The following is a 57,671-nucleotide window of genomic DNA, read 5'->3' as shown; positions in this document are numbered from 1 at the left end:
AAACGAGCTTTGTTTTTATCGCCCTTCGTAATCATTCGGAGTACACTCCTTTCCGTTTGCCTTATGAAGCTATCGGGATAAGCCGACTGTTAAGCGACTTATTTCTTCTTACCGACTTTACCCTCTTTACGGAGGATACGTTCGCCTTCGTACTTAATACCTTTACCTTTGTATGGCTCAGGTTCACGTACGGAACGAATTTTAGCTGCCGTTTCACCAACGAGCTCTTTATCGATGCCACGAACGATGATTTTCGTTTGCGATGGCAGTTCGAATTCAATGCCGTTGTCCGGAGCGATCTCAACCGGGTGGGAGTAACCTACGCTAAGAACGATTTTATCGCCGCTCTTGTTAGCACGGTAACCTACGCCGACGAGTTCAAGTGTTTTCGCGTAACCTTCTGTTACGCCGCTTACCATGTTGGAAATGACGCTGCGCGTCGTTCCGTGCAGGGAGCGGTGAAGTTTGTTGTCCGAAGGACGTTCAACCACGATCTCGTTCTCAGCAACATTGATCTTCATATCTTTGTGCAGATTACGGGAAAGTGTGCCCTTAGGACCTTTTACAGTAATGGCGCTGTCGTTCAGGCTGATGCTAACACCAGCTGGAACAGCGATTGGTTTGCGACCAATACGGGACATTTGTTACACCTCCAATCGTTGACGATTTATTACCACACGTAGCAGACGACTTCGCCGCCAGCTTTCGATTGACGAGCTTCTTTGTCGGTCATAATCCCTTTGGACGTGGAAATGATAGCAATTCCGAGACCGCCCAGTACGCGAGGGACTTCATTCGATTTCGTGTAAACACGAAGACCTGGTTTGCTAATGCGCTTCAGACCCGTGATTACGCGCTCGTTGTTCGCTCCGTATTTAAGGAAAACACGGATGATCCCTTGTTTGTTATCTTCGATATATTCTGCATCGCGGATGAAGCCCTCGCGTTTCAAAATCTCAGCGATTTGCTTCTTCACTTTCGAAGCAGGCATTTCCACGGTCTCGTGACGAACGACATTCGCGTTGCGGATGCGTGTCAGCATATCTGCGATCGGATCAGACATAACCATTTATGTGAACCTCCTTCCCGAACTAAGACTGATTACCAGCTTGCTTTTTTGACGCCAGGAATCTGGCCTTTATATGCTAACTCACGGAAACAAATCCGGCAAATTTTAAACTTTTGCAATACGGAATGCGGACGACCGCAGCGCTCGCAACGTGTGTACGCACGCACTTTGAACTTCGGAGTGCGCTGCTGCTTCACTTTCATCGAAGTTTTTGCCACTTGGTAAACACCTCCCGTGGATTACTTCGTGAACGGCATGCCCAGTTGGGTGAGCAGCTCACGAGATTCTTCGTCCGTTTTGGCCGTCGTTACAATGACGATGTCCATACCGCGAACTTTATCAACTTTATCGTACTCGATCTCTGGGAAGATCACTTGCTCTTTCAGGCCCAGTGTATAGTTACCGCGTCCGTCGAATGCTTTCGTCGAGACACCGCGGAAGTCACGTACACGTGGAAGCGTGATGTTGAACAGCTTGTCGAGGAAGTAGTACATGCGCTCGCCGCGCAGCGTTACTTTCGCACCGATTGGCATATTCTCACGAAGCTTGAAGCCTGCGATCGATTTCTTTGCACGCGTGATTACTGGTTTTTGACCAGCGATCAGTTGCAATTCAGCAACAGCAACGTCCAATACTTTGGAGTTTGCAGTAGCTTCACCAACACCCATGTTGATGACAACTTTCTCGATCTTAGGTACTTGCATTACAGTCGTATAGTTGAACTTCTGCATCAGAGCAGGTGTAATTTCGTTAAGGTAACGATCTTTCATTCTTGCTGCCATGATTCAATGGACCTCCTTTCCGTTCCGGATCAATTAGTCGATCACTTCGCCGGATCGTTTAGCAACCCGGACTTTTTTGCCGTTGTCGAGCACTTTGTAACCGATACGCGTTACTTTACCGCTTTTCGGATCAATGTGCATAACGTTCGATACGTGAATCGCAGCTTCTTGCTCGATGATGCCGCCTTGCGGATTCGCTTGGGACGGACGAGCGTGCTTCTTCACGATATTGACGCCTTCGACCAGTACGCGGTTCTCGCGAGGGAATGCTGCGATTACGCGACCTTTTTTGCCTTTGTCTTTACCGCTGATAACGATAACGTTATCGTCCTTTTTCACATGAAGCTTGTTGTTATGCGATTCAAGAACTTTTTTCAGCCGTGGCATGAGTACACCTCCTGCATGCTTGATCGATCATGCTTATATAGCACCGTGGCGCTGCGCGCCGAGCGGGCATTAGATAACTTCTGGTGCGAGCGAGACGATTTTCATGAAGTCTTTGTCGCGAAGTTCGCGAGCAACTGGTCCGAAGATACGTGTGCCGCGTGGGCTCTTATCTTCCTTCACGATTACCGCTGCGTTCTCGTCGAATGCGATGTACGAACCGTCTTTACGGCGAACCGAACGCTTCGTACGAACGATAACAGCTTTTACTACGTCGCCTTTTTTGACAACGCCGCCTGGTGTTGCTTGTTTGACGGAGCAGATGATCAAATCACCGATTGCGCCAACACGACGACCCGTGCCGCCAAGCACGCGAATGCACATCAGTTCTTTAGCGCCGGAGTTGTCTGCTACAGCCAAACGCGTAAATGGTTGAATCATTTGTACGTCCTCCTTTCGGAAAAATGCACTTTAATCCGAGTCCAGGTTCTTACAAGACAACTGCTTCTTCAACGATCTCTACGAGTCTGAAGCGTTTGTCTTTGGAAAGCGGACGAGTCTCCATGATTCTCACGACGTCGCCGATCTTAGCCTGGTTGTTCTCGTCGTGCGCTTTGAATTTTTTCGTGTATTTGATGCGTTTATGGTACAGATCGTGTTTTTTGTAAGTTTCTACAGCAACAACAATCGTTTTATCCATTTTGTCGCTTACCACTTTGCCGATTTGAACTTTGCGGGCATTGCGTTCGCTCATGTTCTTCCTCCTTCCTTAAGCCATTACTGACTTATCCACTGTGTGAATTATTAACTGCTGATTCCGAGTTCTCTTTCACGCAGGACGGTTTTGGCACGAGCTATTTCCTTCCGCACATCACGAATGCGAGTCGGATTGTCGAGTTGGCCCGTTGCCAGTTGGAAACGAAGGTTGAAAAGTTCTTCCTTGAAGCCTGCGACTTTTTGTTCAATCTCAGCAGAGGTTAGGTTGCGAAATTCACTAGCTTTCATTTGCTTCACCACCTACTTCTTCGCGTTTCACGAACTTCGTTTTAACAGGGAGTTTGTGGGCTGCGAGGCGCATAGCTTCACGTGCGATTTCCTCTGGAACGCCAGCAAGTTCAAACATGATCTTGCCTGGTTTTACAACCGCTACCCATTTCTCAACGTTACCTTTACCGCTACCCATCCGAACTTCAAGCGGCTTTTGCGTGATTGGCTTATGTGGGAAGATCTTGATCCACACTTTACCACCCCGTTTGATGTAACGAGTCATCGCAATACGCGCTGCTTCGATCTGGCGGTTCGTAATCCATGAAGGCTCAAGAGCTTGAAGGCCGTATTCGCCGAAAGCGACTTCCGTACCGCCTTTTGCTTTACCTCTCATGTTACCGCGTTGTTGTTTACGGTGTTTGACGCGTTTAGGTACCAACATGTTTAGTTGCCTCCTTCCTGAACAGCTTTCTTCTTAGCAGTTGGAAGGACTTCACCGCGATAGATCCACACTTTTACGCCGATACGGCCATAAGTAGTGTGTGCTTCAGCCGTGCCGTAGTCAATGTCTGCGCGCAGCGTATGAAGTGGAACTGTACCTTCGCTGTAACCTTCCGTACGTGCGATTTCAGCGCCGCCGAGGCGACCGCTTACCGACGTTTTGATACCTTTAGCGCCCGAACGCATTGTGCGTTGGATCGCTTGTTTCAGTGCGCGGCGGAACGAAGTCCGGCGCTCAAGCTGTTGAGCGATGCTTTCAGCTACCAGGATAGCGTCCAGATCAGCTTGCTTGATTTCAGTGATGTTAATATGCACTTTTTTGCCGTTCGTGATTTTCGCCAGTTGGTTGCGGAGGTTTTCAACTTCCGAACCACCTTTACCGATGACCATGCCTGGTTTCGCCGTATTGATCGTTACGTTGACGCGGTTAGCGGCACGCTCGATCTCGATGCGGGAAACGGCTGCGTCTTTCAGTTTGTTTTTCAGGAACTCACGAATTTTGACGTCTTCAATAAGAAGTGCGCCGAAATCTTTACCAGCAAACCATTTGGATTCCCAGTCGCGGATGATCCCGATACGAAGACCGACCGGATTTACCTTTTGACCCACACGTTTTCCCTCCTTATTTCTCGGATACGATCAAAGTGATATGGCTCGTACGTTTATTGATACGGCTTGCGCGGCCTTGTGCGCGCGGGCGGAACCGTTTCAACGTAGGACCTTGGTTCACATATACTTGCTCTACAACCAGCTTGTTAACGTCCAGCTGGAAGTTATGCTCCGCGTTAGCAATAGCGGAGTTCAGAAGCTTCTCCACGATTGGGGAAGCGGATCTTGGCGTGTGACGCAAAATCGCGATTGCCTCGCCTACCTTCTTGCCGCGGATCAAGTCAACGACCAGTTGGGCTTTACGAGGTGCAATACGAACGAAATTAGCTTGCGCTTTCGCTTGTGCCATGGATGGAACCTCCTCTCGTAACGTAGAGTCAAACCGTTAATTAACGGCGACCCGTTTTCTTATCATCGTCGCTATGGCCTTTGTACGTACGCGTCGGTGCGAATTCACCGAATTTGTGTCCGACCATATCCTCCGTGACATATACCGGTACATGCTTACGACCGTCATAAACAGCCAGCGTGTGACCAATGAATTGCGGGAAAATAGTCGAGCGACGGGACCACGTCTTAATCACGACTTTCTTGTTCGCTGCGTTAAGCTCTTCAACTTTCTTGAGCAGGTAGCCGTCAATAAACGGACCTTTCTTCAAACTGCGACCCATGGATGATCCTCCCTTCACTTAACGTGCGCGTGACGGTCACCCGTCACGCAGATTGTATCAAGCAACCATTACTTCGTACGACGACGAACAATGTATTGGCTCGATGCTTTTTTCTTTTTGCGGGTTTTGAAGCCCAGCGTCGGTTTGCCCCATGGGGACATTGGCGATTTGCGACCGATTGGAGCGCGACCTTCGCCACCACCGTGTGGGTGATCGTTCGGGTTCATGACTACGCCGCGAACTTCCGGACGCTTGCCGAGCCAACGGGAACGGCCTGCTTTACCGATTTTCACGAGCTCATGGTCTTCGTTACCTACGGAACCGATCGTAGCGCGGCATTTTTTGAGGATGCGACGCGTTTCGCCGGACGTCAGGCGGATAACCACGTAGTCTTCTTCCTTACCGAGCAGCTGTGCTTCCGTACCTGCTGCACGTACGAGTTGACCGCCTTTACCAGGCTTCATCTCGATGTTGTGGATAACTGTACCGACCGGAATGTTCTCAAGTGGCAATGCATTGCCGATCTTGATATCAGCTTCTGGACCGGACATAACTTGATCGCCAACTTTCAGACCTTTAGGAGCGATGATATAACGCTTCTCGCCGTCTGCATAGTTGATCAATGCAATGTTCGACGTACGGTTTGGATCGTACTCGATTGTCGCTACGCGACCAACGATTCCGTCCTTCGTACGTTTGAAGTCGATGATACGGTATTTTCGTTTGTGTCCGCCGCCGTGGTGACGAACCGTAATTTTACCTTGGTTGTTGCGGCCTGCTTTCTTCGAAAGTGGCGCGAGCAACGATTTCTCCGGTTGGCTTGCTGTGATCTCTTCGAAAGTCGAGACGGACATAGCGCGGCGAGCCGGGGATGTCGGTTTGTACTTCTTAACTGGCACTTGGTTTCCCTCCTATCTTCAAGTTATACGGACTCGAAGAACTCGAGTTCTTTGCTTTCGGCGCTCAGTTGAACGATCGCCTTTTTCCATTCGGACGTATATCCATTGTGACGGCCATAACGCTTCGGTTTAGCCGGTACGCGCATCGTATTCACGCTGTCGACTTTCACTTTAAAGATCGATTCGACTGCGCTTTTGATTTCCGTTTTGTTGGCACGGATGTCAACTTCGAAGACATAACGTTTGTTAGCCATGAAGTCACTGGTGCGTTCCGTAATAACCGGGCGCTTGATAATATCGCGTGGGTTCTTCATTACGCAAGCACCTCCTGAACTTTCTCTACGGCTTCTTTCGTGATGATCAATTGATCATACTGCAACACGTCAAGCACGTTAATGCCTTCAGCTGCAACAATCTTCACACCTGGGATGTTACGACCCGACAATGCAACATTGTCTTCATAGTTAGCCGTAACTACAAGTGCTTTGCGAGCCACCTTCAGGTTGTTCAGGATAGCCGCGAATTCTTTCGTTTTTGGTGCTGCCAGCGTCAGTTGATCAAGAACAACGATTTCGTTGCCGATCACTTTCGAAGACAGTGCCGATTTGATCGCCAGACGGCGAACTTTTCTTGGAAGCTTGAAGCTGTAGCTGCGTGGTGTCGGTCCGAATACCGTACCGCCGCCTACCCATTGTGGTGCACGAATCGAGCCTTGACGAGCACGACCTGTACCTTTTTGTTTCCAAGGTTTGCGGCCGCCGCCGCGAACTTCAGAACGTCCTTTAGTCTTATGCGTACCACGACGTTCTGCAGCTTGTTGCAACAGTACCGCGCTGTGCAATACGTGAGCGTTCGGTTGAATACCGAATACGCTATCCGCGAGTTCGACTTCGCCTACTTGCGAGCCGCTCACGTTGTAAAGAGCTACTTTAGGCATAGCTAGTTCCTCCTTTCTTTAGAAGCGATTATTTCTTCACCGTCAATTTGACTTTAACGAGTGCATTTTTAGGACCTGGAATCGAACCTTTAACCAAGATTACATTGCGCTCTGCATCCACGCGAATGACTTCGAGGTTTTGGATCGTGATCGTTTCCGAACCCATGTGACCTGGCAAGTGTTTGCCTTTAGGCACGCGGTTTGCTTGGATCGAGCCCATCGAACCTGGACCACGGTGGTAACGCGAACCGTGAGACATAGGACCTGTGCTTTGATTCCAACGCTTGATCGTACCTTGGAAGCCTTTACCCTTCGAAACGCCCGTTACGTCAACAAATTCGCCTGCCGTGAACAGGTCAGCCTTTACAACTTGGCCAACTTCATATTCGCCGAGGTTAATACCGCGAATTTCACGAATGTAGCGCTTAGGAGCCGTATTGGCTTTTTTCGCATGGCCGATTGCCGGCTTCGTTGCGTTCTTTTCTTTCTTATCCGAGAAACCAAGCTGCACAGCTTCGTAGCCGTCGTTTTCTTGGTCTTTCTTTTGCAGGACGACGTTCGGGCCAGCTTCGATTACCGTTACCGGGATTACGTTGCCTTCTGCCGTGAACACTTGCGTCATGCCGAGTTTTTTACCTAAGATACCCTTCATGTTGACACCTCTTTTCCTTTGCTACTCTATCGTTTGGTATTACAGTTTGATTTCGATATCTACACCGGATGGCAGGTCGAGTCGCATCAACGCATCAACCGTTTGCGGCGTTGGGTTTACAATGTCGATAAGGCGCTTGTGTGTGCGCATTTCGAATTGTTCCCGGGAATCCTTGTACTTGTGTACCGCGCGGAGAACGGTGATGATTTGCTTTTCCGTAGGAAGCGGAATCGGACCGGAAACACCTGCACCGGAACGTTTTGCTGTTTCCACGATTTTCTCAGCGGATTGGTCAAGAATTCTATGATCGTATGCTTTCAAGCGAATACGAATCTTTTGCTTTGCCATATAAGTCCCTCCTTCTATCGCCCAATTTTTTATCGGACATACTCCGTGAGAAAACCCGTCCACATGCCCCATGGCAAAGGGGCCGGGTGTGTCGGCAACCTCTCACATCATCGCAACGTCACAGACCAACATGAAATATTATAGCGAATTGGGCGGGCGATTGCAACAAGAAGTTATACATTTGCTCGTTTCCAATTCCTATTAGTTTTTCAATAGAAAGCCGGCATCGGATCGCTTGTACGATTCAATGCCGGCAATTTCACCAGTCGTTTGATTGCTAACCCAATACTACACGATCATCGGCAAGCTTGCGACCACTAATTTGTTCAAACTCTCCCAGTAATCGCTCAACAGTCAGTTCTTTCTTGCGCTGCGCATCAACATCGAGGATGATCCGGCCCTTGTCCATCATTATAAGACGATTACCCAACTTAATAGCCTGCTCCATATTATGCGTGACCATCAGAGTCGTGAGCGACATCTCACGTACTAACGTCTCTGTGAGCGAGGTGATTAGTTCAGCACGGGCTGGATCAAGCGCAGCCGTATGTTCGTCGAGCAATAGAATCTGCGGCTTCGTGAATGTCGACATGAGAAGGCTGAGCGCTTGACGCTCACCGCCGGACAATAAACCAACTTTCGCTTTAAAACGATTCTCCAGCCCAATACCGAGCTTTGCCAGCTGCTCCTTAAAGATCGCACGTCTAGCCTTCGTAACGCCAATCTGGAATCCGCGGCTTTGTCCACGTTTGAACGCCATCGCCATATTTTCCTCGATCGTCATGGTTGGCGCTGTACCTGCCATTGGATCCTGGAACACACGGCCGATCCAACGTGCACGGCGATGTTCAGGTTGTTGGGTTATGATACGCCCGTCAATGCTGACGTCTCCCGTATCCGGCTTCATAACGCCGGATATAATATTCATAAGCGTCGACTTTCCTGCACCGTTACTGCCGATGACAGTGACGAAGTCGCCTGGATTGAGTTTGAGGTTAATCCCGAGCAGCGCAATTTTCTCATCGACCGTACCAGGATTGAACAATTTGGACACTTTCGAAATCTCGATCATCGCGTTACCCCTCCTTGGTCATTCTACGCGTCGACACCGATGCTTCAGCTGCTTTCGCAAGAATCTGAGCCGAACGTCTGCGCGCGTTTGATTTTTCCTTCATATATTTACGTACGGAAGGGAACACAAGAGCGATAATAACAATGACTGCAGTGATGAGTTTCAGATCGGAAGCTTTGAGCCATTCAACACGCAGAGCTATTGCTACAATAATACGGTATACGATCGAACCGAGTACGACAGCCAGCGTAGCGCGGAAAATTGATTTTGCCCCGAAGATCGCCTCGCCGATAATAACCGACGCAAGACCAATAACGATCATACCGATACCCATCGATATGTCAGCGAAACCGCCTTGCTGCGCGACCATTGCACCAGACAAAGCAACAAGACCATTGGACAAGCTGATGCCTACAATCTTGGTATTATCGGTATTCGCGCCGAAGCTTCTAATCATACGTGCATTGTCTCCCGTTGCGCGAAGGCTTAGACCTTGATCCGTACGGAAGTACATATCGAGCAGCAGCTTGATCGCAATGACGATGATTGGCATAATAACGAGCACCGATACACCGGTAAAGATCGTTTCTTCACGGATAAGCGAGATGTTCGGTCTTCCCATGATTCGCAGGTTAATAGAATAGAGAGCGATCATCATCAGAATGCCGGAGAGCAGTCCGTTGATTTTACCTTTCGTATGCAAAATACCCGTCAGCGCACCAGCGGCAAGTCCTCCGCCAAAAGCAGCCAAAGTCGCAAGCCATGGCTCAGCACCATGCGAAATCATTACGGCAGCGATACCCGCGCCTGTTGTAAAACTGCCGTCGACCGTTAGGTCGGGAAAGTCTAGAATACGGAACGTAATATAGACGCCAAGCGCCATCAAAGCATAAAGAAGCCCCAACTCAATCGCGCCGTTAAACCAACTAGGCATTGTATTCCCTCCATTACAAATTAATAGCGGAGTGAACACGAACGATCGGTTCACTCCGCATAGCTTTCAATTACCACATAAGAATTTATTAGTTATTGATTCTAATGATAAAAACAAATTCTTATTGGCGATAAAACCCTCCTCTAAACGCGGTCGCTCATCTCCGAAAGACCTCGATAGAGGTTTTCTCACGATCTTCTAATTGAACTATTCAATGATATTGGTTGCAGCGTCTTTCACTTGCGCTTTCATTGCATCGGTAACCGTAATGCCTTGTGCTTCAGCAGCCTTCAGGTTCAGAATCAGGTCGAGCTTGTCCGGAACCGTGATTTTCAATTCGCCTGGTTTCTTGCCGTTCTTCAAGATATCAACAGCCATCTGGCCAACTTGGTAACCATGGTCATAGTATTTGAATCCAACTGTTGCGAACGAGCCGTTCTCAACCGTATCACGGTCACTCGAGAACAGTGGGATATGTTTGTCGTTGGCCGTTTGAACAATAGCATCAAAGCCGTTAACAACCATGTTGTCGAGCGTTACATAAAATGCATCTACACGACCAACAAGCGATTCCGCCGCCTGTTTAACTTCCGATGTATTCGTAACTGGTGCTTTGATCAGCTCGATGCCGTATTTGTCGAGTTCTTCTTTAGCTTTGTCAGCCATCACGACTGCGTTCGTCTCGCCTTCATTAATAATAAGGCCAAGCTTCTTCACGTTCGGGAAGTCCGTTGAAATGAATTTCATCAATTGTGCAATAGCTTCCGGGTTCGTATCCGAAGCACCAGAGACATTACCGCCTGGTTGATCCAGGTTCGTTACGATATCCGCGGCAATTGGATCTGTGACAGCAGCGAACAAAACTGGAACATTCGCTACTTGTTGAACGACTGCTTGTGCGGAAGGCGTTGCGATCGCAAGCACGAGATCGTTCTTATCGCTGGCAACTTTCTGTGCAATCGACAAGTTGTTCGTTTGATCGCCTTGCGCATTGTTGTAATCAATCTTCAGGTTCTCGCCTTCAACCAGACCGCCATCTTTCAAAGCGGCGATGAAGCCTTCGCGCGTTGCGTCAAGGGCTGGATGTTCAACAATTTGCGAAATCGCGATGTTGTATACCTTATCGCCGCTGGCTGCTGCATCTTTGCTGCCCTCATCATTCGATTTGGCTGTATTGCCGCATCCTGCGGATACAAGCAATGTTGCTGCTAAAACAAGTGAACCCCATACTTTCTTGCTGAACAAATGAACCCCTCCTGATGTACGTATGTTTTATCTAATATAACAAGTGAAATTCTTAATATTTATACTACTTTGCGCATGTTTACATCGTCAATGTAATTATTTTCAAAATTCTTATGTAATATTTTAACACTAATAATTCTTTCCATAAATGCAAAAAAAGAGCTGCCGTAAGTCAATTAAATGACTTACGGCAGCTCTCTAGATGCAATACGGCGTTACCGCCGTAATCGCATTATTTTTGGATCGTAGCTACTGCGCCAGCGCCTACCGTACGGCCGCCTTCGCGGATAGCGAAACGCGTACCTTCTTCGATAGCGATTGGAGCGATCAGCTCAACCGTAACCGTGATGTTATCGCCTGGCATTACCATCTCCGTACCTTCTGGCAGGTTGATGATGCCCGTAACGTCAGTTGTACGGAAGTAGAACTGTGGACGGTAGCCCGTGAAGAAAGGCTTGTGACGGCCACCCTCTTCTTTAGTCAGAACGTAGATTTGAGCCGTGAAGTTCGTGTGTGGTTTAACGGAACCTGGCTTAGCCAGTACTTGACCACGCTCGATGTCTTTACGGTCAACGCCACGAAGCAGTGCGCCGATGTTGTCGCCTGCTTGAGCGGAGTCAAGCAGTTTACGGAACATTTCAACGCCCGTACATACCGATTTGCGAGTTTCTTCTTGCAGACCGATGATTTCTACCTCGTCGGATACTTTGATTACACCGCGCTCTACGCGACCAGTTGCAACCGTACCACGGCCCGTGATCGTGAACACGTCCTCGACAGGCATAAGGAAAGGCTTGTCAGTGTCGCGCTCAGGCGTAGGGATGTACGTGTCAACGTGCTCGAACAGTTCAACGATTTTGTTAGCCCACTCGCCATCTGGGTTTTGCAGTGCTTCACGCGCTGCGCCACGAACGATTGGAGTGTCGTCGCCTGGGAATTCGTACTCGTTGAGGAGGTCACGAACTTCCATTTCTACGAGCTCGAGGAGCTCTTCGTCTTCAACCATGTCGCATTTGTTCAGGAATACGACGATGTAAGGAACGCCTACTTGGCGGGAGAGCAGGATGTGCTCGCGCGTTTGTGGCATTGGGCCGTCAGCTGCGGATACGACGAGGATAGCGCCGTCCATTTGTGCTGCACCCGTGATCATGTTTTTAACGTAGTCGGCGTGACCTGGGCAGTCAACGTGAGCGTAGTGACGGTTAGGCGTCTCATACTCAACGTGAGCTGTCGAGATCGTGATACCGCGCTCGCGCTCTTCTGGAGCTTTGTCGATTTGGTCGAATGCTACTGCAGCACCGCCGTATTTTTTGGACAGTACCGTCGTGATAGCTGCCGTCAGAGTCGTTTTACCGTGGTCGACGTGACCGATCGTACCGATGTTAACGTGCGGTTTATTACGTTCAAATTTAGCCTTAGCCATTGAACTTCTGCCTCCTTAAATAAATAATTATAGTTTTTGTTGTATGTGATGGTATCCGCGGCTTACGAATAGTCGCGCAAGCCGCAAAACCAAGTAAACCTTATGGTTTAGCTATTTAACACGAAAGCTTAGGCTTGAGCGCCTTTGTTCTTCGCGATGATAGCTTCGGAGATCGAACGCGGAACTTCTTCGTAGTGAGAAAGTTCCATCGAGAATACGCCGCGTCCTTGCGTACCCGAACGGAGAACCGTCGAGTAGCCGAACATTTCGGAAAGAGGTACCTTCGCACGAACGATCAGGGAGCCGTGTTTCGTGTCGGAACCTTCGATGCGGCCACGACGGGAGCTGAGCATACCCATTACGTCACCCATGTATTCTTCCGGAACACTAACTTCGACTTTCATGATTGGCTCAAGCAGTACTGGGGAACATTTGTCCTTAGCTGCTTTAAGCGCCATCGAACCAGCAATTTTGAACGCCATCTCCGAGGAGTCAACGTCATGGTACGAACCATCGACAACAGTTGCTTTGATGTCAACAAGCGGGAAGCCTGCGAGGACACCGTTCTTCATCGATTCTTCGATACCAGCTTGGATAGGGCCGATGAATTCACGTGGAATAGAGCCGCCAACGACTTTGTTTTCGAACGTGAAGCCTGCGCCAGCTTCTTGTGGTTCGAACTCAACCCAGCAATGACCAAATTGGCCACGGCCGCCGGATTGGCGAACGAACTTACCTTCAACTTTAGCAGCAGTTTTGAAAGTCTCACGGTAAGCTACCTGAGGTGCGCCTACGTTCGTTTCGACTTTGAATTCACGAAGCATACGGTCTACAAGGATCTCCAAGTGGAGCTCGCCCATACCCGCGATGATCGTTTGACCAGTTTCCTCGTCTGTGTGAGCGCGGAACGTCGGATCTTCTTCAGCGAGCTTCTGCAGAGCGATACCCATTTTATCTTGGTCAGCTTTAGTCTTAGGCTCAACCGCGAGTTGGATAACTGGTTCTGGGAAGTTCATCGACTCAAGAATTACCGGGTTCTTCTCGTCGCACAGCGTGTCGCCAGTCGTCGTGTCTTTCAGACCTACTGCAGCCGCGATATCACCGGAGTAAACTTCGCTGATTTCTTGACGGCTGTTAGCGTGCATCTGAAGGATACGACCTACCCGTTCACGTTTACCTTTCGTTGCATTCACAACATACGAACCGGAGCTCAATACACCGGAGTATACGCGGAAGAACGTAAGTTTACCGACATACGGGTCAGTCATGATTTTGAACGCCAGTGCCGAGAACGGTTGATCGTCAGCCGATTTGCGCGTCGTCTCCGTGCCATCTTCAAGGGTACCCTTGATGTCTGGAACGTCGATTGGAGCAGGCAGGTAGTCAACAACCGCGTCGAGCATAAGCTGAACGCCCTTGTTACGGTACGAGGAGCCGCACACAACTGGGAAGATTTTAACTTCGCAAACGCCTTTACGGAGCGTAGCTTTCAGTTCCGCGATTGTGATTTCTTCACCTTCGAGGTACTTCATCGTCAATTCTTCGTCAAGTTCTACGACTTTCTCTACCAGATCCGCGCGGAGCTCTTCGACTTTGTCTGCAAGCTCAGCTGGGATTTCGATGATCTCAGGATCTTTGCCGAGGTCATCTTTGTACTTATATGCTTTACGCTCAACGAGGTCAATCATGCCGAGGAAATCGTTCTCAGCGCCGATTGGCAGTTGAATCGCTACAGCATTCGCTTGCAGACGCTCACGCATGTCTTTAACGACATTCAGGAAGTCTGCACCGATGATGTCCATCTTGTTAACGTATGCGATACGCGGAACGCCGTAGCGGTCTGCTTGACGCCATACAGTTTCGGACTGAGGCTCAACGCCTTCTTTTGCACTGAATACACCTACAGCCCCGTCCAATACGCGCAGGGAACGTTCAACTTCTACCGTGAAGTCAACGTGCCCTGGGGTGTCGATAATATTGATGCGGTGTCCATTCCACTGAGCAGTCGTTGCAGCGGACGTGATTGTGATACCACGCTCCTGCTCTTGCTCCATCCAGTCCATCGTAGCTGCACCTTCGTGCACCTCGCCGATTTTGTGGGTACGGCCCGTGTAGAACAGGATCCGTTCAGTAGTTGTGGTTTTACCCGCATCAATATGCGCCATAATCCCGATGTTACGCGTATTTTTCAAGGAGAACTCTCTTGCCATGATTATGTCTCCTTCCGATTATACGAATGTGAATCCTACCAGCGGTAGTGAGCGAATGCTTTGTTCGCTTCCGCCATTTTGTGCGTGTCTTCGCGCTTCTTAACAGCTGCACCTGTGTTGTTCGATGCGTCAAGAATTTCAGCAGCCAGACGTTCTACCATCGTTTTCTCACCGCGGTTACGTGAGTAGTTCACGAGCCAACGGAGACCAAGCGACGTACGACGCTCCGGTTTCACTTCGATCGGTACTTGATAGTTGGAACCGCCTACGCGGCGAGCTTTAACTTCAAGGACAGGCATGATGTTCTTAATTGCTGCTTCAAAAACTTCCATTGGGTCTTTACCCGAACGTTCTTGAATGAGCTTGAATGCATCATACAGCAGTGTTTGTGCAACACCGCGTTTGCCGTCGATCATGATACGGTTGATCAGACGCGTTACCAATTTGCTATTGTACACCGGATCCGGCAGTACATCACGTTTAGTTACAGGACCTTTACGTGGCATGAGGATGTCCCCCTTTCTTGATTAATCACTTGTTGTAGCATTGTAATAAGCACGAATGCTTATTCTATTATTTCTTAACTTTCGCACGTTTCGTACCGTATTTCGAACGAGCTTGTTTACGGTTGTTAACGCCAGCCGTATCAAGTGCGCCACGAACGATGTGATAACGTACACCTGGAAGGTCTTTTACACGACCACCGCGGATCAGTACAACGCTGTGTTCTTGCAGGTTGTGACCGATACCTGGGATGTATGCCGTTACCTCGACTTTGTTCGTCAGACGTACGCGGGCATATTTCCGGAGTGCGGAGTTCGGTTTTTTAGGAGTCATCGTACCTACACGAGTGCAGACACCGCGCTTCTGAGGAGCGCTGATGTTAGTAGCCTCACGTTTCAGGGCGTTGAAACCTCTTTGCAGAGCCGGCGATTTCGATTTAACTACTTTCGCTTGACGGCCTTTGCGGACCAGTTGGTTAATAGTTGGCATGTTGCCACCCCCTTCCTCTATTCTCACTGCATCAGATCTTGCTCAAAAATTTAAGCCCACAGATCCAGGCGATTCATAAAGAAACAAATAAAAATTTCTGTCAGCATGTTCATCTTAAAATAAACTGCCAACAAAAATAACGATTCTCTATTCGTCTTCCGATGAATCCGGAATTACCGCAGCCATTGCGGCTCCAACGTCGATCTCGCAGGTTTCCCCAAGATCTCGCATCGTCGGCACCCATTGGACTTCGATTCCTGATTCAACGCACAACCGAACGATTCGGTCCGTCAACCGCGGATCTGCATCTTGCGCGACATAGACGAGTACAGCCTTGCGTAACTCGACCATCTTCGTCGTTTGCTTCGTGCCGATCTTGTACTGCATGCAATCACCACTCTTCATTCGACTAGATAATGATCACAGCCACAGGCACACTTCGATATATTAGCACCCAGTGCCCATACATGTCAAGGTAGTTCCAATGAATAAATCGATATAATCTATTTGAAAAAATAACCTCGACGCAGAGTTTCAAAGATGAGTTCAAAAGAAATGGAACCTGCTGGCGACAGTCGATCGATACGACTGTCGCCAACAGCTTCCGTTTACTTCATTGCTCAGTTATCCGTCATCAAAGATTAGGATTCAACCGCTACTGACTCTTGATCTGCCGAGCTGTCAGTCTCCAACACTTCATCCTCCAGCCCTGCGAAGCGGATGCTCCGGTAACGAGTCATACCCGTACCAGCTGGGATCAGTTTGCCGATGATGACATTTTCTTTCAGACCAAGCAATTGGTCGACCTTGCCTTTGATAGCTGCGTCTGTCAGGACGCGAGTCGTTTCTTGGAACGAAGCTGCGGACAAGAACGAATCCGTCTCGAGGGACGCCTTCGTAATACCGAGCAATACCGGTTTCGCAACAGCAGGCTCAAGGCCGGCCAGAATTGCAGTGCGGTTAGCTGCTTCGTATTCATGAATGTCGACGAACGAACCTGGCAGAAGCGGCGTATCCCCGTTATCAACGATACGGATTTTGCGAAGCATCTGCTTGATCATAACTTCAACGTGCTTATCGTTAATTTCTACGCCTTGGTTACGGTATACGCGTTGAACTTCCTGAAGGATGTAGTTCTGTACGCCCCGGATACCTTTGATGCGCAGCATTTCTTTAGGGTCGATCGAACCGTCCGTCAATTCGTCACCAGCATCAAGTTTCGCGCCTTCGCTTACGCGGAGACGGGAGCCGTAAGGTACAGAATATACCTTCGTCTCAGCTTCACCCTGGACTTCGATTTCACGGCGGTCTTTACCGTCACGAACCTCTTTGACGATACCGTCGATTTCGCTGATCGTCGCTTGACCTTTCGGATTACGCGCCTCGAAGAGCTCTTGGATACGCGGCAAACCTTGCGTAATATCGTCGCCGGCAACGCCGCCGGTGTGGAATGTACGCATTGTAAGCTGCGTGCCCGGCTCACCGATCGATTGCGCAGCGATAATGCCGACTGCTTCACCGATCTCAACGAATTTACCGGTCGCCAAGTTACGGCCGTAGCACATTTTGCAGACGCCATGACGAGCACGGCAGCTGAGTACTGTACGGATTTGGAGCTTCTTAACGCCTGCAGCGACGATTTGCTCCGCTTTGTTCGAGTCAATTAGCTCATTACGGCGAGCGATGATCTCTCTCGTCTCCGGATGGCGAACGGTCTCGAAGCAGTAACGGCCTTCAATACGGTCGTACAGATCCTCGATAACCTCTTTACCATCACGGATTTGACTAACGGTGAAGCCTTTATCCGTACCGCAGTCGTCTTCACGGACGATAACGTCCTGTGCAACGTCTACGAGACGACGAGTCAGGTAACCCGAGTCAGCTGTACGCAGTGCTGTATCGGCAAGACCTTTACGAGCACCGTGCGTCGAAATGAAGTACTCGAGGACAGTCAGACCGTCACGGAAGTTCGATTTGATCGGGATTTCAAAGATACGACCGGATGGCGTTGCCATCAGACCGCGCATACCGCCAAGCTGCGTAATCTGCGATTTGTTACCCCGTGCTTTGGAGTCGACCATGAGCATGATGGAATTGAAACGGTCCATCGATTTCATGAGCGCATCCGTTACTTGGTCTTTCGCTTTACCCCAAATCTCGATAACGCGATCATAACGTTCTTCGTCAGTGATCAGACCGCGACGATATTGATTCGTCACGAGTTTAACCTTCTCATCCGACTCCTTCATGATCTGTTGTCTTTCGGCTGGAACCGTAACGTCAGCCACGGCAACGGTAATACCAGCGCGTGTCGAGTACGTGAATCCAAGCTTCTTGATTTGGTCAAGGATGACCGACGTTCTTGTCGTCTCATAGATGCGGAAGCATTCTGCGATAATGTTACCGAGATACTCTTTGCCGACTGCTGGAGCAACCGGAAGCGTCTCGATAATTTCACGCAGGTCTGCGCCTTTCTCGTAGACGAAGTATTTCTCCGGCGTACCGTGCAGCAAGTTGGCTTTGGAAGCCTCGTTGATGTATGGGAACGTATCCGGGAAGATTTCGTTGAAAATGATTTTACCAACCGTCGTGCTCAGAAGCGCATCCTGCTGCTTCTCAGTGAACGAGGTTTTGCCAAGCACACGTGCAGGAATGAATACACGTGCATGCAGCGCTGCTGCACCGCGTTGGTATGCGGATACTGCTTCGTTAACCGAAGCGAATACAAGGCCGCTGCCCTTCGCGTCTTTGTTATCGAACGTCAGATAGTAGCTGCCGAGTACCATATCCTGGGACGGAGTAACAACAGGCTTACCATCTTTCGGGTTCAAGATGTTGCCCGAAGCCAGCATGAGCAAACGTGCTTCTGCTTGCGCTTCCGCAGACAACGGAACGTGAACAGCCATCTGGTCACCGTCGAAGTCGGCGTTGTATGCCGTACATACGAGTGGATGCAGACGAATTGCGCGTCCTTCAACCAGAATTGGTTCGAACGCTTGAATGCCGAGACGGTGAAGCGTCGGAGCACGGTTCAGGAGAACCGGATGTTCTTTGATTACTTCCTCAAGAACGTCCCACACTTCAGCGCTCACGCGTTCAACTTTGCGCTTCGCGCTCTTGATGTTGTGAGCGAGGCCTTTGTTCACAAGCTCTTTCATAACGAACGGCTTGAACAATTCAAGCGCCATCTCTTTCGGCAGACCGCATTGGTACATTTTCAAATATGGACCAACGACGATAACGGAACGACCAGAGTAGTCAACCCGTTTACCGAGCAAGTTCTGACGGAAACGTCCTTGTTTACCTTTCAGCATGTGGCTGAGCGATTTCAGAGGACGGTTGCCCGGACCTGTTACAGGACGGCCGCGGCGACCGTTGTCGATCAGCGCGTCAACGGCTTCCTGCAGCATCCGTTTCTCGTTCTGTACGATAATGTCAGGAGCACCCAGATCAAGCAGGCGCTTCAGACGGTTATTACGGTTAATAACACGACGATAAAGATCGTTCAAGTCGGACGTTGCGAAACGTCCACCATCGAGCTGGACCATCGGACGAAGCTCCGGCGGAATAACCGGAAGCACGTCGAGGATCATCCAGTCCGGGCGATTGCCGGAGCTGTTGAAAGCTTCGATTACTTCAAGACGCTTAATCGCACGGTTACGGCGTTGGCCTTGTGCAGTGCGCAGCTCTTCTTTCAGCGTGTCGAGTTCTTTCTCGAGGTCGATGTCTTGAAGCAGTTTCTTAACAGCTTCTGCACCCATGCCGGCTTGGAAACCATAGCCGTACTTCTCACGATAGCTGCGGTATTCCTTCTCGGAGAGCAATTGCTTCTTCTCGAGTGGCGTATCGCCTGGATCCGTAACAACATAGGATGCAAAGTAGATGATCTCTTCCAGCGAGCGTGGCGACATATCAAGCGCCAAGCCCATCCGGCTAGGGATCCCTTTGAAATACCAGATGTGCGATACCGGAGCGGCGAGCTCAATATGGCCCATCCGCTCACGGCGTACTTTGGAGCGCGTTACTTCAACGCCGCAGCGATCGCACACAACGCCTTTGTAACGTACCCGTTTATATTTACCGCAATGACATTCCCAGTCTTTCGTAGGTCCGAAAATCTTCTCGCAGAAGAGACCTTCTTTCTCCGGCTTCAACGTCCTATAGTTGATGGTTTCCGGCTTCTTCACTTCTCCGCGGGACCACGATCGAATTTTATCGGGAGATGCCAGCCCGATCTTCATGTACTCGAAGTTGTTCACGTCCAACAAGGAGCAACCCTCCTTCGTCAAGTATCGCTTATTCGACTCCTGCTTCCGAGCCTTCCAAGTTCAAATTGAGCTTGTCGCTCTGAGCGTCGTCTTCGTCGTCGATTTCCAGCATTTCGATTTCTTGCTCGTCCTCAGACAAAATCTTAACGTCCATACCAAGGCTTTGAAGTTCCTTAATCAATACTTTGAACGATTCTGGAACGCCAGGCTCTGGCACGTTCTCGCCCTTCACGATCGATTCGTACGTCTTCACGCGACCTACGACGTCATCGGACTTAACCGTCAAAATTTCTTGCAGCGTGTAAGCTGCGCCATAGGCTTCGAGCGCCCATACTTCCATCTCACCGAAACGTTGTCCGCCGAACTGCGCTTTACCACCGAGCGGCTGCTGCGTAACGAGCGAGTAAGGACCCGTCGAACGAGCATGGATTTTATCGTCAACCATGTGCGCCAGTTTGATCATGTACATGACGCCGACCGTTACTTCACGTTCGAACTCTTCGCCCGTGCGGCCATCGTACAATACCGTCTTACCATTGCGCTGCATGCCTGCTTCTTCCATTGCGTTGAATACGTCATTCTCGCGAGCACCGTCGAATACCGGCGTTGCTGCGTGAATACCGAGACGTTTGCATGCCATACCAAGGTGAACCTCGAGTACCTGACCGATGTTCATCCGCGATGGTACACCCAGCGGGTTCAGTACGACTTCAACAGGCGTACCGTCCGGCAGGAACGGCATGTCTTCTTCTGGCATGATACGCGCGATAACACCTTTGTTACCGTGACGTCCTGCCATCTTGTCGCCCTCGGAAATCTTACGTTTCTGAGCGATATATGCACGAACCAGCTGATTAACGCCCGGAGGCAGTTCATCGCCGTTCTCACGCGTAAATACTTTTACGTCTACGACGATACCGTCTGTACCATGCGGTACGCGAAGGCTTGTATCGCGAACTTCGCGAGCTTTCTCGCCGAAGATTGCATGCAAGAGACGTTCTTCTGCCGTCAGTTCCGTTACGCCTTTAGGCGTTACTTTACCAACCAGGATGTCTCCGGCACTGATCTCAGCACCGACACGGATGATACCGCGCTCGTCGAGGTTCTTGAGTGCTTCTTCGCCGACGTTCGGAATGTCGCGCGTAATTTCTTCCGGTCCAAGCTTCGTGTCACGCGCTTCGGATTCGTATTCCTCGATGTGAATGGACGTATAAACGTCTTCCTTCACAAGCTTCTCGCTAAGAAGAATAGCATCCTCGTAGTTGTAACCTTCCCATGTCATGAAGGCAACGACTACGTTGCGGCCAAGCGCCAATTCGCCTTGTTCAGTCGACGGACCGTCAGCGAGAATATCGCCTTTGCGGATAACGTCGCCTTTGTTAACGATTGGACGTTGGTTAATGCACGTACCTTGGTTGGAACGCATAAACTTGTGAAGCTTATGTTTAACGAGATCGCCCGTTACTTGCTTGCCGTCGAGCAGCTCGATACGGCGCAGCCAGATCTCATTAGCAGATACGCGTTCAATAACACCGTCGTGTTTGGAAACGATACATACGCCCGAGTCCTTCGCCGACTTGTGCTCCATACCCGTACCGACGAACGGCGCTTTCGGGATCAGAAGCGGTACTGCTTGACGCTGCATGTTGGAACCCATGAGCGCACGGTTGGAGTCATCGTTCTCGAGGAACGGAATGAGCGCCGTAGCGACAGATACAACCTGTTTTGGCGATACGTCCATGTAGTCAACACGTTCGCTTGCCATCGTCAGAATGTTATCATTACGCTGCTTGTTGTAACGAACGAGAACAGTGTCATCTGCGAATTTACCTTCTTCGGTCAGCTTTGCATTCGCCTGAGCGATGACATAGTTATCCTCTTCGTCCGCTGTCATGTAATCGATCTGTTCAGTAACGATGCCTGTCTTCGGATCGACCCAACGATAAGGCGCCTCAATGAAGCCATATTCGTTGATGCGAGCGAATGTCGACAGCGAGTTGATCAGACCGATGTTCGGACCCTCTGGCGTCTCGATCGGACACATACGACCGTAGTGGGACGGATGTACGTCACGCACTTCGAAGCCAGCGCGTTCACGCGTCAAACCGCCAGGTCCGAGTGCGGACAAACGGCGTTTGTGCGTAAGTTCTGCCAGCGGGTTCGTCTGGTCCATGAACTGCGAGAGCTGGGAGGAACCGAAGAATTCCTTAATCGATGCGATAACCGGGCGGATGTTAATCAGCGCCTGCGGCGTAATCGCGTTCGCATCCTGAATGGACATGCGCTCGCGAACGACGCGCTCCATACGAGAAAGACCGATACGGAATTGGTTTTGCAGCAATTCACCAACAGAACGGAGACGACGGTTACCGAGGTGGTCAATATCGTCCGTGCTGCCGATGCCATGCAGCAGGTTGATGAAGTAGTTGATCGACGAGATAATATCTGCCGGCGTAACATGCTTCACCGTTTTGTCGATAATACCATTGGAAACGACCTTCACGATCTTGCCATCTTCAACTGGCGAGAATACGTTGATCGTCTGCAGCGGGATATCATCTGCATTCAGTACACCGTTCGCAACGTGGTAAGTTTTGAAGCCGACATTGCTTTCGAGTCTCGGCAAAATCTCATCCAACAGTCGACGATCGATCAGTTGGCCAGCCTCAGCGATAATTTCCCCTGTAGCAGGGTCAACAAGCGTTTCGGCAAGACGTTGATTGAACAGACGGTTTTTGATGTGCAGCTTTTTATTTATTTTGTAACGACCTACATTAGCCAGATCGTAACGCTTCGGATCGAAGAAACGTGCTACAAGCAAGCTCTTCGCATTCTCCAGCGTTGGTGGTTCGCCTGGACGAAGACGCTCGTAAATCTCGATGAGCGCTTTCTCTGTCGAATCCGTGTTGTCTTTATCCAGCGTGTTGCGAATATATTCATCTTGTCCGAGCAGGTCCAAGATCTCAGCATCCGTGCCGAAGCCGAGCGCACGAAGCAGGACCGTCACCGGAATTTTACGAGTCCGATCGATCCGAACATAGATAATATCTTTCGCGTCCGTCTCTAGTTCCAGCCATGCGCCACGGTTCGGAATAACTGTCGCCGTGTAGGTACGTTTGCCATTCTTGTCGACCTTCGTACTGAAGTAAACGCTTGGGGAGCGGACCAACTGGCTGACGATTACACGTTCTGCACCGTTAATAATAAAGGTGCCTGTCTCCGTCATAAGCGGAAAATCGCCCATGAAAACTTCTTGTTCCTTCACTTCGCCCGTTTCCTTGTTAAGGAGACGCACTTTCACACGAAGCGGAGCCGCATACGTAACGTCGCGCTCTTTAGACTCATCGACTGAATATTTTGGTTCACCAAGACTATAGTCGATAAATTCGAGTGACAGATTGCCCGTAAAGTCCTGAATCGGCGAAATGTCCTGGAACAACTCGAGTAAATCAGCATCCAGAAACTTCTCGTACGACTTTTGTTGGATTTCAATCAGGTTCGGGACTTCGAGCACTTCGTTAATACGCGCATAGCTCCTCCGCGTACGTCGACCCAACTGAACAAGTTGTCCTGCCAACTTAACCTCACCCCTCATGTCTGCTTCACAGCTTACGTATCGAAAAACAACAAAAACTTCCAAGACGGATCGTGATTTCATCCTTGATCTCTGTCCAACAATGGAAGTTTTCAGCCCATCAAGCGAAGCTAGGTTTACGACTTGTGCAAACGCAGCTTCGCCTGATGGTATTGAATCTTTGTGAAAAACAACTCCTAAATGAACCATAGAACAGGTTCAGGCGGTGCTTTTCCTTGCGAGATAAGAATGCGGTCATCTCACATACGATCGCTTCCTTATCTCGTAAAGAAAAGGCCGATCTCGAAATTCATTTCGAAGAACGAGCAACCAACCGGAGCATGATGAATCGAAGCGCGCATAGTGGCTCATATAAAGTAATTTTGCCCAAAACGTAAACATTATACGTCATTTAACGATTTTCTATGCATGAAACGCCTCGAATTTTGTTCTTGACATTTTAGCTAACTAAAGAGAATTAGCCCAGTCTAATACTGACATTTTATAATACTATCACATTCGAGAAGTCAAGTCAACAAATAGTTGCACTTTTGCCTAACTTTCACGTACTGCTCTGAAAATTCGGTAACCCTTATCTTTCGTTACTTCGTCTACGTTACCGAACAGTTCCAGAAGCTTCGCTTCTGCCGACGGAGCACCTTGCTTCTTCTGAATGACAACCCACATAGAGCCGCCAGGTTGAAGCAGTTGATAACCCTCTTCGAAAATACGATGAACAACAGCCTTACCAGCACGAATCGGCGGATTTGTAACAATTGCGTCAAACCGTTGGTCGCGAACCGCCTCGTAGATGTCACTCTGCACAATCGTTACATTATGAATACCATTGAGCCTAGCATTCTCTCTCGCAAGTTCAACTGCCCGCTCATTGATATCTATCATCGTTACATGCCCTTGATCCGCTAACCGGGCTGCCGTTAAGCCAATCGGACCGTAGCCACAGCCAACATCCAGCACCTGATCCTGCTTGTTAAGCTCAAGCACTTCGATTAGTACACGGCTGCCATAATCAATCCCTGTCTTAGAGAATACGCCTGCATCCGTTACATACTGGAATCGAAATCCACGCAGCTCATCCTGATGCGTTCTGCGATTATGCTCTACGCCTGGCGTTCTCGAATAATAATGATCAGCCATAACTTCCTCCCTGATGGCGGCTTATGCGGTAAAATAGGAACGAACCCCTTGAAGCCCGGAAGCCTCAAGGGGTTCGCCCATCTCTTAAGCGAGATTATTTTACTTCTACGGAAGCGCCTGCTTCTTCGAGCTTAGCTTTGATAGCTTCAGCCTCTTCTTTGGAAACTTTTTCTTTCAGTGCTTTAGGAGCGTTATCTACTACTTCTTTAGCTTCTTTCAGGCCAAGACCTGTCAGCTCGCGAACAACTTTGATAACGTTGATTTTCGACGCGCCAGCGTTGTTGAGGATAACGTCGAATTCAGTTTGCTCAGCAGCTTCAGCAGCGCCGCCGCCAGCTACTACTGCAACTGGAGCTGCAGCCGTAACACCGAATTCTTCTTCAATTGCTTTTACCAGATCGTTCAGTTCGAGAACCGTCATAGCCTTGATGGCTTCCAAGATTTGCTCTTTAGACATGGTTAAACCTCCATAAAATTATATTATTTTTAGTTGTGTTGCTATGAAGCTGGCATTACCCAGCTAATTGGATTAAGCTTGTGCTTCTTGTTTCTCCGAAACGGCTTTGACTGCCAGCGCGAAGTTGCGAACTGGAGCTTGGAGCACGCTGAGGAGCATCGACAGCAAACCTTCGCGGGACGGAAGATCCGCCAGCGCTTTGATTTGATCAACGTCAACAACACGGCCTTCAACAACGCCACCTTTTACTTTCAGTGCGTCGTTCTTCTTAGCGAAAGTGCTAAGAATTTTCGCTGGAGCAACGATGTCGTCGCCGCCAAATGCGATAGCCGTAGGACCCGTCAGAACAGCGTCGAGTTCCGACAGTTCTGCAGAAGCCGTTGCGCGGCGAACGAGCGAGTTCTTCAGTACTTGGAACTCGATGCCTGCCTCACGCAGTTGCTTACGGAGTTCCGTAACTTGAGCAACGTTCAATCCACGGTAGTCAGCTACAACAGTGGAAGAGCTGTTGCGAAGTTTCGCTGCAATCTCTTCAACCGCCAGTTGTTTCTCCTGGATGATTTTTGCATTTGCCATTTTGTACACCTCCCGTAAATTATTGCACATTCCGTCACTTGCGTTTCCCCGCCCGTGATGCATGAGAAAGGCCTTCGCATAGACAATGCGAAGGCCATGATGGTCTGATTCGATCAACACTCGAAAAGTGCGAAAGTCAAACACTGTATCATAACACCTCGGTAGGAAATTAAGCCTCTGGGGCACCTACTGTCTACGGTATGCGTATTCGAAGATTAGTGCAGATCTCTTAGCGGTACGAAGCCACGTTAACGCGAGCGCCAGGGCCCATCGTCGAAGAGATTGCAATGTTTTTCAGGTACACGCCTTTAGCCGATGCTGGTTTAGCACGGTTGAGCGCATCGATCAACGTTTTGAGGTTCTCAGCGAGCTTCTCAGCGTCGAACGATACTTTGCCGATCGGTGCAAGGATTTGACCTGCACGATCAAGACGGTACTCGATTTTACCAGCCTTAATCTCAGCTACGGCTTTGGAAACGTCAAACGTTACCGTGCCGGCTTTCGGGTTAGGCATGAGGCCTTTACCGCCGAGAATACGACCGAGTTTACCGACTTCAGCCATCATGTCCGGCGTAGCTACGCAGACATCGAAGTCGAACCAACCTTGTTGGATTTTGTTGATCATGTCGGAATCACCAACATAATCTGCGCCGGCAGCTTCTGCTTCCTTCGCTTTTTCGCCTTTAGCGAATACCAGAACGCGCTTCGTTTTACCCGTACCGTTAGGCAGGACAACTACGCCACGAACTGCTTGGTCTTGTTTACGCGGGTCAACACCCAGACGTACCGCAACCTCAACCGTCTCGTCGAATTTCGCTGTAGCAGCTTTCTTCACGAGTTCGATTGCTTCAAGTGATTCATAAGTTGCTTCGCTGTCAATCAGCTTAGCAGCTTCAACGTATTTCTTACCGTGTTTAGCCATTGTGGTAACCTCCTTGTGTGGTAGTAGCGGAATATCCTCCTTGCGGATGATCCTCCCACTTTCACGCCGACAGCCTTTGCTGTCGTACGCCGTCATCCCCCGTTAAGGAACGACGCGAACTGCTGCATGCAACAGTCGGATTAGTCTTCGATCACAACACCCATGCTGCGTGCTGTACCTTCGACCATGCGCATTGCCGCTTCAACGGACGCTGCGTTAAGGTCTTGCATCTTTTGCTCAGCGATCTCACGCACTTTCGCACGTTTAACCGTTGCGACTTTCTTCTTGTTCGGTTCGCCGGATCCTTTAGGGATACCCGCAGCAACGCGAAGCAATACGGCAGCCGGCGGCGTCTTCGTTTCGAACGTGAACGAACGGTCTTCGAATACGCTGATAACGACTGGAATGATCAGGCCCGCTTGGTCAGCCGTACGAGCATTGAATTCTTTACAGAACGCCATGATGTTAACGCCTGCTTGACCGAGGGCTGGACCGATCGGCGGTGCCGGATTCGCTTTGCCTGCTGGTACTTGCAGTTTAACCATCTTGATGACTTTCTTTGCCATGCTAAAACACCTCCTTAAAAGCGTAATGCCCATTAACTCGGAGCTAAGCTCCGTCTCGCCGGAGGCGCCGACGAATCAAGAAACCAGATTATTATATCTTCTCCACTTGAGTAAAATCAAGCTCCAATGGGGTTTCTCTGCCAAACATGTTCACTCGAACCTTCACTTTGCTCTTATCGAGCAAGATCTCTTCGATCGTACCGACAAAGCCAGCAAAAGGTCCCACCTTGACATTAACAGTTTCCTTCAGCTCGAATTCGATCTTCGGCTTCGGCTCATCAATGCCCATGTGTTTCAGAATCTGATCCACTTCTTCAGGCAACAATGGAGTCGGTTTAGAGCCGGATCCCGTCGAACCTACAAAGCCCGTTACACCAGGTGTGTTGCGAACAACATACCAGGAATCATCCGTTTGAACCATCTCGACGAGGACGTAGCCGGGGTAAACTTTACGCATGACAGTCTTCTTCTTACCGTCTTTGTTCACCACTTCTTCTTCCATCGGCACGAGCACACGGAAGATTTTGTCCTCCATGCCCATCGATTCTACGCGGCGTTCCAGGTTAGCCTTCACCTTGTTCTCATACCCAGAGTAGGTATGGACCACATACCATCGTTTTTCCATAACCATCCACCTTCGACTTCTTAAACAATCAGTTCGATCAGTTCAGAGATCCCGATGTCAAGAACCCAAAAGTAGATCGTTACGAGCACGATCGTAACAAGAACGACAATCGTATAGCTTGTCAGTTCTTTACGGCTCGGCCATCTTACTTTCTTCAGTTCTGCCCAACTGTCTGCGAAGAAACTGAACGTCGTTCCGAAGCCTTGCTTCATCTTAGCCAAAAAAGCCACGTTCACACCTCCAATAGACTATCTCGTCTCGCGATGAGGAGTATGCTCGTTACAGAACTTGCAAAACTTCTTCATCTCGATGCGGTCGGGGTGGTTGCGCTTGTTTTTGTTGGTTGCATAGTTTCTTTGTTTGCAGTTCGTACAAGCCAACGTAATGATTACCCGCATTGAAGTACACCTCCTGCGACGTACTAAGTGATGCTCTAATATGTTGAATCATGATTGATTCCTGAGCCAATAGGTGAAAATTGCAGTTTTAGACCTACCCAAACAGATTATCATATCGCAATTTTCGTGTCAATGCCGATATATTCAACAATATATTTGGCTGTAAGAGCAGCAAACGCGCGTCAACGCTGGGTTTCTCACGGACGACAGGGCATCGGGTACCCTTCCGAGCATTATGGCCAATTTTCGGCAAAATAGACATACTAGTACATTTGAGGCACATCTATCTTGCGAACAACCCTAATCTCACAACTCATTTAAACACTACTATGCACGCAATCCCAATCAACTCTTCGCGAAATAAAAAAGACTCGCAATCGCGAGTCTTCGTTCAATAATCGATATAATAACTATCCGCCAATGTCCCGAACTTCCAAATAGCGTTCAAGCTTGCGCTTAACCCGCTGCAGCGCGTTGTCGATCGATTTCACATGCCGATCTAAGTCGACTGCGATCTCTTGATACGACCGGCCATCCAAGTAGAGCATGAGCACCTTGCGTTCAAGATCGCTCAATATCTCCGACATCTTATCTTCTAATCCTACGAACTCTTCCTGATTAATGATCAACTCTTCCGGATCAGATACGCGGGTACCGCATATAACGTCCAGCAAGGTTCGATCAGAATCTTCGTCGTATATCGGCTTATCCAGCGAGACGTACGAATTGAGCGGAATATGCTTCTGACGCGTTGCCGTCTTAATCGCAGTAATAATCTGCCGCGTGATGCACAGTTCGGCAAACGCTTTGAAAGACGACAGCTTGTCACCCTTAAAATCGCGAATCGACTTGTATAAGCCAATCATACCTTCTTGCACAATGTCTTCTCGGTCAGCGCCGATTAAAAAGTAGGATCTAGCTTTCGCGCGAACGAAATTGCGGTACTTGTTAATCAAATACTCCAACGCTTCGCTATCGCCGTCGCGGACCGCCTCTACGATATCTTCGTCCGTTCTGCAGTCATATCCGTCCGTACTCGTTTCTTTGAGGTCGATGCTCACGAACTATCCCTCCGGCCTGCAAGGCGTGCACTGCTCGACTCGCACTCTATCAAGCATAGCAACAGTATACATTATGTAACTTCTAACCGTCAACCAATCCGAGCGAGGATCGACGCTTACAATCTAGTAGATTTGTAAGTTTTTGGCCAATTATTGTTAGATCCATGTTACCTTCATGTAACAACACATTACACACATCTCACATTTTACCTCGACGCCATTGCTCGAGCTGTGCCCGTACATCCAGCGGAAGTGTTCCATCCACCGTATTGCGTTTGCGAGGACGTTCATCAGTCTCCCGAATAGTCGCTCGAATGAGCTTTCTCTTTTGTTCAACATCAACCAGCAGCTCTCTCGCCGAAACCCTTAAAGCTCCTTTGCCAAATGCAACGTGCTGCTCGGTCAGGTCAGAGGTAGCAACGTAGATGTCTCGCCCGCGCATAGTCAACTCTGCAACGAGCCGTTCGATGCACTCATCTGCCGTTTCCTTCTCTTTGGTATAGACGACCTGGAGGCTGTGCTGCTTAAACTTGGCACCATGACCCGGTACCTGATGCGCATCGAAAATGACGTAGACCAGCATTCCCGTGAACCCTTGGTAATCAGCCAGCATATCCAATAACGCATCCCGAGCATCCTCCAGCTCCTCGTCGCGCAGCCGCTGCAGTGACGGCCATGCGCCGATGACGTTATAGCCGTCGACCAAAAGCACATCCTTGCGGTTCATTGCTAGCTGCCTCTGCGCTGGCGAAGCACTTCATACATCAATACCCCTGCAGCTACCGATGCATTAAGCGAGTTCAGCTTGCCGGCCATCGGCAGCTTAACGAGAAAATCGCATTTCTCGCGGATCAGGCGTCCCATTCCTTTGCCTTCATTACCTATGACGATGGCGATTGGCATATCGAACTTCGTACGGTATACATCCTGTTCAGCCGACAGATCCGTTCCCGCTACCCATACGCCTTGTTCTTTGAGTAACTCGATCGTTTGCGCCAGATTCGTCACCCGTGCTACTTTCACATATTCCGCAGCACCCGCTGACGTCTTGGATACGGTTGCCGTCAAGCTTGCGGAACGGCGCTTCGGAATGATGACGCCGTGAACTCCCGTACACTCCGCTGTCCGCAGAATGGAGCCGAGGTTGTGTGGATCTTCGATTTCATCCAACACGAGCAGGAATGGCGTCTCGCCCTTCTCCTTCGCCGCTTCCAACAGCTCGTCCACTTCGTAGTAGCGGTATGGCGCAACCTGTGCAATGACGCCTTGGTGCGCCACTTCGCCCGCCAATGTGTCCAGCTTGCGTTTATCTGCGAATTGCACGATAACGCCTTGCTGCTTCGCCTCTGCGATAATCGGTGCCGTCAGATGCTTCTGCGCACCTTCAGCTACCCATATTTTATTGATTTCCCGGCCAGAGCGCAGCGCTTCGAGCACGGGGTGCTTGCCCGCTACAATCTCTTCACTGCCTGCCTGTTCTTGATCTTCAACCCGCTCCGCTACTCGCACTTGGTCATTCGAACGTTCGCGCCGGCGATCTGGTTTATGTGGATACCGCTGTTTCATACTTCTTCTCTCCTGACATCAGGATCTTTGAACGTGACATCAGGAACTTTGAATGGCGTTCAAAGTCACACTGCATATTCAAAGTCGCTCTGCTTAGTAATTTGCTGCACACGCTTATTGCTTCGTTGCTCCATCATCCAGGGCGACGGCCAGCAGCTCTCTAATACGATCGCTGCGGCGCTCGTAGAACAAGTAGCCGAACAGCGTTTCCAATGCCGTCGCATGCCGGTAGTCAGCAGGGTCCGCATTCTTCGGCGGTTTGCCTGACTTGGCATTGCGTCCTCTCCGTACGACGTCCGCCTCTTCCTCAGTCAGCATCGGCGCCAGCTTCTCCAGCGTCACGCGCTGCGCCTTGGCAGAAACCCGCTTCGTTGCTTCGCGATGCAAATCATGCGACTGATGGTTCGGCTTCGAAATTAAGTATTGGCGGATGAGCAATTCATAAACAGCATCTCCCGCATAGGCCAGCACGACCGGATTCATGAGCCTTGCCGACTTCGCAGGCTCATGAACGAGCAGATCGAGCGCTTCATTCATTACATGGTTGTCATTATCGATCATTTGCGCCGCCACTTAATGCCCTGAGGCGTATCTTCCAACACGATGTTCTCTGCCGCGAGTATGTCACGAATCTCGTCGGCACGCGCCCAGTTCTTGGCCTTGCGCGCTTCAGTCCGTTCTACAATAAGCTTCTCAATCTGCTCATCGAGCAGTTCATCCGCTGCATTTGCGTCAGGCAGCAAACCTAGCGTCTTATCGAATTGCTCCATGAGCGCAAGCAGTGAGCCAAGCTCTCCAGCCGTTGCATCCTGGCGCTGCATCGTGCTGTTCGCTTCCGATACGAGTTCGAACCATGCTGTAATCGCATCCGGCGTATTGAAATCGTCGTTCATCTTCGCTTCGAATTGTGCTTGAATTGCTGCAAGACGAGCATCGAGCTCCGCATTGCCCGAGGAGACGCCTGCTTCGAATACGTCCGTCGCTGCAAGCGAAGACAGGCGGTGACGCAGGTTGCCTGCACTGTTCGCAATCCGTTCAATGCTGTTCTCAGCCTGCAGTATCGTATCGTCGCTGAAGTTCAGCGGGCTGCGATAATGCGTTGCTAGCATGAAATAACGAATGGCGGTTGCTTTGGTCCGTTTAAGCAGTTCACGAACCGTTATGCCGTTGCCGAGCGACTTGGACATTTTCTCATTATTAATATGAATATATCCGTTATGCATCCAGTAGCGTGCAAGCGGCTTGCCCGTCAGCGACTCCGATTGCGCCACTTCGCATTCATGATGCGGGAATTGAAGGTCATGACCGCCGCCGTGAATATCGAGCGTATCGCCAAGATACTCGCGCGCCATTGCGGAGCATTCGATATGCCAGCCTGGACGTCCGTCGCCCCAAGGGCTCGACCAATAGATCTCGCCTGGCTTCGCCGCCTTCCATAACACGAAGTCCTGGGCATTCTCTTTGCGCTCATCCACTTCAATGCGGATACCGTGCTGCAGCTCATCCGTGTTCTGATGCGACAGCTTGCCGTATTCTTCGAATTTGTTCGTACGGAAATACACATCGCCGCCGCTTTCATAGGCATAGCCCTTATCGACCAAGCCAGCGATAAAATCAATGATCAGCGGAATATGGTCCGTTACGCGCGGGTTGCGCGTCGCCTTATGAACACCAAGCGCTTCAATATCTTCATTAAAAGCTGCAACAAACGTGTCCGCCACTTCCGGAACCGTCGTGCCCAGCTGCTCCGCTTTGCGAATGAGTTTGTCGTCCACGTCTGTGAAATTGACAATGTAAGAGACATCGTGACCTGCGCTCTCTAGATAGCGTCTCACAACGTCAAAGAAGATAACCGGACGCGCATTGCCAATATGAATGTAGTCGTATACGGTCGGCCCGCATACATACATTTTGACCTTGCCTTGCTCCTGCGGCACGAACTGTTCTTGCGTGCGCGTCAGCGTATTGTATATTGAAACTGTCATTTTACGGATTCTCCTTCGAGTACGGGCTCCTTCTCCTGCAGCTTTCCCGCTTGAGCCCTCAGATCTTGTACTTCATGCTTCAAATCGTGGATTTCCTTCTGCATCTTACGCAGCATCTCGACAACCGGGTCCGGAAGCTTCGTATGATCAAGCCGATCGCCTACCCGCTCGCCGTTGCGCTTCACGATACGGCCTGGAATGCCTACAACGGTGCTGTTCTCCGGTACTGGGCTCAATACGACCGAGTTGGCTCCGATATTCGAATTATCGCCAACAGAGAATGATCCAAGCACTTTCGCACCCGAAGCAATGACAACATTGTTGCCGATCGTCGGATGGCGTTTGCCTTTCTCCTTACCGGTACCGCCGAGCGTAACCCCTTGATAAATGACGACGTCATCACCAATCTCGCACGTCTCGCCTATCACAACGCCCATGCCATGGTCGATAAAGAGCCGATTGCCGATCCTTGCACCTGGATGAATCTCGATTCCGGTCATAAAACGGCTGAACTGCGATATTCCCCGAGCGATCGCGAACCAGCCTCTTGTATAAAATCCATGCGCAATCCGATGTGCCCATATGGCGTGCAAGCCGGAATAGGTCAGCACAACCTCCATTCGGCTTCTCGCCGCCGGATCGTTATCGAACACCGCCTGTATATCCGATCGTATATGTCTAAGCATCTCGACTCCCCCTCTCCCATTCCCCGCCTATCAACTACTAGATAAGGTGCATCTATGCAAAAAGTTCAATCCGCATTCGCCGCAATGGTTCGTCATCCATTCTAGCCCTGCGATTGCCCTTCTTAAACCCTAACTCACATCTAAGGAGTGTAATCATGCAAAAAAGCCTCTGCAGTCCATAAGGACTACAGAGGCGTATTTGATCGCGGTTCCACTCTGCCTGAACAGTTGCCTTGCCCGTAAGGGCTGCGGCATCATACATACCGTTCTTCTCAGCTGCCCGCTAACGGGGGCGCTCCCGTTGCCGCCTACCCCGTCAGCTTACATCTGTGCAGACGGATCGGAGCAAGGCTCCCAGGTGCAACAGCATCGCTGCGGGAATAGACAACTTACAGCCCACATGCCAAACGAATTCCGCGGGTGAGGCGGATTCGGCATGACGGTTGTCCTCTCTGCGAATCCCGTATTAGCGTACTTCTCCTGTTCAAAGCCTGTAAATATGCAATTGTTCTCGTTACGTTCAGTATAACGAATCGTTACCGAAGTGACAAGGGAAGTCGTAAAAGGAACGACGCCCATTCAACCTCCGCTTGTCCTCTATAGGCTAGCGATTGAGGCGAAGCTTCAGTCGGTCTACTACTTTCTGTTTGCCCAGCAGCGCAATCGTTTGGTTCAAGTCCGGACCATGCGTCTGACCCGTAAGCGCGGCGCGAATCGGCATGAAGAGCGCCTTGCCTTTGCAGCCTGTCTCCTGCTGTACGGATTTGATCAGACCTTTCTGATCATCTGCAGTGAACGATTCAGCCGCTTCAACTTGTGCAAGGTAAGCGCTCAGCACTGCCGGCACAGTCTCTTCGGCCAGCACTTCAACTGCTTCGCTCTCATCCTCCACGCTGTCGCGGAAGAACAGCTCCGTCAGCGGCACGATTTCGGAAGCGGAACGCAGTTTATCCTGATACAGCTTCACAAGATCCGTGACCCAAGCATACGATTCAGCCGTCGTTGGATCTGCGACACGACCTGCTGCTTGGAGATGCGGCAGACACATTGCGACGATACGCTCTGGATCGGCTTTCTTAATATATTCATTGTTCATCCAAGCGAGCTTGTTCGTGTCGAACACCGCCGGGCTCTTGCTTAGACGCGAAGCGTTGAATACGTTGACCAGCTCTTCGCGGGAGTAGATCTCTTGCTCGCCTTCTGGCGACCAACCGAGCAGCGCAATGAAGTTGAACATCGCTTCCGGCAAATAACCGAGCGAATCGTATTGTTCAATGAACTGAATGATCGACTCATCGCGTTTGCTGAGCTTCTTGCGCGTTTCGTTCACGATCAGCGTCATATGGCCGAACTGCGGCGGCGTCCAGCCGAACGCTTCATAGATCATCAGCTGGCGAGGCGTATTGGAGATATGATCTTCGCCACGCAGAACGTGCGAGATGCGCATCAGATAATCATCGAGCACAACAGCAAAGTTGTACGTCGGAATGCCGTCCTTCTTCACGATGACGAAGTCGCCCATTCCTTCGCTGTCGAAGCTGATTTCGCCTTTGACCATGTCGTTGAACGTATACGTCTTGCCTTCCGTCACACGGAACCGAATGCTTGGCACGCGGCCCTCTGCTTCGAACGCTTGGCGCTGCTCATCCGTCAGATCGCGGTGACGACCGGAGTAACGCGGCGTCTCGCCGCGAGCGATTTGCTCTTCGCGCTCTGCTTCGAGCTCTTCTTCCGTGCAATAGCAGCGGTAAGCAAGTCCGCGGTTCAGCAGATCCTGCCAATACTCTTCATAGATTGCCAGACGTTCCGTCTGACGGTAAGGGCCATAGCCGCCCCCGATATCGACGCTCTCATCCCAATCCATGCCGAGCCAGCGCAAGTACTTCAGCTGACTTTCCTCGCCGCCCGCCACATTGCGCTTCACGTCTGTATCTTCGATCCGAATGATGAATTGTCCACCTAGACTGCGTGCGTACAAATAATTGAACAAGGCCGTTCTTGCATTGCCGATATGTAGATGTCCGGTAGGCGATGGCGCGTACCGAACGCGAATTGGCTGCTGTGACATACCTGTTATCCTCCTGACATATAGAACTTTGAGCCCGGCAAAGGGAACTTCGCGCTTACGTAAAGTCTCTCCGCTCTCAAAGTCACCTGCTTATAATTGTGCGATAGCCTCACACTTACGAATACTTATAATGCCTAAGATGATAGCACATCCTTCACGAGGCAAACAACCGTCTGCGCCGCGATTCCTTCTCCTCTGCCTGGGAAACCAAGCTTCTCCGTCGTCGTCGCTTTCACGTTAACTTGCGACAGATCGTCTGCTTCAAGCACGCGGGCGATTACTTCTACCATCTGTGGAATATATGGCAGCATCTTCGGACGCTGAGCGATGATCGTATTATCAATGTTACCGAGCTTATAGCCCCGCTCCTTCGCCAGCTTCCATACATGCTCCAGCAGCTTTACGCTGTCTGCCCCTTCATAAGCTGGATCGGTGTCTGGAAAATGCTTGCCGATATCGCCCAATCCGAGCGCGCCGAGCACTGCATCCGCTACCGAGTGAAGCAGTACGTCTGCATCCGAATGACCAAGAAGGCCTTTCTCATATGGAATCGTTACGCCGCCGATAATGCATGGACGACCTTCCACGAGTTGATGTACATCAAAACCTTGTCCTACTCGAATCATTGCGAAACTTCCCCCTTGAGTTCTATCCTTATTTTATTACTGACCTGTACACTCTCCCGCATCGCCAACAAAAATTCCGCATATGGCAAATCGTCCGGCGTCGTAATCTTGATGTTCGTATATTCGCCTTCTGCTACGACAACCGGAACGTTCAGCCGCTCGACGACCATCGCGTCGTCCGTACCGAGGAACTCATCCGCTTCCGCCGTCTCATGGGCTCTAGTGAGCAATTCACGACGAAAAGCTTGCGGCGTTTGAATCGCCCACAAGCTTCGGCGGTCAGGCGTCGCTGTGATGACGCCTGAATCGTTCACCTGTTTGATCGTATCTTTCACAGGCACAGCGATAACCGCTGCCCCCTGGTCTTCACCTTTCATCGCTGCTGTGCAGCAAGCTCGTACCGCGTCTTGAGTAACAAGCGGCCGAACGCCGTCATGTACCATGACCCATTGCAGATGCGAAGGCAGTGACTTAAGACCAAGATGCACCGAATGCTGACGTTCGGAACCACCTTGCACAATCGCAGTCACCTTAGTGAGCCCGTATTGAGCCACCCAATCTTCACAACGTCCGATATCGGCTTGTCCGACAACCAGCGCAATTGCAGCTGTCTCATCCATGGATTGGAACAGCTCCAGCGTATGGACGAGAATCGGCTTGTCTCGCAACGTTAGATACTGTTTGCTCTCCGCCGTTCCCATCCGCGTGCCTTTGCCCGCCGCCACGATGACGACGCCCCATTGTGCGTTCATGTATTCGATACCCGCCTCGCCGTATAATCCATAAAGTTTAACCTATTTAAAAGTTAAACCTCTATAGTATCATCATACCGCGTTATTGCGCTTTTTCCAACAGCTTCGGCTTCGCGAATATCATTCTGCCCGCTGACGTCTGCAGAACGCTCGTCACGAGCACCTCCATCGTCGTACCGATATAGTCGCGCCCGCCTTCAACGACAATCATCGTGCCGTCATCCAGATATGCGACGCCTTGCCCGTGCTCCTTGCCATCCTTAATGACTTGAACGACGATTTCTTCTCCAGGCAGCACAACCGGCTTCACGGCGTTCGCAAGGTCATTAATATTGAGGACAGACACTCCTTGAAGCTCGCATACCTTATTCAAGTTGAAGTCATTCGTAACCACTTTGCCGCCCAGCGCCTTCGCTAGTTTCACGAGTTTGCTGTCTACCTCGCCGATTTCTTCGAAATCACCCTCGTAGATCAACACCCGGACATCGAGTTCCTTCTGAATTTTGTTCAAAATATCCAGCCCCCGGCGTCCGCGATTACGCTTGAGCAAATCCGATGAATCCGCGATATGCTGCAGTTCTTCCAGCACAAATTCCGGAATGACGAGCGTCCCCTCGATAAATCCGGTTTTGCAAATATCAGCGATACGGCCGTCGATAATGACGCTCGTATCTAATATTTTGTGCTCCTCATACTTGCTCTTGCCGTCATCCTCCGGCTGTGCAGCACGACGCTGAAGCAATGCGGTCAGCCCTGCGGACAACTCTTCCTTCTTACCCAAACCTAACTGCAGCCCCATATAACCAAGCAGCAACGTCAGTATAACGGGAACAAGAAGACCGATACCATTAATCTTTGCAACTGCGGGATACAGAAGCGCTGCGAACACTAACCCTGCGAACATACCAACAGCGCCTGCCATCAGGTCAGGTGCAGGAAGGCTAGCGAGACGCTCAGAGCCCTGTTTTACCCTCTTCATAATTGGTGCTGCAAATGTCGTAGCCGCTGCGAAACCACAGAATGCGCCTAATGCAATATACAAGTAATTCATACTAGACCCGCCGCTTTGCGGCATAGTCCCCAGCATGGACAAGGAAAGATCGCCGCCCATCCAAGCGTGCCACTGACTTCCGATCAATCCGCCAAGCCAAATGCCAATGATTTGAATAATTCGTTTCATGGCTTTTTCCACCTCCATTATTCATTATGGTCAGCGCATTCGCCCATTAATCGCCGACTCATCCAATTTCTTTTGAAATGCCAATGTCAGAAGATTATAATAGAGCTATGTAAAGCCGAATCCGAGAGAGGTGGATGCAAGTGACATTGGATCAATTCCAGCAACAGGTTTCTGAACTGCTTCTGCGACATCGCAGTCTGCTCGACGTCCTGTCCAAGTATGGCCAAACCGGTTCTGCCGTAAATCGTGCCGTCGCAAAGGCTGTTACGGAATGCGGCTGCATTGAATTAAATGCGAAGAAACAGGCGTATAACGACGATACCGATCTGACAGCCGCGCAATCGGTGCTGGAGAATCACATGAACGGCCAGCTCTGCGAACAATGCAGCGATGTGCTGCGCGCTGAGCTTGGACGCAATCTGTTCTACATGTCCGCTCTTTGCAATCTGCTCGATATTAATCTGGAAGACGTCGTCGCTCGCGAGTCTGACAAATGCTCGACACTCGGTCTGTTTAACATGAGATAACGATCATCATACCCTTTTCGCTTATGCGAATAAGCCCGAAGCATATGAGCTTCGGGCTTTTTTATCACATAACAATTTATAAGTTCGAAAGGCCCCGATAGAGGTTTTCTCAACGCGGATCTAGTCCGAAACCTTTCTTATGAAAACTTGTCACGACGTTTAGCGGCCTGATCTATCGGTCATACTCTATCCTGCAATGCACCAACCCAATAACCAATAGGAGCTGCTACATATGAAAATAACGTTTCTCGGCCATTCTTGTTTCCTCGTAGAATCGGAATCTGCCCGCATTCTGATCGATCCATTCCTGTCCGGCAATCCCGGCGCATCGACCAAGCCGGATCAACTTAGCGATTTGACCGCAGTGCTCGTCACACACGGTCATGCCGATCATACAGGAGATGCTGCACAGATCGCCAAAGCGAATAGTTGTCCCATCGTTGCCCCATTCGAGCTGGCCATGTACTTCGCTAAACAAGGGGCTTCTGTTCATCCGATGGGAATCGGCGGCGCATATAATTTCGAATGGGGCCGCGTGAAGGTAACACCCGCTTGGCATTCCGGCGGCATCGAATTCAGCGATAATGAATTCGAGTTTGGCGGCACACCGGCCGGCTTCCTCATTACGATCGACGGCACTACGCTCTACCATTCAGGGGATACGGCGTTATTCTCAGATATGAAACTGATTGCGGAGTGGGCGTCTATTGATGTAGCCTGCCTGCCAATCGGAGATAACTTTACGATGGGAATCGAGGATGCGGTCAAAGCGGCAACGTGGCTGCAGCCACAGCTAACCATTCCGATGCACTACAACACATTCTCGCTAATTGCACAGGATCCTAACGAATGGGCTCGTCGTATGGATGAGGCCGGGTTGAATGGTCATGTGCTGGCGGACGGCGAATCTGTGGAGGTGTAAGGGGCGATGCCCCTTGCATGAGCCTCTAATTAAACCTATATAAACCAATCTAAATCAGAGGCTCTACCCACCTAAATCCTCCCTGCTAGGGAGGCCCCCCGGGGTTGGAGAGCCCCGGGACCCCGGAACGGGAATAATCGCAGAATAGAGATGCCTCTACGGTACGGCGAGCTTCGAGTCGTGTGTCCGTTGGACACAACTTCTGTTCTTGCGTAGACAAGTGTGTTGAAATTAACAACGTTAAACACTGTTTAAACAAAGAAAAAGGCTTGGCGAATTCGCCAAACCTTCTTTATTGTCGTTAATCGTTAACGTGATTATCGTTTATGCGCTGTGTTCCGACTTCGCTGCCTCTTCTGCGGCGCGACGTCTGCGGTTTTTGCGGGAAGTCAAACGCATAACGGCACTAACGTTTTTTTTTAAGCCATATAAAGCATACAGCAGCAGCGGCACGAAGATGATCTTCGACAGATGCTTAGGGAACAGATAGCCAAGAACGACGGCAATAACGACAACGATCGGCACAACCCAGATTGCGCCTTTCGGAATGCCAATCTTCTTGAAGTTCGGATATTTGACCGTACTAACCATCAGGAACGACAGCAGCAGTGTGCTCGCCATCAGAACTGCGACAGGAATATCCTTATAGAACAGCGCCAGCGTACACAATACGCCACCGGCAGCCGGAATCGGAAGTCCGATGAAGTAACCCGGCATTCCGGATATGACATTAAAGCGGGCCAATCGCAATGCTCCGCAGATCGGGAACAACGCTGTTACAATCCAGGACGCCGCCTGGTTCAAATCTTGAAATGCGACAACATACATAATGAATGCCGGAGCGACACCGAATGATATAACATCCGATAATGAATCAAGCTCCTTGCCGAATTCACTCTGCGCATTAAGCGCACGTGCGATTCGACCATCCACGCCATCCAGCAGCATGGCTATAATAACCATCATCGCCGCCAATTCGGGCTTCTCATTAAATACGAGAATTATGGCGACAATTCCAAGAAAGAGATTGCCTACCGTAAACAGGCTAGGTATCGACTTTGTGATCATTTCGTTCCACCTCATCTCTACTATGCCCAATAAATCATAACACGAACACACTCGCCTGACGAAAAATTCCATGTAAACCCATGCGCGCACGCATTCCCTCATTCTATGGGATTTAGATCTGCCTGTCAATGAACATTTGATCTTGGATCCGCTTCAAACCTTCCTTGATTGCGCGTGCTCGAACCTCGCCAATACCGTCCACTTCGTCCAATTCTTCATAGGTCGCCATCACGATATGCGGGAGATGATGGAACCGTTCAACCAGGTTATGCATGACCACAATCGGCAAGCGCGGGATCTTATGAAGCAGTCGATATCCGCGTGGAGAGACAGCATCATCCGCCGACGTTCCTGGGAAGCCAAGCAGACGAATAATGTGAGGCGGGTCCATAAGCTCGTCGTTGCTAAGCTTCTTTAATGCCATACGGATTTCACGAATACGGTCATCCGAATTGTCTTTCGCGTAATCCTTGAGCAGGAACCATGCATCCTCTTCCACACCGCCGACAAGCTCATCCATCTGCATGCCGATCAGGCGTCCTTCGGAGCCAAGCTCTGTTACATAGCGCTTGATCTCCATCTTAATGCGTACGACCATCTCGACCCGATGGATAACGTGAGCAACTTCCTGTAGTGTAACAAGCTCTTCAAACTCAGCAGCCGACAAATTCGTGAATGCTTGATTAAGCACGGCTTTATATTTCTCAAGCGTTTGGATCGCCTGATTAGCCTTCGTAAGGATGACACCCATATCTTTAAGCGCATAGCGCAAATTGCCTTGATACAGCGTAATAACATTGCGACGCTGAGAGATCGAGACGACCAGCTTGCCGGTCTGCTTCGCAACCCGCTCCGCCGTCCTGTGACGAATCCCCGTCTCGCTGGACGCAATAGAACTGTCTGGAATCAACTGCGTGTTCGCATACAGAATCCGCTTCAAATCCTCGCTCAATATGATGGCGCCATCCATCTTGGCGAGCTCATACAAATAGTTCGGCGTAAAATCGCAGTTGATCGAAAACCCGCCATCGACGACTTCCATCACTTCCGGACTGTATCCGACAACGAGCAATGCACCGGTCTTCGCGCGCAGTACGTTCTCCAGACCATCGCGAAATGCCGTGCCTGGCGCAACTAGCTGCAGCAATTGGTGCATCACTTCAAGCTCTCTCTGCTCCTTCATATTGTGCCCCCTCTATCCGAGCGCTGCCTTGAGCGCCTCCGCTACGGTGGATACGCCGATGACTTCGATGCCAGACGGCGGTTTCCATCCCTTCAAGCTGTTCTCAGGCATAATAACCCGTTTGAAGCCTAACTTCTCCGCTTCCCTAACGCGCTGCTCCGCTCTAGATACAGCACGCACCTCGCCTGTTAATCCGACCTCGCCGAAGATGACATCGTAAGGCCGAGTCGGCGCGTCTCGGAAGCTGGAAGCAATACTGACAGCCGCCGCGAGATCGACAGCCGGTTCATCAAGCTTCACGCCGCCCGCTACGTTCAGGTATGCATCTTGATTTTGCAAAAACATGCCCATACGCTTCTCCAATACCGCGATAATAAGCGCCATTCGATGATGATCGATGCCAGCCGACATCCGGCGTGGAGACGGGAAGTTCGTTGGCGCAACAAGCGCCTGCAGTTCGACAAGAACTGGCCGAGTGCCTTCCATGCTCGCCACAACCGTTGATCCTGCGACGCCAAGCGGCCGCTCCGACAGGAACAACTCCGACGGATTCGCCACCTCGCGCAAACCGCTCTCACCCATTTCGAAAATACCGATCTCATTCGTCGAACCGAAACGGTTCTTCACCGCACGCAACAGCCGATATGTATGATGGCGTTCGCCCTCAAAATAAAGCACGCAATCGACCATATGCTCGAGCATCCGCGGTCCTGCGATTGCCCCTTCTTTGGTTACATGCCCGACAAGCACCGTTGCGACCCCTTTGATCTTGGCGATCCGCATGAAGTGAGAGGTACACTCTCTAACCTGCGCCACGCTGCCCGGAGCAGACTGAACATTCGGATCAAATACCGTCTGAATGGAGTCGATGACGACAAGCGCCGGATTCACCGATTCAATCGCTTCTCGGATCGATTCGACATTCGTCTCGCACAACACATATAGCTGTTCCGACAGCGAGCCGAGACGGTCAGCGCGCAGCTTCGTCTGACGTACCGATTCCTCGCCCGATATATAAAGCACCCGTAAGCCGCTAGCGGCAAGTGAGTGTGAGGCTTGAAGCAGCAGGGTGGATTTGCCGATACCCGGATCTCCGCCGACAAGCGTTAGCGAGCCTGGGACTACACCGCCCCCGAGGACGCGATTCAGTTCGCCAAGCTTCGTATCGATGCGCGGTTCTTGATCACTCTCTATGTGTATGATGGAACGCGGCTTTTCTTTCGTTTGAAAAACAGAAGCACCCGCCGCTCCAGTTGTACGAACAACCGTTTCTTTCTCCTCCACCATGGAGTTCCAAGCGCCGCAGCCTGGGCATTTGCCCAGCCACTTAGGTGATTCGGTACCGCACTCCGTGCAGGCGAATTTCACTTTTATTTTAGCCATTGTTTACTCCCTTAGCAGAAAACGTTAACAATAAAAGTTTACCATTTTCACGTACCAATAGAAACCCCTAGAACACGCGCAAAAAGGGGAGAGCCTGACGGCGTCCTCCCCTAAGTTACGTCTTGCATAGTATATCGTTTCATCCTTCATGCCATACATTATTCCGACAATTGCGTAAACAGAAGCTCATGCATCGACAGCTTCGCACCCAGCATGACTGGCCCCTCTTCGGACTGCGCGTGCTGGCTTGCATGCGGATGAGTCGGAGCCTCGGCGGCTTTCTCTGCACCTTCTTGCGATGGCTTGCCACGGCCAGCATGAGAGTGAGCCTGCTTGAACGCATCGCTGTTCTTCCAGCCCTCGAATGCTTCCTTGGACTCCCACAACGTGCTGACTTTCAGCTCGTCCTGCTCTTCGACTCCCTCGGAGAGCAGCAGCTCCATCCGAACGAAGCCCGGCATTTGGTGAACACCTTTCGGGTTCTTGAACCGCTCGGCGACCGTACGGCCATGCCCCTTGCGAATTGCAATCGTATTCGTTACTAGTATCATCCTGCATCCTCCTCTGCCGATCACTTCATAGGCTTGTATTCTACTGAAGTATATCAATCATCGGCAGGCAGAACAAATCGATGATCCTTAAAGCTTACTGCCGCTTACCCCCGCTTCCCCTTCATTTGTTAAGCTCAAATGCACTGTTCCTTGACGTCGTCGAAGCAGCAGCGCAAGTGGAATCCCGAAGGCTGTGACGATACTGGCAAGCAGAAAAACATCGCTCAGGCCGTTCATATAAGCTTCCGTTGCTGCCGGCGTCCCCAAACCTGTATTCGGCGATCCGCCATGATGTATCGTTCGGGAAGTAAAGTAGGCTGTCATCATACCAAGCGCTAATGCGCCCCCTGCTTGACGAATCCAATTAATGAGCGCTGAGGCGTGCGCCGACAGCTGTTGTTCGACTGCTGACATACCTGCGTTCATCGACGGTGTCATCGACAACCCTATGCCGATATAGCGGACCGTCATCCACAGCATCACATAACCATGACTAGCATTAGGTGTCAGACTGCGGAATTGCCATGTTGCGGCAACCAATAGCAGCGTTCCGGCAATGATTAACTTACGCGGACCTAGGCGTTCATAATAACGAGTTGATATTGTTGTCGTCAGAGTCATCGATAATGCCGGCAGAAGCAGCAGTAGACCCACATACATCGGCGACATTCCCTGCACCTGTTGCAGGAACAGAGGAATAAAATAAATGCCCGAGTATAGACCAGAGATGAGAATGACAGATGCCGACAAACTCGCTGTAAACATCCGATTGTTGAACAATTTTAATTGAAGCAGTGGATGCTCCTGCCGCAAACTGCGAGAGATGAACAATCCGATCAACGCTATGGCAGCCGCTGCACAGCAAATGGACGACAATGAAAGAAGTCCCCATCGATTCAAATTAGTGAACAATAGCAGCATGGCCATCGTACCTCCAGAAACGGCGATCAGACTCCACCAATCCGGTCGTTTAGCATCGCCTCTGCTTATGGCCGGAAGTGCATAGCCTCCCATCTGCCACACTAGCAGACCTAGCGGTACTGTGATCCAGAAGATAAGCCGCCAATCATTCTGCATCAGCCATCCACTAATCGTTGGTGCAAGCGCTGGCCCCAGAATCGTCGAGGCTGTCCACCAGCCTAATGCAGAAGAGTGGCGTTCTGGAGGCATGGAACCATAGATGATAGACAACGTCAACGGCTGCATGATGCCGCAAAAAATGCCCTGCAGCGTTCGAAACACAATAAGCGAGCCGATATTCCATGAGAACGAGCATAGGATGGAGCATATCGTAATCAGCACCACGCATAACAGAAACAATCGACGGATGCCGAAACGCTCTTCCAAGTAGGCCGTTACCGGCGCCGCCATGCCCATAGCAAGCGTGAAGCCTGTCATTAACCATTGCACAGTAGATAGGTCAGCATGAAAAATCTTAATGAAGCCCGGCAGTACAGCGTTCAGTGATACAACATGATAGATCGATAGAAACGAGCCAAGGAAGAGCGTCGCCAATTGCAGACGACTCCCTCCCCCGCCGATACGATGAACGCTGTCTGCGGATGCAGCTCTCACTCCGCCACCTGCACAGCTTCTTTTGGTTCAGCAACTGATCGTCTAACAGGACGTTGTAAACCGAGATTTTCACGTAATGTCGATCCTTCGTATTCCAGGCGGAACAGTCCACGCCGCTGAAGTTCCGGCACGACAAAATCAACGAATTCATCCAATCCGCCTGGCAGATAAGGCGGCATAATGTTGAAGCCGTCCGCTGCGCCGTTCTCGAACCACTCCTGCAGCTGGTCCGCGATCTGCGAAGGCGTTCCGACAATTTCGCGATGGCCGCGAGCCCCGGCAATACGCTGATACAACTGCCGAATCGTCAACTGCTCCCGGTCGGCCAGATCCTTCAGCAGCTGGAAGCGGCTCTTGCCGCCATTAATTTGGGATAGCTGCGGAAGCTCTGGCAATGGTCCGTCGACTGGATAGCCAGACAAGTCGAAGCTGATTAGCGCGGACAACAGCGCTACACCGGCCTGTTCCGGAATTAGCTGCTCGAACAATGCCTTCTTCTCCAACGCTTCCTCTTCAGTCCGCCCGATAATCGGGAAGACGCCAGGCATAATTTTGAGTTGATCGGCCGTTCTGCCGTAGCGTGCAAGCCGGCCCTTCACATCTGCATAAAACTTCTGTGCTTCCTCAAGCGTCTGCCATGCGGTGAAAATCACTTCAGCCGTACGGGCCGCCAGCTCTTTGCCAGGCTCTGATGCGCCTGCTTGAATCACTACCGGATGCCCTTGTATCGGACGAGCTACGTTCAACGGACCGCGAACACTAAAGAACTTCCCTTTATGATTAATCGCCTGCACCTTCGACCGATCCGCAAAGCGAGCCGAAGCCTTGTCGTACAGCAAGGCGTCATCATCCCAGCTGTCCCACAGCTTAGCGACAACGTCGACGAACTCCTCCGCACGTTCATAGCGCAAATCATGCTGAACATGCTTATCTAGATTAAAGTTACGCGCTTCGGCATCCGAACCCGAAGTAACGACGTTCCATGCAGCGCGGCCTCCGCTTAAGTAGTCGAGCGATGCGAATTTGCGCGCAACATGGAACGGTTCATTGTAAGTTGTAGATACCGTGCCCGCCAGACCGATCCGCTCCGTAACCGAGCTAAGTGCGGACAGCAGCGTAAACGGCTCCGGTCTTACGTTGACCGTCTGCTCGAGCGCCTCCGGGAACCGTTCTGCTACGGCATAACCATCTGCCAGAAACACCATATCGAACTTGCCCCGCTCCGCTGTAAGAGCAAGCTGCTTGTAGAAATTGAAGTCGAGCACACCTGTCGCTTCAGCTTCCGGGTAGCGCCATGCGGCAACGTGGTGGCCGGGGATCATCATGAATGCGCCAAGGCGCATTTGTCTGGAACCTGGGTTCGGGTTAAACAACGAATTCGATTGTTTAGCGTCAGTTTGACTCATTAATTATCACTCCTATAGGTTAATCGGATTAATCGTTCGATTGCGTTTTCCAAGAGGAGAATCGGCGCTCCAGCGTGACCAACAGCTGATTGAACAGAATACCTATCAGCGAGACTGTTATGATGCCCGCATACATCTCCGGAATTTGGAAGCTGAACTGCGTGTAGTTAATTAGATAGCCGAGGCCTGCCTTAGCCCCTACCATCTCAGCGGCGATAAGCACGAGTATGGAATAAGCGCCCGCCAACCGGATGCCGGTGAAGATCGTCGGGACGGATGCGGGAAGGATGACCTTCTGGAACAACCGCAGCGAGCCTAGACCCATTGATTTGGCGGATTTGATAAGCAGTGGATCAACATTTTTAACCGCGTTAATCGTATTGAGAAGAATGGGCCATGAGCAGGAATAGAACACAATCGTAACTTTCGACGTCTCCCCGATCCCGAGGATCAGCGTAAATACGGGCAGCAATGCGAGTGCCGCCGTGTTGCGGAACAGCTCCAGCAGAGGATTCAACAGTTCCGCCACCTTCGGATACCAGCCGATCAGCAGACCAAGCGGAATGGCAGCGGCAATCGCAAGACCGAAGCCAAATAGGGAACGACTGATGCTCGCTTGAAAATGAACCGCCAAATCCCCGCCTGTGAACAGTCCCCACCAAGCTTCGATGATTCTGCTAAACGGTGGAAGGAATGTGGGATTGACCGCTCCGGTCCGCGGGACGATCTCCCAAACTGCAAGCAGTACCAGAATCGCTATGCTGCGCTTCAGCACTTTAAACACAATTCCAAGCGGCAGCGATGGCACTCGCGCGCCTGTACCGAGCGGGACCGATACCGATTTATCGATTACAGCCATAATCTCATCTCCTTTACTTGTCGCTTCCTATGCGCGCTTGTTAATCGCAATGCCGCCTTGCGCCTTATTACGTTCCAATAGCTCTGCCTTCGATACTTCCTCACGCAGCAGCCCCCAGATCTGATGCCGCAGCTCGCCGAATTCCGGCAGCGACCGAATATCTTCTTCCGCGCCGCGCGTATCAATCGGGATATCGATTATTTCCTTGATCGTTCCGGGACGTGACGTCATCACCGCAACGCGCTGACCCAGATAGACAGCCTCATCAATACCATGCGTGATGAAAATAATCGTCTTCTTCGTCTGCTCCCATATGCGAAGCAGCTCACCTTGCAGCGTCTCCCTCGTCTGTGCATCCAGCGCTGCGAACGGCTCATCCATGAGCAGCACTTCCGGATCGTATGCGAGGCTTCGCGCAATCGCGACTCGCTGCTTCATACCGCCGGACAATTCATGCGGGTAACGCTGCTCGAACCCGGCCAGCCCAACAAGTGCGAGGAAATAGCTTGCTCGTTCGCTCCGTTCCTTGCGCGGTACGCCTTTCGCCTCCAACCCGAACTCGATGTTTTGCTTCGCCGTCTTCCATGGGAATAACGCATACTGTTGGAATACGATGCCTCGATCCAGTCCCGGACCTTGAATCGGCCTGCCGCTCTGCAAAATTTCGCCGGACGATGGCTTCGTCAGTCCGCCCAGCATATCGAGCAGGGTCGACTTGCCGCATCCGCTCGGGCCTACGATGACCATGAACTCGCCATCTTTAACTTCCAGGTTCACATCCTTGACGGCGGTGAAAGTGGTGAAGGCGCCGCGGCCTTCCGCCGCGTTGCGGACTTTGAATGTTTTGGACACGTTGTTGAATTGGATCATAGGTGGGAGACCCCCTCTGGACCCCCTTGTTAAGGGGATTTAATTTTTTATGAAAAATGAAAAAATAGAATATTTGCCTCTCCCGAGGCGGGGGTTAAACCAATTTGACACCCCACCCAAACCCTCCCCTGAGGGGAGGGCCCCAAAGGGCGACGCCCTCTGGACTCCCGAAGGACGGGGTATTGGTAATACGAGCGGGTGCCCGCGTTGTCACGGTGTGACAAAGCTTTTGTTCGGTGGGACTTAGCTGCGATTGGATGGTACGCCTACTATTCGTATCGACTGCTACTTTCGAGGATCTGACAATTACGTTTTATTCGGATTAGCCTGCTACTTTCATAATGAATAAACTACTTTTCGTATGGACTGTTTCTTTCGATGATCGTTGGTTACGAAAATAATGGGCGCCTTCGGCTTTCGTGAAACTTGCGTTAATGATTAAGGATATTGATTAAACCCGTTTATAAGGTCCGATCGCCTGCTCTTGCGAGCTCTCTATTTTTTGGGTGAGACTTTGACTCTTAGGTTTACTTCTTCTCTTCAACGTCTTTATAGGCGCTGAACTCGTTGGTGTAGAGATCGTCGAGTTTGATTTGACCTTCTTTCAGTTCGCCGTCCTTGACGAGCCAGTCGGTCCAGACCTGGAATTCATCCTTGCGGATGTAACCGCCTGCGCCTGCAATGCCTGTGCTTTTCCAGAACTGAATGGCGGTCGTGTCTTCTTTGCGGTCTCGCTTCTCGATAATTTCCTTGTACTTGGCGATGACCTCTTCGCGCGGCGTTGTGCGAGCCCACTCGATTGCTTTGCCCACTGCCTCTACGAATTTATGAACCGTGTTCGGATTGTCTTTAATGAATTTGTTGGTGAATACGTAGCTGCCTGCGGTGAACGTACCGAACAGGTCAAAGTCTGTAAACAGCGGCCGGATACCGCCCCGCTCCAGCGCCTTGTCTCGCAGGATGCTGCCCAGTGCTGCAACGTCAATCTGCTTCTGGCGCAGCGACTGTTCCGTGCTGACCGGAGGAATGACGACAAGTGTCACTTGTTTGATTTCATCTTCCGTCAGGCCGTTGCGACGCAGATACTCTTTGATAACAAACTCCGAGTGTGCGCCCAGCGTATTCACGCCGATTTTTTTGCCGATCAGATCCTTCGCCGTCTTAATGGGACTATCATCAAGGGTGTAAAATCCGATGTATGTATCCTTATCTACTCCGTAATAACCAATTACCGCTTTCACCGAGGCTCCCGCTGAGATGAGCTTCACGATCGCGCCGTTGAACGCGCCGCCGAAGTCCGATTGCCCCGTCGCAGCCGTTTGAATATCCTGCGGGCCGCTGATCGTATTGCCGATCCAATTCAGCTTGATCGGTGCCAGATAGCCGAGCGCCTCTGCAAGCTCCGGATAGGTGACTGCGCCGACGCTGCCTTGATAGCGAAGCTCGAGCGTTTCGTACGGAGAATCGCCGCTGCCGCTTGCCGCCTTCGACTTGGATTCTCCGCCGCATCCAGCCAGCGTGAGCATCGCAAGCATCGATACGATTGCTACTCCCCACGCCAAGCGAGATCTCCCAAGCGACTTCTTGCTGCGATTGCCTAGATGTCTATTCAAATCCCAATTGAAGCTTGCCTCGTACTCATGATTCGATCGCGATTGTCTTTCCATTGTCATTTGAAACACGTCCTCTCCACTCTTTATCTCTCCTCCGCCTCCGCAAAGCACAAAAGACCTTTACTCGGAATGAATTCCGTCGTAAAGGCCTCCAGTGATCTGGTCGGCGTATTCCAGCCCTGTCGGACTAGTTAATACAACAATTCCTATGCATTTACTATGTTTAATATCATAGTATTCATTTCCATATCTGTCAATAGCACAAAAGGCTCTGCAACGAAAGAATTATATCTCCCGTTTCAGAGCCTTTTTCTCAAGCTTCGCGCTGCCAGCCCTTCCGTTCTCGAAGTCCCGCGATGTGAGCAACATGATGCCTGCCGTGCCATGCATACATCCCCAGCGCATCATTTAACGTCATCGCACGACCATGCTCCGGATGAACGAAAGCACGATCGAACTGTTCGGGACGAAGGCTTTTGATAAAATAAACCCAACGCGTATGCAGCGACTTCAGCAGCTGCAACGATAACTCAATCGGTGCATGAGCGCCATCCGCCAACTCTGCCCATCGGTCTTCGTAATACGGCTTGATCGTCGGAAGCTCTTCGGTCGCCGCAAGCTTGAACCGCATATAGGAGTTCATATGACTGTCCGCCAAATGATGCACCACCTGACGAATCGTCCATCCTCCGTCTCGATAAGGCGTCTCCAGCTGCTCTTCGCTTAACCCTGCCACTGCTGCCGATAGTTCCTCTGGAAGCCGTTCGATTTCACCTATCCATGCTGTTCTTTGTTCCTCATGAACTGGCCCCTCTACCGCAAACTTCCCAATCGGATATTGCAGATTATATGAATCGTTCATCGATAACACCACTCCTTCTCGAATTGACCTATATCACTATTCTAACAAAAAAGACACTGTGCAGCGCCAGCCACACAGTGTCTTCTTTTATCTCGAAAGTCCATTACTTATTCGCCGGTTCTGGGTTATCCACCGACTCCGGCTCTTTGCTTGAACGGGTTACGACAAGCGCGCCATCCTTCTCATCTATGATGAGCGAGTCGCCCTTCGTAATGGTGCCCATCAGCAGGTCCTCGGACAGACGGTCCTCGATATGCTTCTGAATCGCGCGACGGAGCGGACGAGCACCATACTGCGGATCGAAGCCTTCTTTCGCCAGGAATGTCTTCGCTGCATCCGTCAGAATGAAATCAACCTCTTGCTCTCTCAGACGCTTGCGCAGCTCATCCGACATGAGCGTAACGATCTCCGCGATATGCTCCTGCTCGAGCGAGTGGAACACGATCGTTTCGTCGATCCGGTTGAGGAACTCTGGACGGAAGCTCTTCTTGAGCTCTGCCAGCACTTTCTCTCTCATTTGGTTGAACTCGCGGCTTGCATCCTGCACTGCCGTGAAGCCAAGCGTCGAATTCCGTTTGATCTGATCGGCGCCAACGTTCGACGTCATGATGATCAGCGTATTGCGGAAGTCTACGACACGGCCTTTCGAGTCCGTGAGGCGTCCATCCTCCAGCACTTGGAGCAGGATGTTGAATACCTCCGGATGTGCTTTCTCGATCTCATCGAGCAGCACAACCGAATATGGTTTGCGACGTACTTTCTCCGTCAGCTGACCGCCTTCTTCGTAGCCGACATACCCTGGAGGGGCTCCGACGAGACGCGAGGTCGAGTGCTTCTCCATGTATTCAGACATATCGATGCGGATAACTGCATTCTCATCGCCGAACATCGATTCAGCAAGCGCGCGCGCAAGCTCTGTCTTACCGACACCCGTAGGGCCGAGGAAGATGAATGAGCCGATCGGACGCTTCGGATCTTTCAGACCAGCGCGTGCGCGGCGGATCGCTCTCGATACCGCTTTGACAGCGTCTGTCTGACCGATTACGCGATCATGCAGAATATCTTCCATCTTCAACAGGCGCTGCGTTTCTTCCTCAGCGAGCTTGCTGACCGGAATGCCGGTCCAGCTTGCGACGACCTGCGCGATATCCTCAGGCGTAACTTCGGAATCCGTGCGTCCTTGCTTTTCTTTCCACTGATTGCGTGTTACGTCAAGCTCTTCGCGCAGCTTCTGTTCCGTATCTCGCAGCGCCGCCGCCTTCTCGAACTCCTGCGATTGAACCGCGGAATCCTTCTCCTTGCGGATATCCTCCAGACGGTTCTCCAGCTGTTTCAGGTTTGGCGGTACCGTATACGTTTTGAGGCGTACTTTGGACGATGCCTCATCGATCAGGTCAATCGCTTTATCCGGCAGGAAGCGGTCCGTGATGTAACGGTCGGAGAGCTTAACGGCTTGCTCGATCGCTTCATCCGTAATTTTGACGCGGTGATGCGCTTCGTAACGGTCGCGCAGACCGTGGAGAATTTGAATCGCTTCTTCAGGCGTCGGTTGATCCACCGTGATCGGTTGGAAGCGGCGCTCCAGCGCAGCGTCTTTCTCGATATATTTGCGATATTCATCCAACGTCGTTGCACCGATGCACTGCAGCTCGCCGCGAGCCAGCGAAGGCTTAAGGATGTTCGAAGCATCGATTGCGCCTTCCGCGCCGCCTGCGCCGATGAGCGTATGCAGCTCGTCGATGAACAGGATGATGTTGTTCGCTTGACGGATTTCGTCCATGATTTTTTTCAGACGATCCTCGAACTCGCCGCGGTACTTGGTACCTGCAACGACAGAGCCCATATCGAGCGTCATAACGCGTTTGTCGCGCAGCGTCTCCGGAATTTCGCCTGCAATAATTTTCTGTGCGAGGCCTTCTGCGATGGCCGTCTTACCAACGCCCGGCTCACCGATCAGAACCGGATTGTTCTTCGTCCGGCGGCTAAGTACTTGGATAACCCGCTCGATTTCTTTGCTGCGTCCAATGACCGGATCGAGATTGCCTTCGCGTGCGAAAGCCGTCAGGTCACGTGCGAGTCCATCAAGCGTTGGTGTGCTTACGTTGGATGGCGCACCGTGGCTGCTCGATACCGCTTCGCTGCTGCCGAGCAATTGAAGCACCTGCTGGCGCGCTTTGTTCAAGCTGATGCCGAGGTTGTTCAGTACACGTGCTGCGACGCCTTCACCTTCGCGGATAAGACCAAGCAGAATGTGCTCTGTTCCAACGTACGTGTGGCCGAGCTTTCTCGCCTCATCCATCGACAACTCAATGACTTTCTTCGCTCGCGGCGTATATGCAATGTTCGAAGGCTGCTCTTGACCGCGGCCGATGAGCGCTTCGACTTCATCTTGAATTTTCTCGAGTCCAAGGCCAAGGCCGATAAGTGCTTTCGCTGCGATGCCTTCGCCCTCGCGAATCAGACCAAGCAGAATATGCTCCGTCCCGATATTGTTGTGACCAAGTCTAACGGCTTCCTCTTGAGCCAGTGCCAGCACCTTCTGCGCACGTTCCGTGAATCTTCCGAACATCATTGCGATACACCCCCATGATTGTTGTGCTGCGAAATTTGATTTCGAATCAGTTCTGCCCGCCGGATATCCCTAGCCTCCGGACTGAGCGCCTCATTGAACACCTGCTGCAGAAAACCCGGCTGCGTCATAACAAGCAGTTCATTCATCGCTTGTGTCGATACCCCGTTGATCATCCCCAGATCAATGCCGAGCCGTATGTCGGACAGCCGCTGCGCCGCTTCCTTCGAATCCATAATCGCTGCATGCGACAACACGCCGTATGAGCGGTTGACACGATCCTCGATTCGAATCGGATTCTCGGCGACAAGCCGTTTGCGGGCCGCCTTCTCATGTTCAATGATTTGCTGAGCTACGCTGTACAGGTTGTCGATGATTTCAGTCTCCGACTGCCCGAGCGTAATTTGATTCGAAATTTGAAACAGATTGCCGGTCGACTCGCTGCCTTCGCCATATATTCCCCTAACGGCGAGACCAACCTGTGCCACTGCGGACAGGATACGATTGATCTGCTGAGTCAGCACCAGTGCCGGCAAATGCATCATGACCGATGCTCGAATGCCGGTTCCTACATTCGTAGGACAGCTTGTTAGAAATCCTCTTCGTTCGTCGAAAGCGTAATCCGCTTCCGCTTCGAAAATATCGTCAATGCGGCTTGCCAACTGCCATGCTTCACGGATTTGGAAACCCGGATATAGACATTGGATGCGCAAATGGTCTTCTTCGTTAATCATGATGCTGATTGATTCTTCTTCGTTCAACGCAAGCGCTCCGTTGCGTGATTCATTGGCAAGATTCGGACTGATGAGATGCTTCTCCACCAGAACCCGCCGCTCAAGCTCGGTAAGCTCGCTTAGTTTGTATATATCGAAATGGCCGATGCCGCTCAGCTTCCCTTGTAAGGCAACACCCGACAAGCGGTTCATTACCTCAAGCGACTGTTGATTCGTCGCCAGCATTGGGAACGGGTACGAACGCAAATTGCGCGCAACTCGGATTCGACTGCTGATGACGATATCCGATTCGGGACCCTTTCCTTTCATCCAATCGCTGAGCGGATGCTCGGCAAAACGTCTCTTGGACAAAGTCAATAATCCTCCCTTCGCGCTTAAAGCCCTTCCGCTCTTCGCTCCAGCTCGCGAATCCGATCGCGGAGCTGCGCTGCCGCTTCGAATTCCTCACTATCGATACGTGTCACCAGTTCACGCCGCAGCTGCTCGATCTCTCTGCGAGTCTGAATGATGCCGCCAGACCGCTTCGGGATTTTGCCGACATGCACCGTATTGCCATGTACCCGCTTGAACAGTGGATCAAGCTTGTTCTCAAAGCTGCGGTAGCAGTTGCTGCAGCCGAAACGGCCAATCTTGCTGAACTGTGCATAGGTTAGCCCGCACTCATCGCAGCGTACCGTTTCCTGTTTCGCCCCTTGACCTGCCCGCTCGAAATCAAGCAGTCCAGACAGCAGGCTGTGAATGGAAAATCCATTCGAGGAGCCCGGAATCCCTTCGCTCTTCTCGCGAGCGCACGATTCACATATATGAATCTCGGTCTTCTCTCCATTCACGATTTTCTGAAAATGAAGCGTAGCCGGCTTCTTGCCGCATTCCTGACAAACCAAGCCGCCATCCCTCCTTCGCCGAACTAAGCACCATGACTACTTGCGCCCAATGCGATCCTTACTTCGCTAACAAGGAAATCAGCATCGCCTTCATTAACCGCGCCCGTACTTCATCACGCAGCGGGAGCTTCAACGCCAGCGTATCGCGCGACATTGCTGCCTTCAGCAAATTCGCTTCTCGCCTTGTAATATGACGGGCTTCCTCCAGCTGATAAATCAAGCCTTCTGCGGCATTCTGATCGATCTGATGACCAATAACTTCACTTAGATACAGTGTAATCGTCTTTAGCGCTGGCAATTCAGCACGCTGGATACGAATATATCCGCCGCCTCCTCGCTTGCTCTCGACCACATACCCTTTCTCTAAAGTAAAGCGTGTGCTGATGACGTAATTGATCTGCGAAGGAACACAAGAGAAACGGTCGGCCAGATCATTGCGTTGAATTTCGACCGCACCTTCGGTGCTTTCCTGAAGCAGCTGTTTCAAATACTGTTCAATGAGATCGGAAATATTACGCATGCACCAACCTCCCTCATGATGCGCCTTGCTAAGATGTCTGTTGACTTGCGTATTGCCTCAATTCATTCGCTGCTTAAGCAGCGGGGTCTCGTCAGCGGCATGGGCTGCGAACCGACGTCGTTGACTTTGACTTTCTTTGACCTTAATTTCATTATACGCATTTCAGTTCGAAGGTCAATACAGGTCGACACAAATTTTCAGAACATTGTAAAAACTACGAAACAAGCTTTCGCACCTACTATTATTGGTGAGACGCTGCTTTCTTTATACCTCTACTGACTGATGGAAATGGAACAAACGTGCCGCCGTCTCCTCGGACATTTCTTCAACCATTCTTTGATCTATAGAAACAAAAGATGATTGCTAGATTAGATTTGTGATCCTCTCCAAATGTAAGTCGTCGAACTAGCTTACAATGAGAGCCGTATCCAATCGCATTTATCTGAACCGCTGCTGGACATACAACGAAAGCCCCCGATCCCGTAGTAGGTTGGAGGCTTTATTACTGATTGTTTAGAAGAAATCATATAGGAATGTCGGCATCTGCGGAATCAACCGATCAAGCGCCTTAACAGCTTCTTTGCTTCCCAGCAGCTTCTGCAATTGCATGAGTCGTTCCGGTCTGCGATAGCCCATCATCATACAGGTTAGCGTCTGGATGTCACAGCTGAGCACATTCGTTTGTTCCTCAGCGTTCACTTCACACACCTTATCCACAATGCCATTCCCCTGCTCGTCGACACGCAGCTTGAAAACTCCGTTATTCCAAATTGCATGAGGGTCTTCCACTTGAATACACAGCTCATGCACAGCTTCTGTGGATGCAAACGGATAGTTTGCGACAAAACCTTCAATATCCACAATACGTGCCATGAAGTAAGGGATTATCTCATGTTTGATTCGCGGGTTATCCACTGTGGATATCAAATCATCATCCAACGGCGCAATCGTTGTTACTTCTTTCGCCATCGAGTCATGGTTGGCAATGAATGTCCACAGGCTTTGCCTCGCCGTCTCGTTCAGACAGACCAATTCATGCACAGTCATCTTAGATTCTTTCACATCATAGATGATGTAACCTTGCGGTTTCCCTGCTTCTGAGCGATATACGGCAATTTGTCCACTCTTTCTGCGATAAATGCGCTCTTCCCACCATTGTGGATTGCGTGAGAGCATTCCATTATACCGACGTGCATACTGTTCATAAACCGTGGACAATATCTGCGTGTCCGGCTGCGCAAGACGTTCAATGGTGCCAGGCACCTGAACACGTTTAGGCAGCAGGTTAGAGGATATTGTATAACGACGCTGCTCGGAGAACATTTCCCACCCGAATCTGCGGTAAAAATCAAACTCGAACGGATGCAGCAGTGAGATGATCTGACCATCACGTTTCATAACTTCAAGCGAATGTCGCAGCAATTTAGATACGAGACCCTGTCTGCGATATTCTGGCCAGGTGGAAACACCGGCTATTCCGCCCATCGGGATCGGTCTACCGTTTATGTAAATCGTTAATGACAGCAGCGTTAACTGCGCCATCAGTTGATCGTCTTCGAATGCTCCCCATTTCTCTTCCGACCGGAATTGAGAACGACGTACAGCACGTTCCTCATCCGAATAGACCATCTGAAATGCGAAAGAGGATAAGTTAAGGCTCTCCTCGTAATGAGTCTCCGTAATATTGCGTATGTTCAAGATAATCAACCTCCTTTGGCATCCTTGCCAGCTTGAGTGATTGTCTAAACTTACACCAAAAATCCACCCCATGTAAAGACAATCATCAACGGTCGATGATCACGAAGCTTAGTTCAGCCTTCTCGGTGCTGATCGACCTCTATTGACATCTTCTATTCGTTCCGTAAACAACAAAAAAATCCATGTCATAAAGACATGGATTAATTCGTGCTTGGCGTCTTCCTACTCTCCCAGGACCCTGCGGTCCAAGTACCATTGGCGCT

The 57,671-nt window shown here is 50.7% G+C and carries 63 protein-coding genes and 1 other annotated feature (1 of these 64 running past the window's edge); of the genes, 2 read left to right on the top strand and 61 right to left on the bottom strand.

All coding sequences use genetic code 11. The annotated features are described in order from the left end of the window. From rplR to SBI19_RS19960, 46 genes are all read right to left on the bottom strand, one after another. Positions 1-35, bottom strand: the start of a protein-coding gene (rplR, locus tag SBI19_RS20185; RefSeq protein WP_317971324.1) for a 50S ribosomal protein L18. It extends 334 nt beyond the left edge of the window; the window shows 35 of its 369 coding nt (coding positions 1-35); its start codon is at positions 33-35; its stop codon lies off the left edge, out of view. 63 nt (positions 36-98) lie between these two features. Then, the gene (gene rplF / locus SBI19_RS20180) at positions 99-641 is read right to left on the bottom strand and encodes a 50S ribosomal protein L6 (protein ID WP_317971323.1); all 543 of its coding nucleotides are present in this window, start codon (positions 639-641) and stop codon (positions 99-101) included. A gap of 29 nt (positions 642-670) precedes the next feature. After that, positions 671-1,069: a 30S ribosomal protein S8 gene (gene rpsH, locus SBI19_RS20175; protein ID WP_317971322.1), complete on the bottom strand. Its 399-nt coding sequence runs from the start codon at positions 1,067-1,069 to the stop codon at positions 671-673. 32 nt (positions 1,070-1,101) lie between these two features. Beyond that, the gene (locus SBI19_RS20170; protein WP_013312154.1) at positions 1,102-1,287 is read right to left on the bottom strand and encodes a type Z 30S ribosomal protein S14; all 186 of its coding nucleotides are present in this window, start codon (positions 1,285-1,287) and stop codon (positions 1,102-1,104) included. A gap of 21 nt (positions 1,288-1,308) precedes the next feature. Beyond that, complete coding sequence (gene rplE / locus SBI19_RS20165) at positions 1,309-1,851, bottom strand: 50S ribosomal protein L5 (protein WP_191207189.1); 543 nt, start codon at positions 1,849-1,851, stop codon at positions 1,309-1,311. A 33-nt stretch (positions 1,852-1,884) separates the two neighbouring features. Further along, positions 1,885-2,238 carry a 50S ribosomal protein L24 gene (rplX, locus tag SBI19_RS20160; protein ID WP_317971321.1) on the bottom strand — a complete coding sequence of 118 codons (354 nt, stop codon included), beginning with the start codon at positions 2,236-2,238 and terminating at the stop codon, positions 1,885-1,887. 69 nt (positions 2,239-2,307) lie between these two features. Further along, the gene (rplN, locus tag SBI19_RS20155) at positions 2,308-2,676 is read right to left on the bottom strand and encodes a 50S ribosomal protein L14 (RefSeq protein WP_110046872.1); all 369 of its coding nucleotides are present in this window, start codon (positions 2,674-2,676) and stop codon (positions 2,308-2,310) included. Positions 2,677-2,725: 49 nt separating this feature from the next. Beyond that, entirely contained in the window at positions 2,726-2,989 is a 264-nt protein-coding gene (rpsQ, locus tag SBI19_RS20150; RefSeq protein WP_317971320.1) for a 30S ribosomal protein S17, read from the bottom strand. Positions 2,990-3,039: 50 nt separating this feature from the next. Then, positions 3,040-3,240: a 50S ribosomal protein L29 gene (rpmC, locus tag SBI19_RS20145; RefSeq protein WP_006037938.1), complete on the bottom strand. Its 201-nt coding sequence runs from the start codon at positions 3,238-3,240 to the stop codon at positions 3,040-3,042. After that, positions 3,230-3,664 carry a 50S ribosomal protein L16 gene (gene rplP / locus SBI19_RS20140; RefSeq protein ID WP_110046870.1) on the bottom strand — a complete coding sequence of 145 codons (435 nt, stop codon included), beginning with the start codon at positions 3,662-3,664 and terminating at the stop codon, positions 3,230-3,232. The genes rpmC and rplP overlap by 11 nt, the downstream gene beginning before the upstream one ends. A 2-nt stretch (positions 3,665-3,666) precedes the next feature. Continuing rightward, positions 3,667-4,332, bottom strand: coding sequence for a 30S ribosomal protein S3 (gene rpsC / locus SBI19_RS20135; protein ID WP_110046869.1), 666 nt, complete (start codon positions 4,330-4,332; stop codon positions 3,667-3,669). 13 nt (positions 4,333-4,345) lie between these two features. After that, the gene (gene rplV, locus SBI19_RS20130; protein ID WP_317971319.1) at positions 4,346-4,681 is read right to left on the bottom strand and encodes a 50S ribosomal protein L22; all 336 of its coding nucleotides are present in this window, start codon (positions 4,679-4,681) and stop codon (positions 4,346-4,348) included. Between the two features lie 40 nt (positions 4,682-4,721). Continuing rightward, positions 4,722-5,003 carry a 30S ribosomal protein S19 gene (rpsS, locus tag SBI19_RS20125; RefSeq protein ID WP_110046867.1) on the bottom strand — a complete coding sequence of 94 codons (282 nt, stop codon included), beginning with the start codon at positions 5,001-5,003 and terminating at the stop codon, positions 4,722-4,724. 68 nt (positions 5,004-5,071) lie between these two features. Next, the gene (gene rplB, locus SBI19_RS20120; RefSeq protein WP_317971318.1) at positions 5,072-5,902 is read right to left on the bottom strand and encodes a 50S ribosomal protein L2; all 831 of its coding nucleotides are present in this window, start codon (positions 5,900-5,902) and stop codon (positions 5,072-5,074) included. A gap of 23 nt (positions 5,903-5,925) precedes the next feature. Then, positions 5,926-6,216, bottom strand: a complete 291-nt coding sequence (rplW, locus tag SBI19_RS20115) for a 50S ribosomal protein L23 (RefSeq protein WP_191207184.1) — start codon at positions 6,214-6,216, stop codon at positions 5,926-5,928. After that, positions 6,216-6,839, bottom strand: a complete 624-nt coding sequence (gene rplD / locus SBI19_RS20110) for a 50S ribosomal protein L4 (RefSeq protein ID WP_317971317.1) — start codon at positions 6,837-6,839, stop codon at positions 6,216-6,218. Before rplD ends, rplW begins: the two co-directional genes overlap by 1 nt. A 28-nt stretch (positions 6,840-6,867) precedes the next feature. Then, on the bottom strand, positions 6,868-7,491 hold the full coding sequence (gene rplC / locus SBI19_RS20105; protein ID WP_191207182.1) for a 50S ribosomal protein L3: 624 nt from the start codon (positions 7,489-7,491) through the stop codon (positions 6,868-6,870). 39 nt (positions 7,492-7,530) lie between these two features. Continuing rightward, positions 7,531-7,839, bottom strand: a complete 309-nt coding sequence (gene rpsJ / locus SBI19_RS20100; protein ID WP_006037947.1) for a 30S ribosomal protein S10 — start codon at positions 7,837-7,839, stop codon at positions 7,531-7,533. A gap of 277 nt (positions 7,840-8,116) precedes the next feature. After that, the gene (locus SBI19_RS20095; RefSeq protein ID WP_317971316.1) at positions 8,117-8,911 is read right to left on the bottom strand and encodes an ABC transporter ATP-binding protein; all 795 of its coding nucleotides are present in this window, start codon (positions 8,909-8,911) and stop codon (positions 8,117-8,119) included. A gap of 4 nt (positions 8,912-8,915) precedes the next feature. After that, positions 8,916-9,845 (bottom strand): ABC transporter permease, encoded by a 930-nt coding sequence (locus SBI19_RS20090; protein ID WP_317971315.1) that lies wholly within the window; start codon positions 9,843-9,845, stop codon positions 8,916-8,918. 207 nt (positions 9,846-10,052) lie between these two features. Then, positions 10,053-11,090 carry an ABC transporter substrate-binding protein gene (locus SBI19_RS20085; protein ID WP_317971314.1) on the bottom strand — a complete coding sequence of 346 codons (1,038 nt, stop codon included), beginning with the start codon at positions 11,088-11,090 and terminating at the stop codon, positions 10,053-10,055. A gap of 232 nt (positions 11,091-11,322) precedes the next feature. Beyond that, a complete protein-coding gene (gene tuf, locus SBI19_RS20080; protein ID WP_317971313.1) occupies positions 11,323-12,513 on the bottom strand; it encodes an elongation factor Tu in 1,191 nt (396 codons plus the stop codon). A gap of 128 nt (positions 12,514-12,641) precedes the next feature. Continuing rightward, complete coding sequence (gene fusA, locus SBI19_RS20075) at positions 12,642-14,723, bottom strand: elongation factor G (RefSeq protein WP_317971312.1); 2,082 nt, start codon at positions 14,721-14,723, stop codon at positions 12,642-12,644. A gap of 35 nt (positions 14,724-14,758) precedes the next feature. Continuing rightward, on the bottom strand, positions 14,759-15,229 hold the full coding sequence (gene rpsG / locus SBI19_RS20070; protein WP_110046857.1) for a 30S ribosomal protein S7: 471 nt from the start codon (positions 15,227-15,229) through the stop codon (positions 14,759-14,761). A 67-nt stretch (positions 15,230-15,296) separates the two neighbouring features. After that, entirely contained in the window at positions 15,297-15,716 is a 420-nt protein-coding gene (gene rpsL, locus SBI19_RS20065) for a 30S ribosomal protein S12 (protein ID WP_191207176.1), read from the bottom strand. Positions 15,717-15,863: 147 nt separating this feature from the next. After that, entirely contained in the window at positions 15,864-16,103 is a 240-nt protein-coding gene (locus SBI19_RS20060; protein WP_317971311.1) for a ribosomal L7Ae/L30e/S12e/Gadd45 family protein, read from the bottom strand. Between the two features lie 254 nt (positions 16,104-16,357). Beyond that, positions 16,358-19,984 (bottom strand): DNA-directed RNA polymerase subunit beta', encoded by a 3,627-nt coding sequence (rpoC, locus tag SBI19_RS20055; RefSeq protein ID WP_317971310.1) that lies wholly within the window; start codon positions 19,982-19,984, stop codon positions 16,358-16,360. A 28-nt stretch (positions 19,985-20,012) separates the two neighbouring features. Continuing rightward, positions 20,013-23,561, bottom strand: coding sequence for a DNA-directed RNA polymerase subunit beta (gene rpoB / locus SBI19_RS20050; protein ID WP_317971309.1), 3,549 nt, complete (start codon positions 23,559-23,561; stop codon positions 20,013-20,015). A gap of 552 nt (positions 23,562-24,113) precedes the next feature. Then, the gene (locus tag SBI19_RS20045; protein WP_317971308.1) at positions 24,114-24,716 is read right to left on the bottom strand and encodes a class I SAM-dependent methyltransferase; all 603 of its coding nucleotides are present in this window, start codon (positions 24,714-24,716) and stop codon (positions 24,114-24,116) included. A gap of 94 nt (positions 24,717-24,810) precedes the next feature. Next, positions 24,811-25,173 carry a 50S ribosomal protein L7/L12 gene (gene rplL / locus SBI19_RS20040; RefSeq protein WP_110046852.1) on the bottom strand — a complete coding sequence of 121 codons (363 nt, stop codon included), beginning with the start codon at positions 25,171-25,173 and terminating at the stop codon, positions 24,811-24,813. A gap of 72 nt (positions 25,174-25,245) precedes the next feature. After that, positions 25,246-25,749: a 50S ribosomal protein L10 gene (gene rplJ / locus SBI19_RS20035; RefSeq protein WP_110046851.1), complete on the bottom strand. Its 504-nt coding sequence runs from the start codon at positions 25,747-25,749 to the stop codon at positions 25,246-25,248. 55 nt (positions 25,750-25,804) lie between these two features. After that, positions 25,805-25,966, bottom strand: a sequence feature (ribosomal protein L10 leader region). A gap of 12 nt (positions 25,967-25,978) precedes the next feature. Further along, on the bottom strand, positions 25,979-26,671 hold the full coding sequence (rplA, locus tag SBI19_RS20030; protein ID WP_191207169.1) for a 50S ribosomal protein L1: 693 nt from the start codon (positions 26,669-26,671) through the stop codon (positions 25,979-25,981). 140 nt (positions 26,672-26,811) lie between these two features. After that, on the bottom strand, positions 26,812-27,237 hold the full coding sequence (gene rplK, locus SBI19_RS20025) for a 50S ribosomal protein L11 (RefSeq protein ID WP_110046849.1): 426 nt from the start codon (positions 27,235-27,237) through the stop codon (positions 26,812-26,814). A gap of 91 nt (positions 27,238-27,328) precedes the next feature. Continuing rightward, a complete protein-coding gene (gene nusG / locus SBI19_RS20020) occupies positions 27,329-27,862 on the bottom strand; it encodes a transcription termination/antitermination protein NusG (RefSeq protein ID WP_191207168.1) in 534 nt (177 codons plus the stop codon). 20 nt (positions 27,863-27,882) lie between these two features. Then, positions 27,883-28,092 carry a preprotein translocase subunit SecE gene (secE, locus tag SBI19_RS20015; protein WP_191207167.1) on the bottom strand — a complete coding sequence of 70 codons (210 nt, stop codon included), beginning with the start codon at positions 28,090-28,092 and terminating at the stop codon, positions 27,883-27,885. Positions 28,093-28,110: 18 nt separating this feature from the next. Beyond that, positions 28,111-28,260 carry a 50S ribosomal protein L33 gene (gene rpmG / locus SBI19_RS20010; RefSeq protein ID WP_127532442.1) on the bottom strand — a complete coding sequence of 50 codons (150 nt, stop codon included), beginning with the start codon at positions 28,258-28,260 and terminating at the stop codon, positions 28,111-28,113. Between the two features lie 410 nt (positions 28,261-28,670). Further along, positions 28,671-29,321 (bottom strand): RNA polymerase sporulation sigma factor SigH, encoded by a 651-nt coding sequence (gene sigH / locus SBI19_RS20005; RefSeq protein WP_317971307.1) that lies wholly within the window; start codon positions 29,319-29,321, stop codon positions 28,671-28,673. Between the two features lie 199 nt (positions 29,322-29,520). Then, positions 29,521-30,048, bottom strand: coding sequence for an NYN domain-containing protein (locus SBI19_RS20000; RefSeq protein WP_317971306.1), 528 nt, complete (start codon positions 30,046-30,048; stop codon positions 29,521-29,523). Positions 30,049-30,050: 2 nt separating this feature from the next. Further along, positions 30,051-30,887: a 23S rRNA (guanosine(2251)-2'-O)-methyltransferase RlmB gene (gene rlmB, locus SBI19_RS19995; RefSeq protein ID WP_317971305.1), complete on the bottom strand. Its 837-nt coding sequence runs from the start codon at positions 30,885-30,887 to the stop codon at positions 30,051-30,053. A gap of 114 nt (positions 30,888-31,001) precedes the next feature. Beyond that, positions 31,002-31,448, bottom strand: coding sequence for a Mini-ribonuclease 3 (locus SBI19_RS19990; protein WP_317971304.1), 447 nt, complete (start codon positions 31,446-31,448; stop codon positions 31,002-31,004). Next, on the bottom strand, positions 31,445-32,872 hold the full coding sequence (gene cysS / locus SBI19_RS19985) for a cysteine--tRNA ligase (protein WP_317971303.1): 1,428 nt from the start codon (positions 32,870-32,872) through the stop codon (positions 31,445-31,447). The genes SBI19_RS19990 and cysS overlap by 4 nt, the downstream gene beginning before the upstream one ends. Continuing rightward, a complete protein-coding gene (cysE, locus tag SBI19_RS19980) occupies positions 32,869-33,558 on the bottom strand; it encodes a serine O-acetyltransferase (protein WP_317971302.1) in 690 nt (229 codons plus the stop codon). The genes cysS and cysE overlap by 4 nt, the downstream gene beginning before the upstream one ends. Positions 33,559-34,162: 604 nt before the next feature. Further along, complete coding sequence (gltX, locus tag SBI19_RS19975; RefSeq protein WP_317971301.1) at positions 34,163-35,626, bottom strand: glutamate--tRNA ligase; 1,464 nt, start codon at positions 35,624-35,626, stop codon at positions 34,163-34,165. A gap of 134 nt (positions 35,627-35,760) precedes the next feature. Continuing rightward, positions 35,761-36,252: a 2-C-methyl-D-erythritol 2,4-cyclodiphosphate synthase gene (gene ispF / locus SBI19_RS19970; RefSeq protein WP_317971300.1), complete on the bottom strand. Its 492-nt coding sequence runs from the start codon at positions 36,250-36,252 to the stop codon at positions 35,761-35,763. Then, positions 36,249-37,004: a 2-C-methyl-D-erythritol 4-phosphate cytidylyltransferase gene (gene ispD, locus SBI19_RS19965; RefSeq protein ID WP_317971299.1), complete on the bottom strand. Its 756-nt coding sequence runs from the start codon at positions 37,002-37,004 to the stop codon at positions 36,249-36,251. Before ispD ends, ispF begins: the two co-directional genes overlap by 4 nt. 82 nt (positions 37,005-37,086) lie before the next feature. Beyond that, entirely contained in the window at positions 37,087-38,184 is a 1,098-nt protein-coding gene (locus SBI19_RS19960; RefSeq protein ID WP_317971298.1) for a PIN/TRAM domain-containing protein, read from the bottom strand. Positions 38,185-38,324: 140 nt separating this feature from the next. Here SBI19_RS19960 and SBI19_RS19955 point away from each other — a divergent pair, with 140 nt between their 5' ends. Both SBI19_RS19955 and SBI19_RS19950 read left to right on the top strand, forming a co-directional pair. Then, a complete protein-coding gene (locus SBI19_RS19955) occupies positions 38,325-38,711 on the top strand; it encodes a nucleoside triphosphate pyrophosphohydrolase family protein (RefSeq protein ID WP_483312319.1) in 387 nt (128 codons plus the stop codon). Positions 38,712-38,943: 232 nt separating this feature from the next. Next, on the top strand, positions 38,944-39,633 hold the full coding sequence (locus SBI19_RS19950) for a metal-dependent hydrolase (protein WP_317971296.1): 690 nt from the start codon (positions 38,944-38,946) through the stop codon (positions 39,631-39,633). Positions 39,634-39,957: 324 nt separating this feature from the next. Here the strand turns inward: SBI19_RS19950 and pssA are convergent, their stop codons facing one another. From pssA to SBI19_RS19875, 15 genes are all read right to left on the bottom strand, one after another. Next, positions 39,958-40,701, bottom strand: coding sequence for a CDP-diacylglycerol--serine O-phosphatidyltransferase (gene pssA / locus SBI19_RS19945; protein WP_317971295.1), 744 nt, complete (start codon positions 40,699-40,701; stop codon positions 39,958-39,960). Positions 40,702-40,813: 112 nt separating this feature from the next. Next, a complete protein-coding gene (gene disA / locus SBI19_RS19940; RefSeq protein WP_317971294.1) occupies positions 40,814-41,884 on the bottom strand; it encodes a DNA integrity scanning diadenylate cyclase DisA in 1,071 nt (356 codons plus the stop codon). Between the two features lie 12 nt (positions 41,885-41,896). Further along, positions 41,897-43,267, bottom strand: a complete 1,371-nt coding sequence (gene radA, locus SBI19_RS19935; RefSeq protein ID WP_317971293.1) for a DNA repair protein RadA — start codon at positions 43,265-43,267, stop codon at positions 41,897-41,899. A gap of 158 nt (positions 43,268-43,425) precedes the next feature. Beyond that, on the bottom strand, positions 43,426-43,818 hold the full coding sequence (locus tag SBI19_RS19930) for an antibiotic biosynthesis monooxygenase (protein ID WP_317971292.1): 393 nt from the start codon (positions 43,816-43,818) through the stop codon (positions 43,426-43,428). An 87-nt stretch (positions 43,819-43,905) separates the two neighbouring features. Next, a complete protein-coding gene (locus tag SBI19_RS19925) occupies positions 43,906-45,393 on the bottom strand; it encodes a DHA2 family efflux MFS transporter permease subunit (protein WP_317971291.1) in 1,488 nt (495 codons plus the stop codon). Further along, positions 45,390-46,799 (bottom strand): LLM class flavin-dependent oxidoreductase, encoded by a 1,410-nt coding sequence (locus SBI19_RS19920; protein WP_317971290.1) that lies wholly within the window; start codon positions 46,797-46,799, stop codon positions 45,390-45,392. Before SBI19_RS19920 ends, SBI19_RS19925 begins: the two co-directional genes overlap by 4 nt. A 28-nt stretch (positions 46,800-46,827) precedes the next feature. Continuing rightward, the gene (locus tag SBI19_RS19915; protein WP_317971289.1) at positions 46,828-47,658 is read right to left on the bottom strand and encodes an ABC transporter permease; all 831 of its coding nucleotides are present in this window, start codon (positions 47,656-47,658) and stop codon (positions 46,828-46,830) included. 27 nt (positions 47,659-47,685) lie between these two features. Continuing rightward, entirely contained in the window at positions 47,686-48,528 is an 843-nt protein-coding gene (locus SBI19_RS19910) for an ABC transporter ATP-binding protein (protein ID WP_317971288.1), read from the bottom strand. Between the two features lie 527 nt (positions 48,529-49,055). Further along, complete coding sequence (locus SBI19_RS19905) at positions 49,056-50,063, bottom strand: ABC transporter substrate-binding protein (protein WP_317971340.1); 1,008 nt, start codon at positions 50,061-50,063, stop codon at positions 49,056-49,058. A 391-nt stretch (positions 50,064-50,454) separates the two neighbouring features. Beyond that, positions 50,455-51,003, bottom strand: coding sequence for a YfiT family bacillithiol transferase (locus SBI19_RS19900; RefSeq protein ID WP_317971287.1), 549 nt, complete (start codon positions 51,001-51,003; stop codon positions 50,455-50,457). A 103-nt stretch (positions 51,004-51,106) separates the two neighbouring features. Beyond that, the gene (locus tag SBI19_RS19895) at positions 51,107-53,575 is read right to left on the bottom strand and encodes an ATP-dependent Clp protease ATP-binding subunit (protein ID WP_317971286.1); all 2,469 of its coding nucleotides are present in this window, start codon (positions 53,573-53,575) and stop codon (positions 51,107-51,109) included. Beyond that, positions 53,572-54,657: a protein-arginine kinase McsB gene (gene mcsB, locus SBI19_RS19890; RefSeq protein WP_317971285.1), complete on the bottom strand. Its 1,086-nt coding sequence runs from the start codon at positions 54,655-54,657 to the stop codon at positions 53,572-53,574. Before mcsB ends, SBI19_RS19895 begins: the two co-directional genes overlap by 4 nt. Positions 54,658-54,680: 23 nt before the next feature. Beyond that, positions 54,681-55,190 carry a protein-arginine kinase activator protein McsA gene (gene mcsA, locus SBI19_RS19885; RefSeq protein ID WP_317971284.1) on the bottom strand — a complete coding sequence of 170 codons (510 nt, stop codon included), beginning with the start codon at positions 55,188-55,190 and terminating at the stop codon, positions 54,681-54,683. A 58-nt stretch (positions 55,191-55,248) separates the two neighbouring features. Then, positions 55,249-55,710: a CtsR family transcriptional regulator gene (locus tag SBI19_RS19880; RefSeq protein WP_317971283.1), complete on the bottom strand. Its 462-nt coding sequence runs from the start codon at positions 55,708-55,710 to the stop codon at positions 55,249-55,251. A gap of 513 nt (positions 55,711-56,223) precedes the next feature. Then, on the bottom strand, positions 56,224-57,408 hold the full coding sequence (locus SBI19_RS19875; protein ID WP_317971282.1) for a GNAT family N-acetyltransferase: 1,185 nt from the start codon (positions 57,406-57,408) through the stop codon (positions 56,224-56,226). Positions 57,409-57,671: the final 263 nt, after the last annotated feature.

The organism is Paenibacillus sp. CCS19, from assembly GCF_033239625.1.
In the GTDB taxonomy this organism is placed as follows: domain Bacteria; phylum Bacillota; class Bacilli; order Paenibacillales; family Paenibacillaceae; genus Paenibacillus_T.
The sequence above is the reverse complement of the archived record's forward strand: the minus strand, read 5'-3'. Positions and strand labels throughout refer to the sequence as shown.

Coding starts and splice junctions, on each gene's coding strand:
- rplF (WP_317971323.1), bottom strand. CDS start 641: ATGTCCCGTATTGGTCGCAAACCAATCGCTGTTCCAGCTGGTGTTAGC.
- rpsH (WP_317971322.1), bottom strand. CDS start 1,069: ATGGTTATGTCTGATCCGATCGCAGATATGCTGACACGCATCCGCAAC.
- rplE (WP_191207189.1), bottom strand. CDS start 1,851: ATGGCAGCAAGAATGAAAGATCGTTACCTTAACGAAATTACACCTGCT.
- rplX (WP_317971321.1), bottom strand. CDS start 2,238: ATGCCACGGCTGAAAAAAGTTCTTGAATCGCATAACAACAAGCTTCAT.
- rplN (WP_110046872.1), bottom strand. CDS start 2,676: ATGATTCAACCATTTACGCGTTTGGCTGTAGCAGACAACTCCGGCGCT.
- rpsQ (WP_317971320.1), bottom strand. CDS start 2,989: ATGAGCGAACGCAATGCCCGCAAAGTTCAAATCGGCAAAGTGGTAAGC.
- rpmC (WP_006037938.1), bottom strand. CDS start 3,240: ATGAAAGCTAGTGAATTTCGCAACCTAACCTCTGCTGAGATTGAACAA.
- rplP (WP_110046870.1), bottom strand. CDS start 3,664: ATGTTGGTACCTAAACGCGTCAAACACCGTAAACAACAACGCGGTAAC.
- rplV (WP_317971319.1), bottom strand. CDS start 4,681: ATGGCACAAGCGAAAGCGCAAGCTAATTTCGTTCGTATTGCACCTCGT.
- rpsS (WP_110046867.1), bottom strand. CDS start 5,003: ATGGGTCGCAGTTTGAAGAAAGGTCCGTTTATTGACGGCTACCTGCTC.
- rplW (WP_191207184.1), bottom strand. CDS start 6,216: ATGAAGAACCCACGCGATATTATCAAGCGCCCGGTTATTACGGAACGC.
- rplD (WP_317971317.1), bottom strand. CDS start 6,839: ATGCCTAAAGTAGCTCTTTACAACGTGAGCGGCTCGCAAGTAGGCGAA.
- rplC (WP_191207182.1), bottom strand. CDS start 7,491: ATGAAGGGTATCTTAGGTAAAAAACTCGGCATGACGCAAGTGTTCACG.
- rpsJ (WP_006037947.1), bottom strand. CDS start 7,839: ATGGCAAAGCAAAAGATTCGTATTCGCTTGAAAGCATACGATCATAGA.
- SBI19_RS20095 (WP_317971316.1), bottom strand. CDS start 8,911: ATGATCGAGATTTCGAAAGTGTCCAAATTGTTCAATCCTGGTACGGTC.
- SBI19_RS20090 (WP_317971315.1), bottom strand. CDS start 9,845: ATGCCTAGTTGGTTTAACGGCGCGATTGAGTTGGGGCTTCTTTATGCT.
- tuf (WP_317971313.1), bottom strand. CDS start 12,513: ATGGCTAAGGCTAAATTTGAACGTAATAAACCGCACGTTAACATCGGT.
- fusA (WP_317971312.1), bottom strand. CDS start 14,723: ATGGCAAGAGAGTTCTCCTTGAAAAATACGCGTAACATCGGGATTATG.
- rpsG (WP_110046857.1), bottom strand. CDS start 15,229: ATGCCACGTAAAGGTCCTGTAACTAAACGTGATGTACTGCCGGATCCG.
- rpsL (WP_191207176.1), bottom strand. CDS start 15,716: ATGCCAACTATTAACCAACTGGTCCGCAAAGGCCGTCAAGCGAAAGTA.
- SBI19_RS20060 (WP_317971311.1), bottom strand. CDS start 16,103: ATGCAGTACAAGATCGGCACGAAGCAAACGACGAAGATGGTCGAGTTA.
- SBI19_RS20045 (WP_317971308.1), bottom strand. CDS start 24,716: ATGGCTGATCATTATTATTCGAGAACGCCAGGCGTAGAGCATAATCGC.
- rplL (WP_110046852.1), bottom strand. CDS start 25,173: ATGTCTAAAGAGCAAATCTTGGAAGCCATCAAGGCTATGACGGTTCTC.
- rplJ (WP_110046851.1), bottom strand. CDS start 25,749: ATGGCAAATGCAAAAATCATCCAGGAGAAACAACTGGCGGTTGAAGAG.
- rplA (WP_191207169.1), bottom strand. CDS start 26,671: ATGGCTAAACACGGTAAGAAATACGTTGAAGCTGCTAAGCTGATTGAC.
- rplK (WP_110046849.1), bottom strand. CDS start 27,237: ATGGCAAAGAAAGTCATCAAGATGGTTAAACTGCAAGTACCAGCAGGC.
- nusG (WP_191207168.1), bottom strand. CDS start 27,862: ATGGAAAAACGATGGTATGTGGTCCATACCTACTCTGGGTATGAGAAC.
- rpmG (WP_127532442.1), bottom strand. CDS start 28,260: ATGCGGGTAATCATTACGTTGGCTTGTACGAACTGCAAACAAAGAAAC.
- SBI19_RS20000 (WP_317971306.1), bottom strand. CDS start 30,048: ATGAACCGCAAGGATGTGCTTTTGGTCGACGGCTATAACGTCATCGGC.
- rlmB (WP_317971305.1), bottom strand. CDS start 30,887: ATGAAACAGCGGTATCCACATAAACCAGATCGCCGGCGCGAACGTTCG.
- SBI19_RS19990 (WP_317971304.1), bottom strand. CDS start 31,448: ATGATCGATAATGACAACCATGTAATGAATGAAGCGCTCGATCTGCTC.
- cysS (WP_317971303.1), bottom strand. CDS start 32,872: ATGACAGTTTCAATATACAATACGCTGACGCGCACGCAAGAACAGTTC.
- cysE (WP_317971302.1), bottom strand. CDS start 33,558: ATGCTTAGACATATACGATCGGATATACAGGCGGTGTTCGATAACGAT.
- gltX (WP_317971301.1), bottom strand. CDS start 35,626: ATGTCACAGCAGCCAATTCGCGTTCGGTACGCGCCATCGCCTACCGGA.
- ispF (WP_317971300.1), bottom strand. CDS start 36,252: ATGATTCGAGTAGGACAAGGTTTTGATGTACATCAACTCGTGGAAGGT.
- ispD (WP_317971299.1), bottom strand. CDS start 37,004: ATGAACGCACAATGGGGCGTCGTCATCGTGGCGGCGGGCAAAGGCACG.
- SBI19_RS19960 (WP_317971298.1), bottom strand. CDS start 38,184: ATGAAACGAATTATTCAAATCATTGGCATTTGGCTTGGCGGATTGATC.
- SBI19_RS19950 (WP_317971296.1), top strand. CDS start 38,944: ATGAAAATAACGTTTCTCGGCCATTCTTGTTTCCTCGTAGAATCGGAA.
- pssA (WP_317971295.1), bottom strand. CDS start 40,701: ATGATCACAAAGTCGATACCTAGCCTGTTTACGGTAGGCAATCTCTTT.
- disA (WP_317971294.1), bottom strand. CDS start 41,884: ATGAAGGAGCAGAGAGAGCTTGAAGTGATGCACCAATTGCTGCAGCTA.
- radA (WP_317971293.1), bottom strand. CDS start 43,267: ATGGCTAAAATAAAAGTGAAATTCGCCTGCACGGAGTGCGGTACCGAA.
- SBI19_RS19930 (WP_317971292.1), bottom strand. CDS start 43,818: ATGATACTAGTAACGAATACGATTGCAATTCGCAAGGGGCATGGCCGT.
- SBI19_RS19920 (WP_317971290.1), bottom strand. CDS start 46,799: ATGAGTCAAACTGACGCTAAACAATCGAATTCGTTGTTTAACCCGAAC.
- SBI19_RS19915 (WP_317971289.1), bottom strand. CDS start 47,658: ATGGCTGTAATCGATAAATCGGTATCGGTCCCGCTCGGTACAGGCGCG.
- SBI19_RS19910 (WP_317971288.1), bottom strand. CDS start 48,528: ATGATCCAATTCAACAACGTGTCCAAAACATTCAAAGTCCGCAACGCG.
- SBI19_RS19905 (WP_317971340.1), bottom strand. CDS start 50,063: ATGCTTGCGATGCTCACGCTGGCTGGATGCGGCGGAGAATCCAAGTCG.
- SBI19_RS19900 (WP_317971287.1), bottom strand. CDS start 51,003: ATGAACGATTCATATAATCTGCAATATCCGATTGGGAAGTTTGCGGTA.
- SBI19_RS19895 (WP_317971286.1), bottom strand. CDS start 53,575: ATGATGTTCGGAAGATTCACGGAACGTGCGCAGAAGGTGCTGGCACTG.
- SBI19_RS19880 (WP_317971283.1), bottom strand. CDS start 55,710: ATGCGTAATATTTCCGATCTCATTGAACAGTATTTGAAACAGCTGCTT.